Source organism: Mucilaginibacter sp. OK268 (genome assembly GCF_900103125.1).
Taxonomy (GTDB): Bacteria; Bacteroidota; Bacteroidia; order Sphingobacteriales; family Sphingobacteriaceae; genus Mucilaginibacter.
Genome location: NZ_FNJV01000014.1, coordinates 1 through 57,671, shown reverse-complemented (window position 1 = coordinate 57,671; position 57,671 = coordinate 1). Strand labels below are relative to the sequence as shown.

Annotated in this window: 51 protein-coding genes and 2 tRNA genes (1 of these 53 running past the window's edge); 24 read left to right on the top strand and 29 right to left on the bottom strand. The window is 42.0% G+C overall.

From position 1 onward, the window contains the following. On the bottom strand, positions 1-656 hold the 5' portion of the coding sequence (gene era, locus BLR84_RS28560; protein WP_090473673.1) for a GTPase Era. It extends 220 nt beyond the left edge of the window; 656 of the gene's 876 nt are visible here — the first part of the coding sequence; the start codon lies at positions 654-656; its stop codon lies beyond the left edge, outside the window. A 145-nt stretch (positions 657-801) separates the two neighbouring features. Between era and BLR84_RS28555 the strand changes: the two genes are divergently transcribed. After that, positions 802-874 (top strand) — tRNA-Met (locus BLR84_RS28555). A gap of 359 nt (positions 875-1,233) precedes the next feature. Here BLR84_RS28555 and BLR84_RS28545 read toward each other — a convergent pair. Continuing rightward, positions 1,234-2,001 carry a hypothetical protein gene (locus BLR84_RS28545; RefSeq protein ID WP_090473671.1) on the bottom strand — a complete coding sequence of 256 codons (768 nt, stop codon included), beginning with the start codon at positions 1,999-2,001 and terminating at the stop codon, positions 1,234-1,236. Positions 2,002-2,449: 448 nt separating this feature from the next. On the opposite strand from BLR84_RS28545, the gene BLR84_RS28540 reads away from it, so the two are divergent. From BLR84_RS28540 to BLR84_RS28530, 3 genes are all read left to right on the top strand, one after another. Next, a complete protein-coding gene (locus tag BLR84_RS28540; protein ID WP_090473670.1) occupies positions 2,450-3,031 on the top strand; it encodes a Crp/Fnr family transcriptional regulator in 582 nt (193 codons plus the stop codon). Positions 3,032-3,149: 118 nt separating this feature from the next. After that, complete coding sequence (locus BLR84_RS28535; RefSeq protein ID WP_090473669.1) at positions 3,150-4,028, top strand: NmrA/HSCARG family protein; 879 nt, start codon at positions 3,150-3,152, stop codon at positions 4,026-4,028. Positions 4,029-4,295: 267 nt separating this feature from the next. Beyond that, entirely contained in the window at positions 4,296-4,760 is a 465-nt protein-coding gene (locus BLR84_RS28530; protein ID WP_090473668.1) for a hypothetical protein, read from the top strand. Between the two features lie 414 nt (positions 4,761-5,174). Here the strand turns inward: BLR84_RS28530 and BLR84_RS28525 are convergent, their stop codons facing one another. The 4 genes from BLR84_RS28525 to BLR84_RS28510 form a co-directional block, all read right to left on the bottom strand. Beyond that, positions 5,175-5,762, bottom strand: a complete 588-nt coding sequence (locus BLR84_RS28525) for a Crp/Fnr family transcriptional regulator (RefSeq protein WP_090473667.1) — start codon at positions 5,760-5,762, stop codon at positions 5,175-5,177. Positions 5,763-5,796: 34 nt separating this feature from the next. Beyond that, positions 5,797-6,390 (bottom strand): DUF308 domain-containing protein, encoded by a 594-nt coding sequence (locus BLR84_RS28520; protein WP_090473666.1) that lies wholly within the window; start codon positions 6,388-6,390, stop codon positions 5,797-5,799. A 246-nt stretch (positions 6,391-6,636) separates the two neighbouring features. Next, the gene (locus BLR84_RS28515) at positions 6,637-6,978 is read right to left on the bottom strand and encodes a LiaF domain-containing protein (RefSeq protein WP_090473665.1); all 342 of its coding nucleotides are present in this window, start codon (positions 6,976-6,978) and stop codon (positions 6,637-6,639) included. A 221-nt stretch (positions 6,979-7,199) separates the two neighbouring features. After that, positions 7,200-8,093, bottom strand: coding sequence for a dienelactone hydrolase family protein (locus BLR84_RS28510; protein ID WP_090473664.1), 894 nt, complete (start codon positions 8,091-8,093; stop codon positions 7,200-7,202). Positions 8,094-8,287: 194 nt separating this feature from the next. Between BLR84_RS28510 and BLR84_RS28505 the strand changes: the two genes are divergently transcribed. After that, positions 8,288-8,360, top strand: a tRNA-Met gene (locus BLR84_RS28505). Here BLR84_RS28505 and BLR84_RS28500 read toward each other — a convergent pair. The 7 genes from BLR84_RS28500 to BLR84_RS28470 form a co-directional block, all read right to left on the bottom strand. Next, positions 8,320-9,876, bottom strand: a complete 1,557-nt coding sequence (locus BLR84_RS28500; protein WP_090473736.1) for a recombinase family protein — start codon at positions 9,874-9,876, stop codon at positions 8,320-8,322. The genes BLR84_RS28505 and BLR84_RS28500 overlap by 41 nt on opposite strands. Further along, positions 9,863-10,069, bottom strand: a complete 207-nt coding sequence (locus BLR84_RS28495; RefSeq protein WP_090473663.1) for a hypothetical protein — start codon at positions 10,067-10,069, stop codon at positions 9,863-9,865. The genes BLR84_RS28500 and BLR84_RS28495 overlap by 14 nt, the downstream gene beginning before the upstream one ends. A gap of 274 nt (positions 10,070-10,343) precedes the next feature. Then, a complete protein-coding gene (locus BLR84_RS28485) occupies positions 10,344-11,495 on the bottom strand; it encodes a plasmid transfer protein (protein ID WP_090473661.1) in 1,152 nt (383 codons plus the stop codon). A gap of 96 nt (positions 11,496-11,591) precedes the next feature. Beyond that, on the bottom strand, positions 11,592-11,843 hold the full coding sequence (locus BLR84_RS28480) for a hypothetical protein (protein ID WP_090473660.1): 252 nt from the start codon (positions 11,841-11,843) through the stop codon (positions 11,592-11,594). A gap of 69 nt (positions 11,844-11,912) precedes the next feature. Then, entirely contained in the window at positions 11,913-12,077 is a 165-nt protein-coding gene (locus tag BLR84_RS30185; protein ID WP_157543887.1) for a hypothetical protein, read from the bottom strand. Positions 12,078-12,521: 444 nt separating this feature from the next. Continuing rightward, positions 12,522-13,616 carry a hypothetical protein gene (locus BLR84_RS28475; protein ID WP_090473659.1) on the bottom strand — a complete coding sequence of 365 codons (1,095 nt, stop codon included), beginning with the start codon at positions 13,614-13,616 and terminating at the stop codon, positions 12,522-12,524. 3 nt (positions 13,617-13,619) lie between these two features. After that, a complete protein-coding gene (locus tag BLR84_RS28470) occupies positions 13,620-14,498 on the bottom strand; it encodes a sigma-70 family RNA polymerase sigma factor (protein ID WP_090473658.1) in 879 nt (292 codons plus the stop codon). A 160-nt stretch (positions 14,499-14,658) separates the two neighbouring features. Between BLR84_RS28470 and BLR84_RS28465 the strand changes: the two genes are divergently transcribed. After that, positions 14,659-14,871: a helix-turn-helix transcriptional regulator gene (locus BLR84_RS28465; RefSeq protein WP_090473657.1), complete on the top strand. Its 213-nt coding sequence runs from the start codon at positions 14,659-14,661 to the stop codon at positions 14,869-14,871. An 833-nt stretch (positions 14,872-15,704) separates the two neighbouring features. Here the strand turns inward: BLR84_RS28465 and BLR84_RS28460 are convergent. Beyond that, a complete protein-coding gene (locus BLR84_RS28460; protein ID WP_090473656.1) occupies positions 15,705-15,932 on the bottom strand; it encodes a hypothetical protein in 228 nt (75 codons plus the stop codon). A 44-nt stretch (positions 15,933-15,976) separates the two neighbouring features. Beyond that, positions 15,977-16,441: a competence protein CoiA gene (locus BLR84_RS28455; RefSeq protein WP_090473655.1), complete on the bottom strand. Its 465-nt coding sequence runs from the start codon at positions 16,439-16,441 to the stop codon at positions 15,977-15,979. Positions 16,442-17,300: 859 nt separating this feature from the next. On the opposite strand from BLR84_RS28455, the gene BLR84_RS30470 reads away from it, so the two are divergent. The 5 genes from BLR84_RS30470 to BLR84_RS28425 all read left to right on the top strand — a co-directional run bounded on the left by BLR84_RS30470 (position 17,301) and on the right by BLR84_RS28425 (position 26,749). After that, positions 17,301-17,486: a cysteine peptidase family C39 domain-containing protein gene (locus BLR84_RS30470; RefSeq protein ID WP_369829208.1), complete on the top strand. Its 186-nt coding sequence runs from the start codon at positions 17,301-17,303 to the stop codon at positions 17,484-17,486. Positions 17,487-17,910: 424 nt separating this feature from the next. After that, a complete protein-coding gene (locus tag BLR84_RS28440) occupies positions 17,911-18,924 on the top strand; it encodes a hypothetical protein (RefSeq protein WP_090473653.1) in 1,014 nt (337 codons plus the stop codon). Positions 18,925-18,977: 53 nt separating this feature from the next. Next, complete coding sequence (locus BLR84_RS28435; RefSeq protein WP_090473652.1) at positions 18,978-22,724, top strand: DUF5977 domain-containing protein; 3,747 nt, start codon at positions 18,978-18,980, stop codon at positions 22,722-22,724. 51 nt (positions 22,725-22,775) lie between these two features. Next, positions 22,776-26,324: a DUF6443 domain-containing protein gene (locus BLR84_RS28430; protein ID WP_090473651.1), complete on the top strand. Its 3,549-nt coding sequence runs from the start codon at positions 22,776-22,778 to the stop codon at positions 26,322-26,324. Positions 26,325-26,326: 2 nt separating this feature from the next. After that, positions 26,327-26,749 (top strand): hypothetical protein, encoded by a 423-nt coding sequence (locus tag BLR84_RS28425; protein WP_090473650.1) that lies wholly within the window; start codon positions 26,327-26,329, stop codon positions 26,747-26,749. Positions 26,750-27,663: 914 nt separating this feature from the next. Here the strand turns inward: BLR84_RS28425 and BLR84_RS28420 are convergent. Next, the gene (locus BLR84_RS28420; RefSeq protein WP_090473735.1) at positions 27,664-28,227 is read right to left on the bottom strand and encodes a dihydrofolate reductase family protein; all 564 of its coding nucleotides are present in this window, start codon (positions 28,225-28,227) and stop codon (positions 27,664-27,666) included. A gap of 108 nt (positions 28,228-28,335) precedes the next feature. Next, positions 28,336-29,487: a M23 family metallopeptidase gene (locus tag BLR84_RS28415; RefSeq protein ID WP_090473649.1), complete on the bottom strand. Its 1,152-nt coding sequence runs from the start codon at positions 29,485-29,487 to the stop codon at positions 28,336-28,338. Positions 29,488-29,682: 195 nt separating this feature from the next. Between BLR84_RS28415 and BLR84_RS28410 the strand changes: the two genes are divergently transcribed. The 5 genes from BLR84_RS28410 (at position 29,683) to BLR84_RS28390 (ending at position 36,431) form a co-directional block, all read left to right on the top strand. Continuing rightward, complete coding sequence (locus BLR84_RS28410) at positions 29,683-30,717, top strand: DUF4097 family beta strand repeat-containing protein (RefSeq protein ID WP_090473648.1); 1,035 nt, start codon at positions 29,683-29,685, stop codon at positions 30,715-30,717. A 236-nt stretch (positions 30,718-30,953) separates the two neighbouring features. After that, positions 30,954-31,598 (top strand): outer membrane beta-barrel protein, encoded by a 645-nt coding sequence (locus BLR84_RS28405; RefSeq protein WP_090473647.1) that lies wholly within the window; start codon positions 30,954-30,956, stop codon positions 31,596-31,598. Positions 31,599-31,857: 259 nt separating this feature from the next. Further along, the gene (locus BLR84_RS28400) at positions 31,858-33,960 is read left to right on the top strand and encodes a glycoside hydrolase family 97 protein (protein WP_090473646.1); all 2,103 of its coding nucleotides are present in this window, start codon (positions 31,858-31,860) and stop codon (positions 33,958-33,960) included. Positions 33,961-34,114: 154 nt separating this feature from the next. Next, positions 34,115-35,635 carry a serine hydrolase gene (locus BLR84_RS28395; protein ID WP_090473645.1) on the top strand — a complete coding sequence of 507 codons (1,521 nt, stop codon included), beginning with the start codon at positions 34,115-34,117 and terminating at the stop codon, positions 35,633-35,635. 139 nt (positions 35,636-35,774) lie between these two features. After that, the gene (locus BLR84_RS28390) at positions 35,775-36,431 is read left to right on the top strand and encodes a tetratricopeptide repeat protein (protein WP_090473644.1); all 657 of its coding nucleotides are present in this window, start codon (positions 35,775-35,777) and stop codon (positions 36,429-36,431) included. Between the two features lie 61 nt (positions 36,432-36,492). On the opposite strand, the gene BLR84_RS28385 is transcribed toward BLR84_RS28390, so the two are convergent. The 5 genes from BLR84_RS28385 to BLR84_RS28365 form a co-directional block, all read right to left on the bottom strand. Next, a complete protein-coding gene (locus BLR84_RS28385) occupies positions 36,493-37,383 on the bottom strand; it encodes a hypothetical protein (protein WP_090473643.1) in 891 nt (296 codons plus the stop codon). A 55-nt stretch (positions 37,384-37,438) separates the two neighbouring features. Next, on the bottom strand, positions 37,439-38,671 hold the full coding sequence (locus BLR84_RS28380) for a family 16 glycosylhydrolase (protein WP_090473642.1): 1,233 nt from the start codon (positions 38,669-38,671) through the stop codon (positions 37,439-37,441). Positions 38,672-38,737: 66 nt separating this feature from the next. Next, positions 38,738-39,571: a glycoside hydrolase family 16 protein gene (locus BLR84_RS28375; RefSeq protein WP_090473641.1), complete on the bottom strand. Its 834-nt coding sequence runs from the start codon at positions 39,569-39,571 to the stop codon at positions 38,738-38,740. Positions 39,572-39,604: 33 nt separating this feature from the next. Beyond that, complete coding sequence (locus BLR84_RS28370) at positions 39,605-41,485, bottom strand: glycoside hydrolase family 30 beta sandwich domain-containing protein (protein ID WP_090473640.1); 1,881 nt, start codon at positions 41,483-41,485, stop codon at positions 39,605-39,607. A gap of 448 nt (positions 41,486-41,933) precedes the next feature. Continuing rightward, the gene (locus BLR84_RS28365; RefSeq protein WP_090473639.1) at positions 41,934-43,844 is read right to left on the bottom strand and encodes a 7TM diverse intracellular signaling domain-containing protein; all 1,911 of its coding nucleotides are present in this window, start codon (positions 43,842-43,844) and stop codon (positions 41,934-41,936) included. 261 nt (positions 43,845-44,105) lie between these two features. Here BLR84_RS28365 and modA point away from each other — a divergent pair, with 261 nt between their 5' ends. Genes modA through BLR84_RS28350 form a run of 3 tightly spaced genes read left to right on the top strand, consistent with a single transcriptional unit; the run spans position 44,106 to position 46,156 of the window. Then, on the top strand, positions 44,106-44,858 hold the full coding sequence (modA, locus tag BLR84_RS28360) for a molybdate ABC transporter substrate-binding protein (RefSeq protein ID WP_090473638.1): 753 nt from the start codon (positions 44,106-44,108) through the stop codon (positions 44,856-44,858). 12 nt (positions 44,859-44,870) lie between these two features. Continuing rightward, complete coding sequence (gene modB, locus BLR84_RS28355) at positions 44,871-45,542, top strand: molybdate ABC transporter permease subunit (RefSeq protein WP_090473637.1); 672 nt, start codon at positions 44,871-44,873, stop codon at positions 45,540-45,542. Beyond that, positions 45,539-46,156, top strand: a complete 618-nt coding sequence (locus tag BLR84_RS28350) for an ATP-binding cassette domain-containing protein (RefSeq protein ID WP_090473636.1) — start codon at positions 45,539-45,541, stop codon at positions 46,154-46,156. The genes modB and BLR84_RS28350 overlap by 4 nt, the downstream gene beginning before the upstream one ends. A gap of 401 nt (positions 46,157-46,557) precedes the next feature. Here the strand turns inward: BLR84_RS28350 and BLR84_RS28345 are convergent, their stop codons facing one another. From BLR84_RS28345 to BLR84_RS28330, 4 genes are all read right to left on the bottom strand, one after another. Then, complete coding sequence (locus BLR84_RS28345; protein WP_143014016.1) at positions 46,558-46,842, bottom strand: hypothetical protein; 285 nt, start codon at positions 46,840-46,842, stop codon at positions 46,558-46,560. A gap of 160 nt (positions 46,843-47,002) precedes the next feature. Further along, positions 47,003-47,926: a retropepsin-like aspartic protease gene (locus BLR84_RS28340; RefSeq protein WP_090473634.1), complete on the bottom strand. Its 924-nt coding sequence runs from the start codon at positions 47,924-47,926 to the stop codon at positions 47,003-47,005. A 173-nt stretch (positions 47,927-48,099) separates the two neighbouring features. Further along, positions 48,100-48,381 (bottom strand): hypothetical protein, encoded by a 282-nt coding sequence (locus BLR84_RS28335; RefSeq protein ID WP_090473633.1) that lies wholly within the window; start codon positions 48,379-48,381, stop codon positions 48,100-48,102. 11 nt (positions 48,382-48,392) lie between these two features. Next, positions 48,393-48,965: a sigma-70 family RNA polymerase sigma factor gene (locus tag BLR84_RS28330; protein WP_090473632.1), complete on the bottom strand. Its 573-nt coding sequence runs from the start codon at positions 48,963-48,965 to the stop codon at positions 48,393-48,395. Between the two features lie 251 nt (positions 48,966-49,216). Here BLR84_RS28330 and BLR84_RS28325 point away from each other — a divergent pair, with 251 nt between their 5' ends. From BLR84_RS28325 to BLR84_RS28305, 5 genes are all read left to right on the top strand, one after another. After that, on the top strand, positions 49,217-50,020 hold the full coding sequence (locus BLR84_RS28325; protein ID WP_090473631.1) for a DUF1223 domain-containing protein: 804 nt from the start codon (positions 49,217-49,219) through the stop codon (positions 50,018-50,020). Between the two features lie 39 nt (positions 50,021-50,059). Next, positions 50,060-50,767: a cytochrome b/b6 domain-containing protein gene (locus BLR84_RS28320; RefSeq protein ID WP_176852180.1), complete on the top strand. Its 708-nt coding sequence runs from the start codon at positions 50,060-50,062 to the stop codon at positions 50,765-50,767. Beyond that, entirely contained in the window at positions 50,748-51,542 is a 795-nt protein-coding gene (locus BLR84_RS28315) for a molybdopterin-dependent oxidoreductase (protein WP_090473630.1), read from the top strand. Before BLR84_RS28320 ends, BLR84_RS28315 begins: the two co-directional genes overlap by 20 nt. A gap of 626 nt (positions 51,543-52,168) precedes the next feature. Further along, positions 52,169-53,512 carry an MFS transporter gene (locus BLR84_RS28310; protein WP_090473629.1) on the top strand — a complete coding sequence of 448 codons (1,344 nt, stop codon included), beginning with the start codon at positions 52,169-52,171 and terminating at the stop codon, positions 53,510-53,512. 58 nt (positions 53,513-53,570) lie between these two features. Next, positions 53,571-55,091, top strand: a complete 1,521-nt coding sequence (locus BLR84_RS28305; protein WP_090473628.1) for a S41 family peptidase — start codon at positions 53,571-53,573, stop codon at positions 55,089-55,091. Here BLR84_RS28305 and BLR84_RS30180 read toward each other — a convergent pair. From BLR84_RS30180 to BLR84_RS28295, 3 genes are all read right to left on the bottom strand, one after another. Continuing rightward, a complete protein-coding gene (locus BLR84_RS30180) occupies positions 55,074-55,214 on the bottom strand; it encodes a hypothetical protein (RefSeq protein WP_176852179.1) in 141 nt (46 codons plus the stop codon). The genes BLR84_RS28305 and BLR84_RS30180 overlap by 18 nt on opposite strands. Positions 55,215-55,522: 308 nt before the next feature. After that, the gene (locus BLR84_RS28300; RefSeq protein WP_090473627.1) at positions 55,523-56,407 is read right to left on the bottom strand and encodes a sugar phosphate isomerase/epimerase family protein; all 885 of its coding nucleotides are present in this window, start codon (positions 56,405-56,407) and stop codon (positions 55,523-55,525) included. 320 nt (positions 56,408-56,727) lie between these two features. Next, complete coding sequence (locus BLR84_RS28295) at positions 56,728-57,522, bottom strand: NIPSNAP family protein (RefSeq protein WP_090473626.1); 795 nt, start codon at positions 57,520-57,522, stop codon at positions 56,728-56,730. Between the last annotated feature and the right edge of the window lie 149 nt (positions 57,523-57,671).

Below are 57,671 nucleotides of genomic sequence, written 5' to 3'. Positions count from 1 at the left end.
TCGCCTTCAACAAAGGCGGTTACAATGACCTCGGCACTATAAGGGATCTCTTTTTTGTATTGTTTCAGGATCTGCGCGCGGATCATTTCTGACGCGAAAAAGCGGTCGTTACGATCGGTCAATGCATCTTTTTCATAATAGGCCGGATGCTCGGGAAGGTTCTCCACAACAAAATCCATAACGGCTTTAATATTGTGGCCCAACAATGCTGATATGGCGAAAACCGCTTTTGGGTTTAGTTTTTCCTGCCAAAACGCTACCTTCTTTTTTACCGTTTCCTCATCGCTCTGATCGATCTTGTTGATCAGTACCGCGATAGGCGCCAATGAGCCTTCCAGCTTTTTAAGCACGTCGGTTTCATCAAATTCCTCGTAAATGTCGGTAACCAGTAAAATAAGGTCGGCATCCACAATAGAACCATCAACCTGGTGCATCATGCTTTCGTGTAAAGCATAATGTGGTTTGATAACGCCGGGTGTGTCAGAAAATACAATCTGGTAATCGTCGGTATTTACAATTCCCAAAATACGGTGACGAGTGGTCTGTGCTTTGGGGGTAATGATGGACATTTTTTCGCCAACGAGGGCGTTCATAAGGGTTGATTTACCTGCATTGGGCTTACCAATTATACTTACAAAACCTGCCTGATGACTCATATAAAAATAATTAAAAATATATTTGGACTGCAAAGAAACGAATTATATCTTTGCAGTCCAATTAAAACGGAGTGCAAATTGCATTTTTGACAATTGGAAGGAACTTTCCGAGGTTATGACGGAATGCAACATATAAGAATAACAGTGCGGGATGGAGCAGTTGGTAGCTCGTCGGGCTCATAACCCGAAGGTCGTAGGTTCGAGTCCTGCTCCCGCTACGAAAGTAAAACGAAAGCCTCTCAGAGAAATCTTAGAGGCTTTTTTGTGTTTGAGATATTTTGTATTTGGTGGTGCGGTGATAACACTGACCACAGGCTGAAGCCTTTAGTGAAACGCTGAAAACTTTCTTTGTGGGTGCTTTGGGTGGCCGAGCTAATAGTGGATCGAGCATTGTCAAGCAAGTAAGAACGCTTAACCAGCAGAATAAATCAAATTTTCAATGGATTTAATCGCCACATTTTCGATAGTAATGATAGTAGCTTCTCCTGGTTTCCAATTATCCAATCTCAAATTGATCGATTTCTTCTGCTCTTCTTGTTCGCCGCAACAAATAAAAAACATGCCAGGCTGTAGAACATTATTTCGGGGATTCACCATGTGACATTACTTCTGCCGTATAAATTATTGGAAATTTATATTCTGTTTCTCCGTCTCTTAAAAAGTCTGAAGGAACATTTTCCTCGATTTTTTTCCAATGATTGTCTATAGTCATATCAGTTAAAATATAAGCTCGTACCCATTCATTGTTTTTGTTTTTTCTAAATACTATTCGTTCATAAAATCTCTTTGTCCTTGTTGTGATTGTTAATCCTAATCTTAAATCATCTGATAGAGTTATAATAGCCAAATCTGCCCCTTGACCTGCGTGAAGGGTTCCAATATCTTTATTCAAAAATATATCTGTTGAGACTTCTTTGGCACCAGAGGCAATAGCTTTATCAAGTTCATTGTAATTGAAAATAACAACATGAACATCATAAATTGGATACTTGCCTCTATTTGCAATACCCAAGCTAGGATTACTACTTCTTAAATTAATAACTGTTACGTAGCAATTATCATCAGCAGCAGTATACATCAATAATTTAGATTGTACTGAACTTAATTCTTCAGATTTCTCGATTAACCGATTTTGTAATCCAATCAATTTTTCTTGGGAAACTTTTATTTCTTCATTTTTTGCCAAAAGTTTAGATTGGGCATCCAACACCTTATCTTGAGCTTTTTTGACTTGATCGTCCTTTACTTTACCCGCTTGATAAGAAAATAAAATAACAGTCAAAGAGCACACTCCTGCAGCTATCGCGAATATAAATGATCCGAGTTCCCAATTCATTTTTTTCATCGTTTAGTTAATATTAATGTATGTCAACTTGCAGTGACTCTTCACAAGACTAGACAAAGCTTTTTAAGTTAATGAATATATTTAAATTTATATTCATGACTATTGCAATTGGTGAACATGTTTAAAGCCAATTCTTTTTGCTACTTTTCCTCGCAAGGAAGGTAGCTTTTAACCACTGGTTTGCAAGGCATTGACATACCCCGCTACCGCCAGCGTCCCGCTTGTGGTAATATGATTAGTGGGGCTTTTCTTGTAGTTAAATACCACAAGCGGGACGCTTGCGGTAGCATTGGATTCAGACTCCCCCCCGCTACCGCAAGCGTCCCGCTTGTGGTATATATGATTAGTAGAATTTATCTTGTAGTTAGATATCACAAGCGGGACGCTTGTGGTAGCAGGGGGGAAATTTATCTTTGCATTAGGTTCAATTTAATAATCATTAATATCAGTGCACAAAAACCTATTAGCATACATCAGGGAGCGCGCTACGTCGCCACTTACAAGTGATGAGGAAGCGTTAATTGTAGCGGCTTTCCAGCCCAAAAAGCTCAGGAAAAAGCAATACTTTTTGGAAGAAGGCAATGTGTGTAAATACGTTGGTTTTATTGTAAAAGGTGCTATGAGGCAATACAGCGTAGATGACAAAGGTGCGGAGCATATTGTACAATTATACATCGAAAATTATTGGGCAAGCGACCGTGAAAGTGCTGTCACGCTTACTCCATCAAGCTATAATATTGATGCCTGGGAAAACACCGAACTACTTGTTGCCAGAGTAACAGACATGCTGGATCTGATAGAGAAGGTACCTTCATTTGGACAAATGACAAGATTAATGGACCAAAGAAGTTTCATCGTTTCTCAGCGAAGATTGAATTCTACCATTAGCAATACAGCAGAAAAACGCTATGAGGAATTTGCCGATAATCACCCTCAATTTATTCAACGATTTCCTCAACATCTCATTGCTTCTTTTTTGGGCATAACTAAAGAAACTTTAAGCAGAATTAGAAAACAAGCAAGTAAATAACTTCTATTTTAATTTTTGATTTTACAAAAGCGTTGATATTTATCAACGCTTTTTTTTATCATTTCTCATCGTTCCGGGGTGTGCCTTTGCTGCAATTTTACATCATAAAAACAAAGAGATGAAAAAGCAAACAATAGTAGTAGTTGGAGCAACAGGTGCACAAGGTAAGGGTATTGTAAATGCCCTTGTAAATGAAGGCTCTTTTAATGTGAAAGCAATAACCCGTAATCCGGAAACATATACAGGCAAGGCAAATGAAGCAGTTTATGCAGATCTAAAAGATTTGCAATCCTTAAAAGAGGCTTTTACAAATGCTTATGGTGTATTTGTGGTAACCAACTTTTGGGAAGGTGCCGACGAAATCACCCAGGGTAAAAATGCTATAGCGGCGGCAAAAGCAACGGGAGTGCAACATTTTATTTGGTCAACACTTCCGGATGTTGAGCTTATTAGTGAAGCAGGATTTGAAGTTCCTCATTTTAGTGGCAAAGCCAAGGTAGATGATCTGGTAAAAAGTGCAGGGTTCAAATATGTAACATTTGTTCAGCCTCCATTTTATTATCAAAATCTTGTTGGGATGATGGGCCCACAGCCAAAACAAGATGGCACAACCGGTTGGACACTACCGATTGACCCAACAAAAAAAGCGATTCACATGTCGGACATTAATGACCTGGGAAAAGTAGTCGCCGGTGCATTTTTGCAACCCGAAAAAGTTGGAAACGGTAATTACCTTGCCCTGGCAACAGAGTTGTACAGTTTTAATGATATCCTAGAAGCCTATAAAGCCAATGGCAAAGAGTACAGCTTTTCACAGGTACCAGCTGAAATATTTTCAACTTTTTTTGAAGGGGCAAAAGAGTTAGCCGAGATGTTTGGGTATTTTGAAAAACACACTTATATGGGACCTGGTTCAACAGCACGAATTGAATTGGCAAAAGAAACTGCCACCCATAAATTTGTGCCGCTCCAGGAATGGTTGAGTAAAAACAATTAAGAAAAAGAAAACGAGTTGCTCAACAAAAGGGAATTATGCTGTAGTTGGCCTGCTATCAATCCAACGAATGTTAGCTACAAAGCGCAAAATGCTGTTTTCCTCAAGTCTTCTAAGAAATAGTTCGAGAAAAGCTCCTTGAGGGCTACAAAAGTAAAAAGCCTCAAGTCGAAAGATTTGAGGCTTTTTGTTTAGTATTATTATGTAGTTTTAAATATTGAAGACGGGAAATTAAGTTTTCTTGAATAGATAATCAGCCGCACTCTTAATATGACCTGGAATACATTCAGAAAAATAAACGATAACTTGCGCGTGATAATACAAGGCAAATCCTCAACCAAAACGTCAGATTTTCTACAAGCATTTTTAGTCGATATGTTTCCTATTGAGGCTGTTGAAAATCTTCACGAAGAGGAATTTGAATTTGGCGTGGGGCATGGCTGGGACGAACTCACTATCAGTATTAATCCTCAAAGAAATATCCCGGAAGAATATTCAAGGATAATTATAGAAAGAAGGATCAAGTTATTTACCAGTGAAGACGAATATCAAGTATGGGTTGAGTTAGAATTTGATAAAATGGCATACTCAGAATCCTTTTATAAAAAGTCTGATTTTTTTTCTGAAAAGGCAGAGTGGATTAATGTTATTAACAGTAACAATGTTTTTAAAAAATTAAAAGATTCTATCCCTATAAAAATTATTAGGGGAGACAATTTCGATTTTGTTGGTTGAAATTTAACAACCTTTTAATTCTTGAACTAAGTGGTTCGAGATTTGTCCTGCTCCCGCTACGAAGGTTAAAAACCTCAAATTTTTCGATTGGAGGCTTTTTTGCGTTTATGGGATATTTTGTATTCACCCCGCTGTCCATAGAGTTCGGCGCTGTCCGAATGTCTCCGACTTCGGACGGTTATGTGCCCGAGCGATAAGATACTACAGACCAGCCCGAATGCCGTAGGTTTGAGTCCTGCTCCCGCTACGAAAGTAAAAAGCCTCAAATCGAAAGATTTGAGGCTTTTGTTTAGGATATTTTGTGGGTTTACACTTTTGTGGCCATATTCTTGGTTTTTGCAATTTAATTTATTGATTACCAATAATATACATAAATGTAAACCATAAAAAGTGTAAACCATGTAAACCATGATTTTACCGTTGTATCCTTTTCCGGATGCGGCTTAATGATGGATTTTTGATCCCGAGGTACGAGGAAATATGATACGCCGGTATACGGTTAATAATATTGGGGTGTTCGTCCAAAAGTCTGATGTAGCGTTGCTCGTGCGTAAAAAACAATAATTCCTCTGCCCGCGACTGCGAATAGGTAAAGAACAATTCTGCTAACAGCCGGCCAAATACGGCCCAATTTGGATGGGTTTGGTATAAACTCATGAGATCGTGATACGTGATATAAACTATTTCACAATCCTCCATCGCCTGAATGAAATAATGACATGCATTGCGGGTAATGAAACTCCGGAAGGATACGATAAACTGATTCTCTGAAAAGAAAAAGATGTTCGTCTCCGCGCTTGTATCGGGATGGCTGTAATAGATCCGGAAAATTCCCTTAACTACCAGCCCCAGATCGTTACAAACCATGTATTGCATATTGAAAAAATCGCCTTTTTTAATTTTGCGGGATTTCCAAAAGATATTGCCGTCGGCAATGTCTTTTTCGGTTAAAGCGGCAAACGTTGTCAAATGCGCTTTCAGTATTTCATGATATTCGCTCATAGCATCAGACTTTTTAGCAAGTATAAAAAAATAATCAGACTGCCTTTTGAAGTCCTTTTATAGTTTTTGACAGCCTGATAGCAGCGAGCAGGAAATAAAAAGCACCAAAAGCCGAATAGCCGGCCAGATTGCTGATGCCCATTGTTGGCGACTTTGCCATAGCAATGAATACACTTCCGGCCAGCATAGATTGACCACCACTAATGATCATTGGCCATTGTCCGCCCAATTCTTTCCGGCGACGCAGGCCAAGGATAAGCTGTATAAGACCGGTGACGATAGCCCAGATGCCAAAAACCATCAGCGCTGCAGGAACGCCCTTTTGTAAAGCTAGTGCTACACCAATGGTGGTGAGGATGCCAATAGCTATGTTTACATATTGCGGCATTTTTGATGTGTGTGGCGGATTGGCCTTAATGTCCAGATAGGTGGCAATAACATCCCAGGCTGGATAGATAATAAAAAGTATGCCGGTAATGCTGCTATTAGTTTTAACGAAAACCGAGATCAGGATAACCCAGATAACAGAAAATGCAGTACGTGCAAAATACAGGCTGCGCAGCGATCTGGCAGTTTGAACAGTGGTTGTTGAGTCGGTGGTTTTTATTGATTCAATTGATGAGTTCATGACGTTATTTATTCTTTTAAAGCAAATGTAGCCGCTAATGGCCGGGCATTTTTTCACTTAAGTGAAAACCTAAGCAGCTACTTACTTAGCTAAATAGATTCTCCCCCCGCTACGAAAGTAAAAAGCCTCCAGTCGAAAGATTTGAGGTTTATCCTATTTTGGAAATTTATGGTGCAGTGATAACACCGATCATAGGTTGTCGCAAGCGTTCCGCTTATGGAGTATATATGAAAAAACTTAATTAGCTCAATCAATAATCTTAATGCTTGCAAAAATACCCACTCCCCGTAGTATGAGGGTTTTATGGTTATCAATATTTACATAGGGGTTTCGTCGTATGTCGTCTACTATCATAAAAATGTTGGTTACTTCGGAGATGACGTGCCAGTCTGCCGGTACTTTGATCCTGATTTCGCCGAAAAGCTGGGTGCTATCCAATATTACCGCGCCATTTATATCAGCATTACTAAAATCAACCGTTGTTTTGCCAAATACATTCGTGAGCTGGCCAAACTGGAAATCCTTTGACAGGATATGTTTTTTTACTTCACCAAATATGGCGGTAGTGTTGATATAATTGTCGGTCATGACGTTTTAATTTTTTAATTCATTCAAAAGTAAGAACGCCAGTGCCTTACCATGAAAAGGAAATTGGTGGTGTGGTCAAAGATGTCGGCAAATGACGGGTTTCCTGCGGTAAAGGATTTATCCCTTGGTGCGACAAGCAGGACGTTTGCGGTACCACATTAAAAAGGCTCTCAATAATCTGAAAGCCTTTTTTAATATGGTGTTTACCCACCTAATATCTGCTATGCATTTTTCAAATACTCACTGAAAAAATCAATGGTTCTTTTCCAGGCAAGTTCTGCGGCCGCTTTATCGTAACGGGGGGTGGTATTGTTATGAAAACCATGATTTGCATTTTCATAAATATAAGCCTGGTATTTTTTACCATTCGCCTTTAATGCAGCTTCGTAAGGCGGCCATCCCTCGTTGATCCGTGTATCCAACGCGGCATAATGCAAAAGCAGGGGTGCCTTGATCTGAGGAACATCTGCAATGGCCGGCTGACTTCCGTAAAACGGAACAGCTGCTGCCAGCTCCGGAATTCGCACGGCCATCATATTAGCAATTCCTCCACCATAGCAAAAGCCCACAACGCCTACTTTGCCATTGCAATCTTTGTGGTTCTTCAGATAGTGGAACGCATCTATAAAATCCTGTTCCATTTCGCCTTTGTCGCGCTTGCTCTGCATGGTCCGGCCTTCGTCATCATTGCCGGGATAACCACCCAGCGGCGTCAGCGCATCAGGCGCAAGTGTAATAAACCCGGCCAGTGCAGCTGTTCTTGCTACATCCTCAATATATGGATTCAACCCGCGATTTTCATGAACCACTATTATGCCCCCGAGCTTGGCTTTCGTATCGGCCGGTTTTGACAACAGGGCTTTAATTGTTCCGCCTCCTTTGGGTGATGAATAGTTGATGTATTCCGATTTTAAACGCGGGTCATCGGCCTTAACCTGAACGTTTGCTTGATAATTGGGCATTAGGAAACTCATCAACGCGGGTACGGTTAAGCCGCCCACTGCATAAAGTGAAAGCTTTTCAACAAACGCGCGGCGATTTAAACGATTGTGCGCATAGTCATCATAAAGATCAAACACTTCCTGCTTGATATCTTCTTTCTTTATTTGGCTCATATGTTTTGGATTTGAAGGCTATAGTCAAATTTAGTTATTCAAGGTAATTGTTTTTTTATTAAGGCAGTAACAGAGTCGTTACTTATCTATTCCCTCAACCTTCCCTGAACGACTTTTGTTTACCCAATTATATACTTGTTGATTATTAGCTGTAATGTAAAAACTTATCATACATTTGCAGCCCATCAAAACAGTGCGGGATGGAGCAGTTGGTAGCTCGTCGGGCTCATAACCCGAAGGTCGTAGGTTCGAGTCCTGCTCCCGCTACCGAATCGGACAACTTAGAAATATCTAAGTTTGTCCGATTTTTTTTTGTGCCTAACTTGCTGTTAATTAAATACATAAGCTGTGCTGCTTCGTTCACCCGGCCGGTTCGATAAGCATGTCCGTCAAAACACAGTTTTTCCGGGTATATCGAACCAATTATCGCCCTTCGTTTAGTAATATCCGACCGTTTGTAGATGATATCCAGGGCTTTAAACAGCTCAAGGGCTTTGTTAATACCTCCTTCCAAATCAAATGTTGATCGCCCGAAGCCTGTCAGTTTGGCTTCCAGGCTGAGCAGTTTCGTTTCGCATTCCAGTTTAATTGTCTTATAATCTGCGCTGTCAATCGCGTCGTCCAGTAACAGTTTTCGCGCTTTCGTTATGGTGTCGTTCTGCGCCTGAATCAGGCTGAGCAGTTCTTTTCGCTCATCTGACCTGGAACCGAGTTGTTGGCTATATACATCCCTTACAACCAACCTAAAAAGTTCTGCCATTCCCGGCTTGGGTATAAAGTTGTGTAACTCATTGATAAACCTATCATTTGCGACTTCAGCTTTATATCGGCTGCCACAGACAGCAATGCAATGATAATAGTAGTAATATTGATGCCTGCCCTTACTCGCGCTCCCGGTGAGCTGCTTACCACATTTAGGGCAAAGCAAGAATCCCCTCAATGGCAGGCTGTCTTCCGTCGTCATTTTAACAAGCCGTACGCGCTTCTTCCCGTTCAGGATGTCCTGCACCCTGTAAAACAAGCCCTCGCTTATGATAGGCTCATGTTGCCCCTGAACCAATTGCATTGGCTCGTCCCTGTACTCAGGAACAACGATCTTACCGCAGTAGATAGGATTCTTCAACAACGTATAAAAATTGCTTTTACTACAATATAATCCTTTCGTGTTTAGCTGCTGTCTGATCTGGTCTATGTGAATGTCGGTTGTCGCAATCTGTTCGAATGCCCATCTGATTAACTCCGCCTTCTGTTCAACAGGTACAATGGTTTTTCTGCCAGTCTCTGTGGTGCGGTTGATATACCCATAAGGGTCGGTCGTTAAATACCTTCCTTCCTTTCTCGCCCTGCGCATGCCGTAAAACGTATTTAATGCCCTCCGGTCGTTTTCAACTTCCGGTGCAGCAAGGTAAAAAGCAAGCATCATCTTGTTTTCAGGAATAGCAAGATCGAGCGGTTGCTCCACCGCCTGAGGATCAATGCCTAATTTCCTTAGAATGTTAATCATTTGGTAAGCATCGCCCGCATTACGGCTAAATCTATCCCATTTCGTGAAAAGCAACAGGTCTATTCCCTTGCTTCTTTCCTTCTTTAGTTTACCAAGCATATCTGTCCACGCTGGCCTGTTGAATGTCTTTGCTGAAAAATCTTCATAAATCACCTTGCGAACGGTTATATTCTGAATCCCGCAATATTTACGCAAGACCTCTTCCTGGCTGCGGATAGAATAACCTTTATCGGCTTGTTCATCTGTACTTACACGAACATATAGATCAGCTGTTTTCATAACGGTGCGAATTGGTATTAGTTTTATCGGGCAAATCATTAACCTCTTGATTTACAATCAATTTAGCTAAAAAATACATTAAATCCAAAATTTTTTCAACTTCTTTTTCAGTAACATTTACACCATTTTTTTCTAATATTTTAATGGCCTGACTGGTTGTTACTGTTCTTTTGTTTGAAGAATCGCTCTTCATCGTAATGTGATTTATTGATCCCTGTCATCGGTGGTCACTTAACGCCTGCAACAATTTCAGGCTTGTGCGCCGACAGATGATACAGTCGGGAACAATAAACGGCGCATTACAGAAACCTTACGGACCCGGCCGTATCATTATTCATGTAAGCACCTTGAAATTAGATAATCCAGATTTCAATGGTGGCCGGAATAACCGGCTAATGGTGCGGGTATTTCAACCCGCTAAAAAAAGGAAGCCGCCAGAGTTCAATTAAGCGGCTTCCTTAATTCGCTTAAAACACTCCGGTAACAGTCTTAGTAACCACTTTGGAGGCTACAGATGCCTGTCTGCCAAACGTAGATGCTGCCGAACTTATACCGGAAGTAGATACAACCCACGTTGATATACTAGGCACGGTGAACATGGCAATTGCGCCAATTAAAAAAGTGACGATCACGGTTCCGAAAGATAATATGCCATTAGATGCAAAAATGGCAAGCTCCGCCATTTTATTAGCGGTACCACTACCATGCAAAATACCCTGATACCGGCTGATCTCCACAGTCATAGCATATTGCTGTATGTACGCTGATAACCACATGATCAGGTAAGCTATCGCGCCATATAGATTTACGGAAATAAAGCGGGCAACCCAAGTCGTAAAACTATCTCTGAATGCCGGAAGAATACTGACCGCTATTGCAAAGGGGCCGAGTAGCACAAGTAAGCTGGAATAGAAAACCTGTATAAAAAACACGAAATAGGTGGCGATCCTTAATATCCATACCGCTATTAATTCCAAAAGCTGTGTAAGGAGTAATTGAAGGCTGATCTGAAGCCTTTGCTTCAATTCCAATATTGGACCTACAACAGTAGATATCCCTTGTTTAACCGTACTGGTCACCTGATCCCAGGCCTGACCATACCAGGTATCCGATTCCTTTTCCGCGACACTGGTCTGCGCTTGAAAATCATAAAGACTATCGACCATTTCTTTCATCAACTCGGCCCGTTTGACGCGGAGGTTGTCGGCTTCTACCTGCGCGGTTTGCCATTTGTCCTTCGCCTGATTTTCGACCAGCTCGCATGGGAACGCGACCATTCTTACAAAGACGTTCCACCATAGAATGATCATCGACAGACCGAAAGGGCGGAGTAAAGGCATAATTTCCATTTGCTTATCGCCGACCATCATTTCATAAGATCTGATCGCGAAAAAAATGATCATGAAAATGGCAGAAAGGGCTTTGGCATCATTTACAAAATCGACACCCTGGCCCCAGATCTGATCCCTAAGCCCGGTGAGCATTTGCATCATTCCGTCTTCGTACACTTCAGCACCCTGAAACATATCAAAGGCTTTGTTACTGCCGGTGCTATCCTGTGCAAAAGCCGTTAACCCGCAAATGATTATGATTAATAGCGTTAGCGTGAATTTTTTCATTAAATATTATTTTTAATTCAAAGCTTACCTGCCGAAAGGCAGGCAAGCGTCAGGGCGGTAACCGCCCTTTTAACCGGAATATGTTCCGATCAGGAGTCACAATGCTCCTTTTGATAAACGGGTTCGCCAGTAATAGCGCCATACCGGCTCATGTTCGCCTCTTTTTCGCTCCCGCTTGATTCGCCTGTACCAAAACAGTAAATAAACCGTCCACAGTATACCCGCTAACAGGAGATATTGAAAACGATAATTCGGGAGGCGGATAGCGGCTTCGATTGCTCCTGCGGAGATGATATTGGTCACCCAAAACCAGGTAAAAATGGCGATTTTTAGGAATCGCTTTTGCATTGTAGTGGAATTTAAAATACGTCGATCCTGTAATTACCTATTACAGGATATCATGATCGGAAGACATTCTCAGTATTTGACATGCCGCCTTCTTGTGGCATAGATGACAAACAATGCCCATAAGCCAAGTGCGATAAAAGCATGCGTAACAATGTCTTTGCCTGTGAATATTGCCGACCACATGAACATGGTCGAAGCAAATACCGTAAATAAAAAGAAAAGGAGCGTTTTCATAAACTTTAAATGAATTCCGTAAAATCAGTTAATTGCTGCAAGGCTAACGTGATGATTTCAGGAATCGTTAAATAAATCGCCAGAATGAATCTTCATATCTTCAATACCTTTTATGTGCCACTGCCAGTGACCTGTCCTTGACGGCCTCACTCAGCTGCACCCTGCATGCTTCGTGATGGCGGCACAATACAACAATACGGGCTTTTCGTAAAAGCACCTACTCGTTTGGGTTATAAATTATTACTATAGGTTATAGGAAATGTCACTTGAGCCTGTCAGCGACATTTTCATAATCCCTATATTTTATAAAATCAACTTGGCCGATTAAACACGACAAGCGAGCCGTTGTATGTGTGGGTAAGTTATCGTAAACTTTCACCCTTACTTAGTGAGGTAAAAAAGCCTCACCCTACGGCCGTACAAGCAGCCTCCAATATTTAAACACTATTCAACAATAAGATTTATACCAACTTTTGCGGCTTTAAAAGCAATCTTATCTTTTAATTGACCGTAACTCCAGTTTCTTAGTATGAACGGCTCGGCTTTAGCAGTTGCCTCTTTCTCTTGCTGATCAGTCAGTATAAGCGTGGCAGCACGGTGTTTTAAACAAAAGTCTATCAGCCGCCTGCTGTATACGTGCAGCTTATGATCTATATAATCTCTTTCTAAATGCAGATAATGTTCCAAAGGTTTGCGTTTGCGCTTCCTGCCATGACCGGAGCGATTAGCATTAACTGATGCCTGCACGCGGCTGCGGGCAGTTTGTATGGCAAGTCTCCGGTAAAGGAATTCCTCCTTGGTGCCGATGGAAAAACTAATCCGTCCAACTTTGACCAATAATGGAATTTCAAGCGAAAGTGACGCTTCAGCAATTACTTCTTCATTCAATAAATAAGTTTGCTGTTCCTGTACGAAAGTAGCCAGGAGATAAATTTTCTTTTGTTCAATTTTAAGAAAGCTTGTCGCCATCTTAAGTCTTGAGGTTGTAACTTGTTTAAACAGATCGCGCTTCTCATCAAAGCCATTTCCGAGATAGGTTTTAAACGGGATTCCGAACAAGGTAAAAGTGAAATTACCGGTTTCTATATTTTCGCTTAGTTGCCGGATGCATTCTGCGCTGAAAGGCAGTGTGATGGTTCGTTTAAAATTTTTAATCGAACGTTCACCCTCATAGTAAAGCGATCTTTCTTTGATAAAGGAAGCAACCAGCTGACTATTGAGGTTATTAAAAATATTGCTTGGTATCTGGCCTTTGAACTTGTTAGTGAGTATTTTGTAAGTTGAATTAGTTCGGGATGAAACCAGCATTCCATCTGAATCCTTGTTGTGATCCGTAAATTTAAGTCTTGTACCTTCGGCGAGATAAACCATCTCGGCGATCTGTTCCTGCAAAAAATGACGCGTGTAGATTAAGTTGGCGCATTTGAAACAGATGTTCTGCCATTTCATCAATTTGCCGATAGATTCGTAAACAAAATCCTTATCCGCGCTATTGACTAATAGCTGAACCTTTCTTGTGATATGCAGTGACTTTGCCATAGATCAGGCGCTTATGGATGTGTATAGTTTGGCGGGCTGATTTCGCCATTTGGCGGCGGTTGCTCTTTCTTTTTTTTGACAGCTCACCGCTTGCCAGGCTTTTACGTATTCCCTTCGAACGTAGGACACAGGCATTTTTAATTCCGTGGCTATTCGGTCAAAACTGTATTTAGAGATTGTTCGCAAATGATAAATTTGCTTTTGTTCATGGTTCAGGCCCTCAAACTCGTCCGGCCTGTTAATAGAAGTTAGCAGGGGCAGTTGATTTGGCTTATTGTTAGTACCCATCTTTTCCGGCGCTGAAACCAGTATCGTTTTTAATTTCGCCTTACATTTATCAAGTATCAGTGTTACTGTTGTAACTGACAGATTATAGCGAAGAGCGATTTGTTTATGGGTTAAGCCGCTTTTAAAATATAACTCAACAACCTCTTTTTCTTTACCATAAAAGATGTGCGAAATAGCAGTGCAGGTAGATTGTAAACGATTATCTTGAAAATCATCGTCAACTTCTTCATCGTTACGGAAAACCGCACTGGGCAATAAAATACTGTCGTAAGCCTCCAACGAATCCAGTTCGATCATCTGGCGATGAAAACGGCTCGTTTTACTACGGAAATAGGAATGGCAGCCCCATTTGATGTTTTGTTTAAGAAAGGCTACCGCATGACCTTTATCAGTAATAGTGTCTTTAAAATTCCATAAATTTAAATATGCATCTTGAACGATATTTTCAACTGCAAATTCATTTTTTGAAATTCTCAACCCATATAAAATTAATTTTTTGTGAATTGAATTAATAAATACCGTAAAGCTCGTTGAAGTGAGTTGAAAATTCATCTCTGCCATTTCTTCGATCTTCTTAAATGAATAAATGCTCATAAACACTCAATTAATAAAAGTAAAATTAATTAAAAGTGTATTTAAAAGCAACTATAAAATAAAAATAAGCAATTAAGATGTATAAATAAGCTATTTTATATAAAAATCGAGTTCGTAATTGCTGCTTATCTTGCAGTAAATAGTGATAAAAGCAATTAAAATGGCCGAGAAACGCAATTTCAATAGAATAAAAGCGGTATTAGCAGAAAGGGGGAAAACTAACATTTGGTTAGCTGAACAACTAGATCGCAACAAAACGACTGTATCTAAATGGTGTACTAACGACATTCAGCCTACTGTTGAATCGCTGTTTGAAATTGCGAAAGTATTAGAAGTTGATGTACGAACCCTGCTCGTTTCAAGCTTGGATTAGATATGTTATAACTGTTAGTAACATATCCCAGCCAAACCTGACAATTTTTTTTATTTTTTTAATTGAGGTCGCAGCATTGTATAATCACCATCTAACTAAGCATGTCCAAGCGAATTTTAGATTATATAACAGTATTACTGACGATCTTCGTAACGGTGTTGCTATGTAACTGTTGATCAATATCGCGTTAGAACAGCATAACTAACTATCTGACTACTTTTATTTCCATATACCTATACATCTTAGTAACAAACTATCATTATAACTTTATCACTCTGTAGTTTTATAAATCAATATCATACTATCAATCTCTTTATAACCTCTTATCAAATTCACAATGCTAAGGCATTAGAGGCATAGCAATATTGTTCATATGTTATAATGCTCCATCGTTATATAGAAACATGGTTATAATGCTCCATCGCTATACTGAAACATAGTTATAATGCTCCATCGTTACATTTTACCTTATTCATTTCATTAACGATCTGAACGGTTTTCATTGCTGTGTTCAATCACTTCCATTGAATTTACTCGATCAACCATAGAAAAGACGAGTTGCGAGTCTTTGACAATTCCCCCGGAGGGCAAGATACTTTTTGTCTTACAAAAAGACATCTTGCCGTTGAAGAATCAACGGAATTTTTGCTTATGTTTTTATACCATTTGATGCTCGAAGAAGGTGAAAAGGGTGGTGCTCGAAAATCTGCGAGGTGTGTTGGTTATACCAAAACATCATTTCCACTAATATACTACCAACGCACTGCTACTCCGCAAAGTTATCGACCGTTTGAAAAACAAACTTTGATAATTTAATCGCCTGCTTCCTTAGTCTATTTGTCAAGGAAGTCATTCTTCTTTACAATCTGAACGTACAGCAGCGGTGTTCTTTTCTGTTTTCTTTTTTTGATCCAGTACAGAAATTCATCACCGAAATCGAAAAACACCGGAGCGATACTATTCAGCCATGAGCGGTGTTTGTATTTCCAGCTAAATAGCCAGTACAGTTTCTGAGTTTTATCGTATTCATTGGAAACTTCCATTAGCTCATCATCCTGCATGCTGTATATCCTCACCGCCGGTCCGTGAGCGCGTAATTCTTCCTTTAAGTAAAAAAGCGCATGCTTCGCCAGTCTGTCAGGGAAAACGCCAAAGTTATAGCCAGCCAATAACGGGAGGCCGGATTGGGTATTGATTTTTCAAACGTAAATTGCTCTTTGAACCGTTGCGCATTTACTACCCAGATGATTTTTTTGTAAAATGAATTCCTGCTCTCGAGTTCTTCATTTGACAAAGGTGAATGTTGAAACTCAATGGTCAGTCCTTGGGGAGTATTAATATCGGCCCTGTGAAATTCACCCGATTCCTCATCGCGGAAAATCACCTCGCGCCATGCAGCTGGAAACTTATTTTGCCAATCGATGTGCCACTGGGTCATAGGTTCCCACCAGGGATCGCAGTCGATGCGGCGCTGATGCGCCCAGTGATGAATTTTCACACTGCCGCATTTGGCGATGAGTTTAGTGCCACAGCCAGGGCAACGCCTTTCAGGCCGGAAGCCGGCTCCCATATTTCTCCTTCAATTAGTGCATAACGTATCATATATTTAATCCTCCAGATTCGTAATAAAGAAGACCAGCAATCTTTAAATGCTTTAATTAAACAAAATTTCTCCTGTGAACTTAAAGACTTTCTACTATTTGATGTTATAAAAAAAGCAGTGACTGACCGGAGCTACAACACAGCTCTAATAGATAGCTTTTATAAAGATTGTAGTGACCTAGATTTCAAGACAGAAATCAAAAAAAACGTTGAAGTGATTTTACCTGGTAAAGAAACAATACTGTTTGCAAAGAATAGCAGTAAAATAACATGTGACGATTTAATAAAACAAAATAAGGGGAAAGTTATCTATATTGATTTTTGGGCAAGTTGGTGTGTGCCGTGTTTGCAACAAATGCCTTCGTCTTTTAAATTGCACCTCGATCTCGAAAATTTTCCTATTAGTTTTATTTACTTCTACATGGATAAATCGAATTCCTCTTGGGAAACAAAGGCTAATGCTTTAAAGCTAAATGAAAATAGCTTTTTGGTAACTAATAATTTCCAATCTACATAGTAAAAAGCTTTAATATTAAGACGATTCCAAGATACATTATCATTGATAAAACTGGAAAAGTTGTTTCTGTTAATGGCGGTTTACCGAGTCAACCATCAACCAAGTCCTACTTATTGAAATTATTAAAGTAATGGGAGCAGGATTGACTGCCAGTAACTTAATTATTGACTTGGTGCTATTAAAGAGACTGCTTTATAAAACAACAATAATAATAAATTAAATATAAAAGGAGTTGAATGAGGATTATCCATATTACAACCCATTAAGTTACATTAACCTTGCGGCTGAAATAATAAAACTATGCTGATATATGGCATTCCCTTTTTACCAACAACCTGACCTAATGGATTGTGGTCCTACCTGTTTACGAATGGTAGCCAAACATTATGGACGAAATTTTAAAATACAAACCCTTAGAAAACTTTGCGAAATAAGGAAGGTGTTTCCCTCTTGGGTATCAGCGATGTTGCGGAGAACATTGGATTTCGCTCAGTAGGTGTTAAATTAAATGCCGTTCAATTAAAAGAAGCCGAACTGCCTTTCTGTAGTGTATTTAATTTTTTCTCGACTGAACTTTTCAAACCCGCTACACGTTCCATTTAATATTACTGCAGATAATTACGAAAAATAAAATTGAGGAGCTATTGTATATAATTAATAAATTCTTTAGTTTTATTTGAGTTCTTAATTGTTTAAAAAACACTTAAAAAACAAAGCCTTTTAACCTAAACAATCACGTTATCATGAAACCTTTCCTTCCAGATATATTATAAGATTTAATCCCGACAACCTTGGTTGCATATTCAACTATGCTTCATGGAATAACTATGTCATAATCAGTCATTGATATAAGCAATCAATATTTAAAAACGCCCCCTGTTTTATTGCCAATTCCCTTTAAATATATAAAAATATAAATTATGAAAAAAGTAAGCTTAACCATTATCGCAATACTGTGTTTTGTACAATTATCCCATGCCCAATGGACAACTGCGGGTAATAATATCTATAACAGTAATACAGGAAACGTTGGTGTTGGAATCAACAGCGGCACGGCGAAGTTCGCCGTTTATCAATCTACCGCTTTGGGTAGCGTAGCCAAAAATAACCTGTTGCTGAGTTCTGTAGGAGGGGCAACTGCTAATAGTGTTCAAAATAATATATGGCTTGTCCGAAACGCGGCAGGCAGTGATTTTACAACCAGCAGGTTACATGATGGGATATCGATAGACGGCTCTTATATTACTCCTCAGACCGACACCCGGACCTGGTGGGAACGTGACCCGACATCGGATATACAATCCTGGGGAACAGCAGCAAGTACCTATTTAACCATTAAACAGGGTAACCTGGGTTTGGGAACAACGACACCGGCAGCTAAGCTGGATATCACGGTCAGTGCATCCAACTTTACCAATAATATCAAATTCGGTGACGCAACACCCGGTTATCTGGCCGCAGGAACAACGGGGATTTTTATGAGCAATAACGTTGGCAGCCCGGTATTTACGGTATTGCATACCGGTAATGTGGGTATCGGTCAAACTAATCCTCAAAACAAGCTGGATGTAAATGGCACAGTTCATTCTAAAGCTGTTACAATAGATTTGAATGGTTGGTCAGATTATGTATTCAAGAATGATTATCAATTACGGCCATTATCAGAAGTGAAAACATATATCGCCCAGTATCAGCATTTGCCCGAGATTCCATCGGAGCAGGAAATGATCAGAAACGGACTTAATGTGTCCGAGATAAATAAATTATTGATGAAAAAAGTGGAGGAGTTGACGCTGTATTTGATTGAACAACAGAAAGAGATTGATCAGTTAAAAGAACAAAAAAATAGTAACGCAGTCCTTAAAGATCAGTTAAACCAGTTAAAACAGCAAATGAATGTTTTAATAGAAAAAATGCTGAACAAAAAAAATTAAGTCGATTGATTTTCTAATTGAGTTCGAAACTTAAACCTATCCTAATTTTCATAATGAAAAACCTGATCATAGCAATAACGCTCCTTATATTATCAGTGCTAAAAATCAATGCACAAACTGTTGCTCCGGATCCGTCTGCCATACCAGCCGTACAGCCGGTAATGCCAGGATCGCCACAGACGGCGACCCTCGGAAAATTCGGAACATACGAAGTAACGATGTTTAATGGATTAACCAATATCTCCATTCCTATCTATACCATTAAAACCAATAAACTGGAGTTGCCTATTCAGCTAAAATATCACCCGTCAGGTATAAAGGTAACTGATGTTGCCACCTGGGTGGGATTGGAATGGGCGCTGGAAACGGGAGGGGTACTTCGAAGAACAGTTGCGGGGGCGCCGGATGAACTTCCGGTCGGCGGTTATCTTAGCAATACTATCGTTCCTTTTACAGAATTTGATACACTCACTGTTAATGATTATTTAAAGCTGGTCGCCTTTGACACTCAACAGATGCAGGATTGGGGTGGTTGGATAGGTTCCAACAACGATGGCCAGCCAGATATGTTTTCTTATTCACTGAATAGTTCAAATGGCAGTTTCTTTTTTAATAAGGATAAAACCACTACCACCACCATGCCATCCGATGCAGTCAAAATCGTTCCTAATATAGCATCCAATAAATTTGATATTATTGATGCCAAAGGTGTTTTATACCGGTTCGGTACATCATCATCAAATATAACCTGTTTTGAAAATACTACGATGACTTTGCGCGGCGGACTTCCGGTGAGGCCCACTACCGCCTGGATGTTAATGGAAATGATATCTGCAGATAAAACCGACACCATCAAGTTTCAATACACCGCGCATCAATACACCACCTTTTTTGATTATTCGGACCAAATAACTACCAGCGAGGGGTATAAGGAAAATGGCTCGACGCCTCCCAGCTTGTGGACTACTAAAACCCCGGCCCAGGCCGGAAATGAATATGCCGGTCAGGAACAAACTTTAAAAGAAATAGATTTTAAGAACGGGAAGGTCCTTTTCGATACTTCCATGGTGGCAAGGCAGGATTTCGCCTATTTAAGGTCGCTCAATAAAATCCGTGTCTTACGATATGATCCCTCATCCCGTTTATACCAGCCCCTGAAAAATGTTCAATTTTATTATAATTATTTTGATCCAGGGGGGGGAGGTACTGGTGTGTCAAAGAGGATGCGGTTAGATTCTGTGCAATTTCAGGATGCGTTAACCAATAAAGTTGAAGCCTATCGTTTCGCCTATAATACTTTTTCCCAATTACCAGGATATAGTTCTCGCAGCAGGGATTATTGGGGATATTACAATGGTCGTCCCAATACGGACCTGATCCCCAAAATGGCGGTAGTTCGGCAGCGTTTTACTGCTCTTCCTGGCGCGGGTGGCCTCGAGTCAGCGATAGCGTTTCCAGACACAGTAGGCTCAGCCAACCGTTACCCGGACCCTAATTATTCCAGGGCAAATATGTTAACCCGTATTTATTATCCAACAGGCGGATTTACCGAGTTTATATACGAAAATAACCAATATCAGGGAACGGATGGCTTATCAAAATTAGCAGGCGGCTTAAGGATCAGACAAATCACCAGTTTTGACCGGGACAATCATGTAGCCTTTACAAAAAGATACAAATACGGGTATAATGAAAATGGCTATGGAGCGCCTAATTTTACCATGCCAGCTTGCGTTACTTGTTTGCCCGTCCAGGGAAATTATATAACTAACTACAGCGAAAGTACTAATGCCGGCTATGCCTATTTAAATAGTGTATATGTATATAGTTCTAATGCTACAATTCCTCCTACTTCATTAAACGGATCCCCCGTTTCCTACCCCTATGTAACTGAATATATAGATTCATTGGGGAAAAGTGGAAAAAACGTATACCAATTTGAATATGTTGCAGACGCATTTGGCGTAAGTCCGGGGAAATTTTATCAATTTGTTAATGGACAATTGATGATCACCACCGTGCCGGTTCAAAATATCATTCCATTGTCTCCTCAATATTATATGCAAGATTATTCATGGAAGCGGGGAAAATTGGTTGAAAAAGATGTGTATGATAAGGACAACAATCTGAAATATAAATTAATAAATAATTACACCCTGATACGGGATACGACACTTTATCAGGTTGGTTTTCAAGCTTTTTATAAAATAAAGCCTTTGATTTACGAGCCAGGCACGTGGGGGAACCCGCAACAGTGTCCCCATTTCAGCTACAATATAGAAACCGGTTTGGAAAAGCTTACCAGCAGTCATGAATATGTTTATAACGATCCGGATACCAGTAAAAATGTACATACGTATAAAACGTTCTCCTACGATCCGAAAAACTTTGAAGTGTCAAAAAGCGTGTTTTATAATAGTGCAGGCGAAAAGTTGATCTCCAATTATACATACCCCTTAAATTATACCATAAATGGGGCTCCTAATACGGTTCTGGCCGCCGGCATTCAAAACCTGCAAAACAATCATATCATAACACCGGTAATAGAAACTTATGCACAAAAAACCAAGGCGGATGGGAGCAATTTGAGACCTGTGTATGCCGTACTTACTTCTTATAAATCAAACATCCCGTTGCCCGATACCGTATACCTCTGGAAATCTCTGGGCGTACCTTTTACACCAGCCACAATTACCGCCTCTGCCATAAGCAAAGATTTAAATTATGAGAAAAAAATAGTTTATGACAGTTATGCTGCAGGTAATATTACACAACAACATTTAGCAAACGGGAGCAATACGTCCTATGTCTGGGGATATAATAATGCCTATCCTATCGCTGAAATCAAAAACGCTGCCGTTAAAAATGTGTATTTTGAAAACTTTGAATCCGGCAACGGCAATAGTACAGCCGGAGATGGTAAAACAGGGTATTATAGTCATACCGGCGCTTTTAGTAAAACGCTAACTGGCCTGGATAATGGCAGTTATACGCTTTCCTGGTGGGAGAAATCCGGTTCGGCCTGGGTTTACAATACTACTACTGTTGCTGTTACAGGTCAAATATATACTATTTCCAAAAATACACAGATCGATGACCTATGCTTTTTTCCTGTTAATGCTCAAATGAGCACTGATACTTTTGACCCTCTGATAGGACCCAAAAGCTCATTGGATGCTAAAAGTCAGCTTACGTCTTTCGTATACGACGGTTATCAGAGATTAACGAGTATTAAAGATAAAGACGGAAATATCGTTAAAAATTATGCTTATAACTACACCAATCAATCTACTTTTGGCCAACAGCCCGGGTACGGTTATAATATTGAGACATCGGCAACATTCCAACGTGCATGCGGACCAGGCTATACAGGATCATTTTATGTTTATACGGTCCCTTATGGCAGGTATATTTCTATGCCTGGACTGGATGTGCAGACCCAGGTAGCGATGGATCTCGGCACCAACGGCCAAAATGCTGCCAATGCTAATGGCACTTGTACCGTTACACCAGCACCGGTGACTTTTCCACTGACCAATTCGACGGGCATAGCCGGTTTTACCGCGGTATTCAGCGATCAGGCAGGCAATAATACAACGTATAATTTCCCAACATCAGGTACGATAACCGTTCAGATACCCCAGGGAACTTATTCGATAAATATCGCACCAGCCCCAGGCAATTTCGCAGTGCACACGTTTCGATTGGGTTCCAGACCTCCGAGTACCGGAGTTGGCGGCGGTTTCAGCTCTGTTGTAATAAGCCCGAGTAGTACTGACAATAGTTTGAGTATTCAATAACATCGGCATTTAACGTACCTATCACAATTAAGGACAGTAATAATCAAATCTATGATTCGCTTCACTTATAAAATATTTTCAGCCTTCAGTCTTATGCTTTTGGCGGTCAGTACAGCGGCGCAAGCGCCCATCCAGGTCACTGCTCCCATGACAGGAACACCGGCAGCGGGTTCCTATTTCAGTTACAGCAACATTACTTTGAGCCCGAATTTTAGTTTTACGGCAGCTGCTGGCAGTAGTTTGAGTTTGTATATCGCTAACCCGGATTGTCAACTACTGGCAAACAGTTTTAGCCAGAATCAAAACTATATCGTAACCAGTGTACCGAGGGTCGGCGGCATGAAAACGGTGGGTTCAACACCGAACTCCGGAGATTTTGCAAACAGGACCAGCTGCGATCTGATGCAGTCCGTACAATATTTTGACGGCCTGGGCAGGCCTTTGCAGGCAGTACAGGTGAAAGGCTCCACGGCGAATAAAGACGTGGTGCAACCATTTGTTTATGACCAGTTCGGGCGGGAAGTACAGAAATACCTGCCTTATCCAGCACAAGGCACTGCTGACGGGAGTTATAAAAGTACGGCGACCAGCGACCAGAGTACATTTTATAATAGCCCGGCATCAGGTTCTGGAGTATCACAGATTACTGCTCCGTACGCTATCACTAACTTCGAGCCCTCTCCGCTGGACCGTATAGTGGAACAAGGAGCGCCAGGAGCGGTTTGGCAACCAGTAGCCAATAGTACCAGCGGCCATACGAATAAGCTGAATTATACAACCAATAATGTCACCGCGCTGACTGATGTGGCCAATAGTTATCTTGCCGCTTTGTATACCGTCACGATCAACAGCGACCAGAGCCGTGCCCTGAACCGGGCAAGCGGCGCCAATGGAAACTATGCTGCCGGCCAATTGTATGTAACGATCCGTAAAGATGAAAACTGGGTGAGCGGCAAAATTGGCACCTCGGAAGAATATAAAGATAAAGAAGGTCATGTGGTATTGAAACGGACGTTTAACCAGGTGGGCACAACAGTGCAGGTATTGTCCACCTATTATGTGTATGATGACCTGGGTAATCTGGCCTTTGTGTTACCACCAATCAGTGCTGCTGATGGAGGTATTCCGGCGCAAGCTACACTGGATAATGTGTGCTACCTGTATCAATATGATGAAAGGAACCGGCTGGTGCAAAAGAGACTGCCCGGCAAAGGCTGGGAATATATGATATATAACCTACTGGACCAGTTGATTTTCACGCAGGATGCCAACCAACGAAGTCAAACACCGCAGGTATGGAGTTTTATCAAATACGATGCTATGGGCCGGGTGGTGATGACCGGCACTGAAGGCGGGCATACCGAAACAAGACCTGCTTTACAGAGTTACGTAACTACCACACTGAAAAATACGAGCTCGGGTTTTACCGAATGGGAAACTCCCAATGCCTCAGGTACCCATGGCTATACCAATACCGCTTTTCCAACCGGCGCCGGCGTAGTAACGTTGATGGTCAATTATTATGATGATTATAACAATATGCCGAACCTGCCAACTGGCTACCAGGTAAGCAGCGGCGTGAGCACGATGACCAAAGGATTATTAACAGCAAGCAAGACCGCGGTGTTGAACACTCCTTCAAATTACCTTTGGAAAGTGCATTATTATGATGATTTGGGCAGGGAAATCCGGACTTATCAGCAGCATTACCTGGGGGGCACGGCGAACGCGTCTAACTTTGACGTAGTACTGACTTCTTATAATTTCAATAACCAGGATACCAGCACCAACCGTCGCCATTTTACCACGGCACTGATCGGTACACCCAAGCTAACGATAAACAATATTTACAGATACGATCATATGGGTCGTAAAATACAAACCTTCGAGCAGATCAACGGAGGCACAAATGTGCTGCTAAGCCAAACCGATTATAATGAGATCGGCCAGGTGCAGACGAAACACCTGCACGGTGCCTCGGGCGCAGCGCCATTCCTGCAAAATATCGCTTATACCTATAACGAACGGGGCTGGTTAAAAAGCAGCAACGCTCCTTTGTTTGCCATGCAGTTAACCTATAATAATGGCAATAACGCGCCCTTTAACGGCAATATCAGCAACCAGACCTGGCAGGTTCAGGGAGGGACAAGCAAAATGTATAATTATAGCTATGATGCGCTGAACCGGTTAAACGCGGGTATATACACCCCCTCCACGGAGAACTATAGTGAGCAGGGTATAGATTATGACCTTGTAGGCAACATTCAGCATTTAACCCGAGGGGCGCCTTCACTGCCCATGCCGCCAACCTATACGTATACCTATACGGGAAACCAGTTACAATCGGTCAGCGGGCTGACGACCGGCACTTACCAATATGATCCAAATGGCAACGTGAAATTTGATGCGCGGACCCAGAAAAACATCACCTATAATCTGCTGAACTTACCACAAAGTATAACCGCAACGGGTTTTAACCTGAGCTATACCTATGATGCAACGGGCCAAAAACTGCGAAAGAATAACGGAGCGACCACAACAGATTACATTGGAGGTATCCAGTATGAAAACGGCAACATCATCTTTATTCAAACGGAAGAAGGCCGGGCGATCAATAGTGGCGGTAGTTATTTGTATGAATACAGTCTAACGGATCATTTGGGTAATTCGCGCTTAAGCTTTGATCAGAACTCAGCTACGGCGATCAAGCAACAGGACGACTATTATCCATTCGGGATGGAGATATCGAGGGGCACTACGGTAAGTCCGAAGAATGAGTATCTTTATAATAAGAAAGAGTTGCAGGAAGAACTGGGGCAATACGATTATGGCGCGCGGTTCTATGATCCTGTAATTGGAAGATGGACGAGTGTTGATCCATTGTCTGAGCTTGATAGGCGTCTTTCTCCATATATTTACGGATTTGATGACCCTATGAGGTTTACTGATCCCGATGGAATGTGGCCGGATTGGTTAGACCATGCAATTGCATCGGCAAAACAATGGCTTGGCGCTCCGGCAGAAGAGAACTATGCAACCGCTGTATCTCAAGTTGCAGGGGCTGCTTATGGTACGGGACAACTCCCTGTACCTGCAACCAATGGTCAGGCCTTGCTGATGAATTTAGGGCAAGCGGGATATCAAATGGCGGCATCTATGCCTGGTACTTTAAAGGTGCGGACAAATGTTCCTGCACCTGAGGTTCCTGAGATTGCAACGGTACCAAAAACTTCGGCACATACGGAACCTGAAACACCTCAAGGCGGAGCCTATAAAGACCTTTCGGTAGGGACAGATGAGCAGCGGCATCATTTGGTAGCTGATGCCGTCAGTCCTGTCAGTAAGAAAGCGGGACCATCGATAGTTATGAAGACCGTCGATCATCGCCAGACCGGAAGCTGGGGTAACTCAAAAGAATCGCAAGCCTTCCAGGCCCGGCAATTTGAGTTACTTGCAAAAGGTGATTTCGAGGGGGCTATGAACTTAGGTATTAACGATGTTAGAGCTAAATTTGGGACACAATATGACCCCGCTATACAGCAAGCGCAAGCATACACAGATAAGTTAAATAAGACAAAAACAACAGCAATTAAACAATAAATATGGATTACACAATAACACCATATGAGTCCCTCGGAAATATCTCTTTGGGGCTACATAGAAATGAAATCAGAGAACTCCTAAAAGAACCTTATACTGAATTTTATAGAAGTGAATCTTCAAAAGCACCAATTGATTTCTATGTAGATTTAGGACTTCTTATCAATTATGAAGAAAATTTTCTGTGTGAGGCCATAGAGATAGTGAAGCCGGCAAATCCGATTTTGTTTACTATTGAGCTGTTAAACTTGCCTTATGCATCAGTTGAAGAACAAATTGCAGACTGGGATGATGGGTTGAAGATTATGTCTACAGGCTTTACGTCTTATAAATTTGGCGTAGGAGTGTATGCCCCAAACAGAGATGACTCTCCGAATGAAATTAGCGAATCGGTAATTGTATTTAAGAAAGGCTATTACGATTAGTGCTCAGATCGCAGCGGCACCCGTGGGTAGATTTTTAATGAGAATAAAGAGAACTGTTATTTAGAAGAATGGAGGCGGAGTTAAAAACTTACCGTTTTTTGCTATAAATATAAAAGGCCTAACTATTCAATCTATAGGAGCAAGTAGGCCAATATGCCCGTCATGCGTCACTAATATTAATAGTCTTGGAATAATACCACAGATCCATCTCAAGCAGGTTCCTTTCAGGCATTAATGCTAATGGGTAAAGATATGACAGGGGGATCCGGCGGGAGAATATTTGGGCATCCATCCGGAGCAGAGCTGCCCACGACCAACGGAGGGCAAGTTAATCCCATAACTGATTTAGCCCATGAAATGTTCCATGGGCGTGATGCTAACAGAGGGTTACTAATTGATAAATGGCATTAAAACAAGCGAGTGGCAGGCTGTCTTTAGAAGAATATTTTACGAGGCGAGCTAGGTGCCCCTCTTAGGACTCATTATATTGACCCATTGGGCAATTATATAGGAGGTGCGGGGCCGAGTATGCTTACTCCAACAAATAAACCTATTTTTCCTTATCCATTGAATTAATGTTTCCTTAAATATGAAAATTGCAATTTACGTAATACTGTTTTCTTTTATTGGTTCGATGTACCCCGAAAAATTCACTTCTGAAAACCTGCTACATCGAACCGCTAAAGTTGATTAGTGATTTCAACTTATCTTACAGATTAACAATAGGTTACGAGTAAAAAAAAGATAGACAAGCGACCGTAAAACGTGCTTGCCCATTGTGCCTCCCCAGGCCTCGAATCTCTCTTAAATGGTAGAGAATATTTGTAAATCCTGTACCAAGCGGTTCGATAATAGTCCTGCTCCCGCTACCTAAGCCGCTTTACTTTTCGTAAAGCGGCTTTTTTTATTAAAGACTATTTCTTTATTTCATAATGCAACTCCACTATTCCATTTTTGTAAGCTGTCGCGTCTTTCAGGTGCAATGTTTGTTCTTGCCCAATATGATCAAAAAACAGTTTTCCTTCACCTAAAATAATGGGTATAATGGAGACCCTTATTTCATCTGCCAGCTTTAAACGGATCAGGTCTTTGGCCAGTATAGCGCCTCCGGCCATCCAAACATTCCTGTAGTTTGGTTTTAACCGTTCATTCACAAGATTATTCAGATCCCCCGAATAAAATTCGACGTTCTGTCCATCAACCGGCAAATTTCTATGCGTTAATACGATGACCGGGACGTCCCCATAAACCCATCCGTAAGATTTTGAAAGTTTTAGCGCGTGCTCGTACGTATGGGAACCCATCACATAACAATCTATAGATTTCAGGAATTCCACCATATCCTGTTCTGTCAGCGTAACTCCTTTCTCATAGGAATCAACGGTCTCGAACCATGAAATGCTATTGTCATTTTTCGCGATAAATCCGTCAAGGCTTGAAACCATGTGGATGGTTAATTTGAATGCGTTATTCTCCATTGTGGTAAGCATTGTTAGGGTGTTGCCGGTGCTGTTAAAGCAATATAAATAAAAGCGAAGTACGCCAGAAATTAAACCGGCGTTTTGCTCATTTGCTGATCGGGAGGGTTAATTGTCAAATCTTATTACTGAATTTGGCGCAGGATGCTCTTGGTGTACTAATGTCGGTGCTGAGTTTGGTACAGGTGCCCAGGGCATTTTTCCAAAGGTGTTTAAATCAGGATAGGCGCCTAAAAGCGTAAAATGGTCAAACTCAAATGGGATCCCCTCGGCCCCCAATGGAGAGTTTTCCAGGGCTATATGAAGATGTAAATGAGGCCCGGTTGTTTGTCCCGTAAAACCTAAAGAAGCGATCACTTCCCCTTTTTTAACCTTTTGACCAGGCTTAACTTTTATACTTCCGGGTTTCAGATGCTCGTAAAACACAAATTGATTGTTCCCTATCTTGATGGATACATAATTACCCGTTGCGTTCTCGGGTGGTGGGGATTGGTATTTAGAAATAGTTGCACTCTCCAGGAAATCATTTTTAATCGAGGCTATAACACCATCGCTTACCGCCAGAACATCACTGCCGTAACCATACCAGTTGCGGATGGTATCTTCATTATTGTCAGTATACCTGCCTTTGTTATCCAGCTTTATAAAATCAACAGCAAACCGACCGGGAAGCCGGGCAGTTCCATTTACGGTATAAAATACGCGGCGATGCCCGGTTAACCATGATGGTTCATAAATAGCAGCCCATGGGCCACTGCGTACCGGAGGACCGATGATCAATGGAGCTTTCGGCACTATTTCTATCCAGGCTCCTTTTGCCGAAACGGGTGTTGCTTTTTTTTCAGTGATCAGATCAAATCCAAGCTGATGAACTAAATGCATCCCGGTATTTCTGACCGGTAAATTAAGCTCCAGGTAAATCACATCAAGTGAGCCCGGCGGTAATATCAGGTTATCAGCTTTGGAGGATGACCCTACCCTTTTTAGACGGCCTTTTAAATTAGTTTCATCAACATTGAAAATAACGGAAGAGTCGGTGGCGTTTAATACACTAAGGGTTTTTAATCTCAGCGAATCCTTTGCGAAATTGGTTATGTGGAGCTCATAGTAAATGATTGGCTTGCCATTAATAACCGTTAGTGCCGAAACAAAAGGTACGTGCATATCAACAGTGGTTTGATATTGTTGAGCATTGCTTTTTCCCAGCGATAACATAACCGCAATGGCAGTCCAAAGGATATATTTATTTTTTGCAGGCATTTAAGTACAGTAATTGTTGATATTAAAATTAGCATAATTAAAACGATGCTCTCAAACATTTTCAACCGGTATACCTGGATATTCAACTACAGAGGTACAGAAATTATAAATTGATGCTAAATAAATATTGATCAGGGTGCAACGTATTTGATAAGAAGGTGGTCTTATGTAAGAAGTAAACCAATATCAAATCATATGAAAACATACTTTTTACTATTTGCCCTTGCCTGTAGTACAACTGTTACTATGGCACAGGATGATAGCAGAACACCATATCTTACCAAATCATTAAGCAGCGATGCTATTAACCGGGTTATGGTAAATACCTCGGCCGGTGGCATTTTAGTTAGCGGCAGAAGCGGCGAAGCTGCGCGGGTGGAAGTTTACATTAAGGGTAATAATGGGCGTGAACTTTCAAAAGGCGAGATCAAAAAGCGTCTTGACGAAGATTATGACCTGAGTGTTTCGGTTTCAGGGCACGAGGTTCGTGCCATTGCAAAAAACAAACATAATTTTTCTGATTGGAAAAGACAGATGAGCATATCATTCAAAATATATGTTCCTGAACAAACATCTACAGATCTTAAAACCAGTGGTGGTGGTATCAGCTTGGATAATTTAAAAGGGAATGAAAGTTTTACTACCAGTGGGGGAGGTTTGAATATTGACAGACTGAGCGGCATAGTTCGGGGTGAAACCAGCGGTGGTGGCATACACGTTTCCAATTCCGGTAACGATATCAACCTGGAAACTAGTGGTGGCGGAATTGTTGCCAAAAACTGCACGGGTAAAATCAAATTGGAAACATCCGGCGGCGGCTTGCAGTTGGATAACCTGAACGGTAATATCAACGCGAATACCAGCGGCGGCGGTGTGCAGGGTAACAATATAACCGGCGAGCTGATCACCAGTACCTCTGGTGGCGGTATCGACTTAAGACAAATGGATTGCAGCTTAAGTGCATCGACCAGTGCGGGCAGCCTGCATGCGCAAATGAAAAGGGTTGGTAAATATTTAAAACTGGATGTAAGTTCCGGAAATATAGATCTGGAGCTGCCAGTAAAACAGGGACTTAACCTTGATTTGAGAGCTGACCGGATTAACACTGGAAAAATAAATGGGTTTAACGGCGAGTGGGAAAAAGATCATGTACGGGGAACAGTGAATGGCGGTGGTGCATCTGTTAGTGCCGATGCTTCAAGCGGAAATGTGAATGTGAAGTTTAATTAATACATTTTTAAAATAATACCGTAATAAAGGCGGTTCCCGACATCCGGGAGCCGCCTTTATTATTTAAAAGTTTATTGTACAACTGTTTTTAATGTAAGGTAAAACCACCTGTTGAATTTTAAACCGCACAGTATTAGCTTTTTAAATATTATAATACTTAGCTGATTAAACCAACTAATATTATCGTTGTCATACTCCCGATTTATAAACAAAAATTAACCTTCAACCACAATTTTATGTACAAAAAACTACTACTGGTAGTATTATCAGTTATTACTCTTCAAGCGGCTAAGGCACAAACAGAAAAAGGCAATCAACAATTAGGAGCAACATTTGGTTTCTCAACCTCAACCTCCAATAGCCAAAGCTATTTGAGTTATAATAATACCTATACCGGAAATGTAAAAGGCAAAACAACATCCTATTCTATATTTCCAAGTTATAGCTATTTTATTGCTGACAAGTTAGATCTTGCTGTTGGTTTAGGGTACGGTTATAATCATATGACCAATAATCCTAATGATAATAATTCCAACAGCGACAGTAGAAACTACTTTGGTACCATTTCTTTACGAAAGTATTTTTTATTCGATAATAAAATAGGCATCCGTACCGGGCCATACTTTACTTATCAAAAAACCAAAAATTCCTATGCGTATTCAAGTAATAGTGCAAGCTATAGCTCTGATAATTATGGCGGAGGCTTAGGTATGGACTTTGTTTATTACCCGGCAAAAAATATAGGTCTTGCAGCAGGTTTAGCCAATTTGAATTATACACACTCAAAAAACAAAGGAGATACGCTTGGCTCATCTGATAATTTTAATCTAAGTTTTGTTAATAACCTTCAACTATCCGTTTATTACGTATTCGGGAAATAATTAAATCCTAAAACCAAACCACAATTAGGCCTTAGATCGATGAGATTTAGGGCTTTTTTGTTTTCTGGATGGCGAAAAGAGTATAAAATTATTTATAAAAAACAAATTAAAAACTCGATTTTATATCTACAATTTATTGATAATGAGTATATTGAAAAATAAAATATTTATATTTTAAATAAATAAATATGACGCTGATTATAGGATGATAAACTTTGTTGCTAACCAATTAATCAAAGCAGGTTTTTAATTCTAAAATATGCGTAGATCTATACTCGTTGCAGCGTTCATGCTTCATGCTGTGCTTTTTGTACAGGCACAGGAAATAACATCACCCGATAAAAACCTTACACTCAAATTTGAGCTACAGGGGAACGGTGTGCCAACATATCAGCTCCATTACAAACAAAGGGAGGTGATCAGGCCCAGTAAACTCGGTTTAGAGACTAAAGATGTGCCATCGTTCCTGGATGGCTTTACCATCTCCAAAACAGAACAAAGCACATTTGACGAGTCATGGAACCCGGTTTGGGGCGAAGAAAGAACCATCCGTAATCACTATAATGAATTACTGGTAACGTTAACACAAAAAGCCGTTCAGGACAGGTATATCCGCATCCGCTTCCGTCTGTTTAATGACGGCCTGGGCTTCCGGTATGAATTCCCGTCGCAAAAAAATCTGAATTACTTTATTATCAAAGAAGAACATACGCAGTTTGCCTTAACCGGCGATCATAAAGCGTTTTGGCTGCCCGGCGATTTTGATACACAGGAGTATGAAACGGTAACATCAAACCTTTCAGAAATCCGGGGCAAAATGAAAGCCGCCGTTACGCCCAATGTATCGCAAACCACCTTTTCGCCAACAGGAGTACAAACCCCATTGATGCTGAAAAGTAAAGATGGTCTGTACATCAACATCCACGAGGCTGCCCTGATTGATTATTCCTGCATGTCGTTAAACCTGGATGATAAGAATTTTGTGCTCGAATCATTTTTAACGCCCGATGCTATTGGCGATAAAGGTTATATGCAAGCCCCAACACAATCGCCATGGCGCACCGTGATTGTGAGCGATAAAGCCGCAGGCATACTGGAATCAAGACTGATCTTGAACTTAAACGAGCCAACCAAATACAAAGATGTATCCTGGATAAAACCCATTAAATACGTAGGCGTATGGTGGGAAATGATCACCGGTAAAAGTACCTGGGCTTACACCGATCTGGAAAATGTGCAACTGGGTATAACCGATTATTCCAAAACCAAACCTAACGGCAAGCATGGCGCTAATACGCAACATGTAAAAGAGTATATCGATTTCGCGGCTAAAAACGGGTTCGACGCTGTATTGGTTGAAGGCTGGAACCAGGGCTGGGAAGATTGGTTTGGCAAAACCAAGGATTTTGTATTTGATTTTGTAACCCCCTACCCCGATTTTGATGTAAAAGAACTGCACCGTTATGCCGCCGAAAAAGGGGTGAAAATTATTATGCATCATGAAACCTCAGGCTCTGTACGCAACTATGAGCGCCATTTGGATACAGCGTATAAGTTTATGGTAGAGAATGGCTACAACGCTGTAAAAAGCGGTTACGTTGGTCAGATCATCCCCCGTGGCGAACACCATTACGGGCAATGGCTGGTCAATCATTACCTGTATGATATTACCAAAGCCGCCGAATATAAAATTATGGTGAACGCGCATGAGGCGATAAGACCTACCGGCTTGTGCCGCACCTACCCCAATTTAATAGGCAATGAGGCTGCCAGAGGAACAGAGTACGAAGCTTTCGGAGGCAACAATCCAGATCATACCACCATTTTGCCTTTCACCAGGCTCATGGGTGGTCCGATGGATTATACCCCAGGGATCTTTGAAACACAGTGCAGCGTTTACAATCCCGAGAATAAATCATTTGTACATACCACGCTGGTGCATCAATTGGCTTTGTATGTAACCATGTACAGTCCGCTGCAAATGGCGGCCGATCTTCCTGAAACCTATAATAAATACATGGATGCTTTTCAGTTCATCAAAGATGTTGCTGTTGACTGGGATGAGAGCCATATTCTGGAGGCAGAGCCAGGCGATTACATTACCATTGCCCGTAAAGCCAAAAATAAAGAAGAATGGTACATTGGCAGTATTACCGATGAAAACCCGCGCGTAGCCAATATTACATTTGAGTATCTGCCCAAAGGCAAAACGTATGAAGCAACTGTTTATGCCGATGGTAAGGATGCCAGTTATGATAAAAATCCGAAAAGCTATGCTATCCGGAAGATCAAAGTAACGTCTAAAACTATACTGAAACAGCCTGTTGCCTCCGGTGGTGGCATGGCCATCAGTATCAAATAAAGGATAAGTGCAGAGAGATAGGTGATTGAAATATATTAGTTTAAGGGGAACCCGCTATTTATAGCGGGTTTTTTTATGCGAGATTCATCATAACGCGATCACCTGATTTTTGCTGCACGGCTTTTTTCCTATCTTGCAGTTTTTGAAAACAGAAATGAAGAGACTTTCCTTATTAACGTTATTGAGCTTTTTAACAGCTACTTTAACATTCGCGCAGCAACCAGACTTTATTGAAAACAAGCTCGACACTTATATTAAGCAAGGCTTAAAAGACTGGAACCTTCCGGGCTTGGCCATTGCCATTGTAAAAGATGGAAAAACAGTCATCATGAAAGGCTATGGCGTCAGGGACATTAAAACAAATGAACCGGTTGACGAAAACACTTTGTTTATGATAGCCAGTAACAGCAAGCTATTTACCGGTACGGCATTGGCGCAGTTAGATGTGGACAAGAAACTGTCGCTTGATGATAAGATCACCAAATATTTTCCAGGTTACTCGGTATATGATGCTTCTACCACACCCTTGCTTACCATTAAAGATTTGCTGGGCCATCATTTAGGCACAAAAACCTTCCAGGGCGATTTCACCTTTTGGAACACTACCCTATCCCGTCAGGAAATTATGAACCGGATGAAACTTCTGAAACCATCGATGGAGTTCAGACAGAGCTTTGGCTATTGCAACAGCTGTTTTTTAACCGCGGGTCAGGTGATACAAGAGGTTACCGGCAAGCCTTGGGAAACCTATATTCAGGATAGCATCCTAACTCCTCTGGGCATGAACAATACCTATCCCCTAACGGTGGGTATAGCGGCACGTAAAGGTGTTTCCAAGCCATATACTAATGCTTTTACCGGCCAGATGGTTGAATTACCGTATGACCAGGTTGATAACCTGGCCCCAGCCGGCAGCATAGTAAGTAACGTAAAAGATGTGGCCAAATGGTTAACCATGCAATTAGATAGCGGCCGGTATGAAGGCAAACAGATCATCGCCTGGAAAGCGCTCCAAAAAACCCGCGACGAAAATACGATTCTGGGCAGCAGGGCATCGGCAGTTTACCCAACCCACTTCCGGGGATACGGCCTTGGTGTTTTTGAGGCAGATTATAATGGCAAACAGATATTCTGGCATACCGGCGGCGCGAATGGTTTTGTAACCAATACCTGCTTTGTCCCCGAAGAAAAACTGGCTATCACCATTTTAACCAATAACGATAACCAAAGCTTTTTTGAAGCCCTGCGTTACCAGATCCTGGATGCCTACTTGGGCGTTCCTTATGTGGATCGCAGCCAGGCTATGCTGAAAGGCTTTAATCCCGATCAGAAAGAAACCGTAAAGAAAACAGACGATATGCTGGCTCGTGTAAAAGGAAAAGCCCCTGAGCTGTCGCTTGCTGCTTATGCCGGTAAATATCAAAACCCCCTTTATGGACAGATAGAGGTATCCATAAATAAAAAAGACTTGCTGATTAAATTCAGCAATCACCAATACCTTACCGCTTCGCTAAAATATATGGACAATGGCGAGTGGATCTTGACATACAACAATGCCGCTTATGGTATTTTTCCACTGAGGTTTAAGATAGATAACAATAAAGTAATATCTACCGAAATTAAAGTGAACGACGGATTGGAATATGATCCTTATTTGTTTGCGAAGGAAAATTAGTAGAATACCCCTCGTATACATAAAAGCCTTTGAATTTTTGATTCAAAGGCTTTTATGTATAGTTAATTTGTAAATTTATTAGTTGCTATTTTGCAAACTATTTTAACCTCACATTGCCTGCATAACCCTTTAAAAACTAATGAACAAATTCGTCTGGTTAATTTATCTGCCCCTCCTGTTACTTTTAAGCTGTGGTTTAAATGAGGATTGCCCCCAGGATATTAATCTTTTACCCATGTATGGGAGGGTTAAGAAATGTAACGCTCAAATTGAAAGTGATAGCGTCTTTTTAAAGCAATGTGATCGTAACCATAAAAGTAGAAAAGAGAATGCAATACATTTTGTTGATAGAGGCTGGGAATACTATTATAAAAACATACCGGATACTGCCATGATGCGGTTTAACCAGGCATGGTTATTAGATAGTTTAAATGCAGATATTTATTGGGGGTTTGCAAACCTGGTTGGAGGGAAAGGCAAGTTAAAAGAATCTTTACCTTTATTTAATCGTTCTATAGAAATTAACGGAACCAATGCCAAAGTATGGGAAAGCGCGTCGAATAGTTATGGACAATTGTTCGTTCAAACCAATGACATAAATTATCTGAATATAACTATCAAGTATCTAAAAACAGCAATTAAGCTTGAAGCTAATAATCCTAAAACGTATGCTTCATTAACTGCTGCATATACCTATTTTGTTCAAAAGGACAGCGCCAGGAAATATCTAAAAATAACTGATGGGTTAGACAAAAATGCCATTAATCCCACTGTAAGAAAACTTATTGGGGAGTAATAAGGTAATTGTTAAAATAAGGCTCTCCGTAAAGAGAAATATGGAATGAAGCAGGACAATTCTATAAGGAGAATCCCACCCCACCCTGCACCCTAAAACCGCTGTTTACAACCTCATTGAGCTGGGTTTTATCAACCTGTCCGTTGTTGAGGTAAAGTTCATCGGTACCATTACCGGTTTGCCAGTTAAAGTACGCGCCCCCTGCATGTATGCTGAGGTTGCGATAAAGTGTGTACACAAACTGTCCGCCTGAATCAATCCCATAACCATTGGCATGGTGGCGATAGCTAACCGGGTGCTGAAAAGTTTGAATCAAATTCCAGTTGGCCTTGCTGTTATAATTTACCTGGTTATAGGTAACATCGGCAGCAAATTTTAAGTTTTTGATGATGCGTACAGATGAGGTTACTTTTAAAAAGGCCCCTTTCCAGTTAGGTTGATAGGTGCTGTTCAAATCAGGAAAATTTCCTGTACGGTCCAGCAAATGCAGTGATTGTTTGCTCATGGTGTACCCCACATAAGGTATCAGGCTAAAGCGCTCGTTGTTGATCAGGATAAAACCAGCTCCGGCATTCCATAAGGAGGTATTACCTTCATCGGCATTAAATGTTTCGTGATAAGTTGGGTTGGTACGGTTATCGGCGCCATAATCGGTATCGTTTACAGATCCTGATGATATAGATTGCCGGTTATAGCTGGCATACAGGGAAAATTGTTTCCACACATTCCATTGTACATTGGCGGCTATACTTTGCCCGCCCAGGTGCTGCCATTTAAGCTCCGAATAAATATTAGGGTTTTGCCCGTTAAGATTCCCGGCTATTGACCAGTGAAAATTTTGCTGCTGATAACCTGTGGCCAGGGATACCTGCAATTTTTTTTCGATAGATTGAGCATACAAACATGATATGCCTGTAACAAACGCAAAGCAAAAACCTATAAATTTTTTCATCAGGTAAATAAAAAGCCTGCCTTTGAGGTAAGGCAGGCTAAATATAAAGATTAGGTTATTGATTTACACCAAAAGCCTCCCAGCCAGAGGCAGTTGCCCGGGTACAGGTCATAGGCTGTGTGCCATTCTCACTCGAGATGAACTTGCCATTGTTACCTCTGAATGTAACTTTACCGTCCGTTGTCGCAACCCAGTCAAATTTTTCCCAGTCGCTAACAGTGGTGCGGTTACAGGTGATGGCTTGTAGGCCATTTTCTGAAGACACATATTTACCCATAGCTTGCAGCGCGACTTTGCCACCGCCGGCATCAACTACGGTAAATGTTTCCCAGGCAGAAGCGGTTGGACGGTTGCAGTTCATAGCCTGTGTTCCGTTTTCGCTGCTTACATACTGATTGTTGAAACCTTTAAGGGTAATGTTTTGGCCAATTGGCGGGTTTGACGGAGGTGTGGTGCCCGAAAGATCATACACACGTACATAATCAACCTGCATGTTACAAGGCAAGGCGCCATCGTTAATGGTATTGCCGGGCAAGTCGCCGCCGATAGCCAAATTCAGGATAATAAAGAACGGATTGTGGAAAGCACCTGTATTGTTGATGTTGTTGGCAATATTGCCGGTTACATACAGGGTATTATCCACATACCAGCGGATAGAATTGGTATCCCACTCTACAGCGTAGGTATGGAAACCGGTGACACTGGTAGTGGTGCTGCCGCCATATTGCGTATGCTGATTGCCACCAGCAACGGCCCAGTGCATGGTTCCTAATATGGTGCTGGAAGTATTCACCTGCTCCATAATATCAATTTCGCCGCAGCTTGGCCATGGTGTGCCATTGTTAATACTGGCGCCCAGCATCCAGAAAGCAGGCCAGGTTCCCTGTACCGCCGGAAGCTTGATGCTGGCTTCGATCCGGCCATAGGTTGGCTGAAACTTACCCGCAGTGGTCAGCTTGGCCGAAGTGTACGGCTGACCACCCACGGTTTGTTTGCGTGCGGTAATGGTCAAGAGGCCGCCCCCTACAGTAGCATTAGCCGATTGATAGTACTCTTTTTCATTGTTCACACCGGGATTGCCATTGTCTATGTTCCAATTGGCGGTGTTTACACTGGTACCGTTAAACTCGTCAGACCATACCAGCGTACCTGCCCGGGGCGTACTAACCTGGGTTGGATCTGCTTGTGAAGCCGATGGCTTGTTCAAGTCTTTTTTACATGATACGGTAACTACCAGGAGCGCCATTACTATAAGGGCTCCTTTTACAGAAATTAAAAATGATTTCATAACGTCGGTTTATGTTAATAATTAAGTGGTTGTACAAAATAATAACAGATGATAAGTTAGTGCCGGCTATGGTAAGCTGTATACCCGCACATAATCAACCTGCATGGTGCATGGCAATGCGCCGTCATTAATGGTATTACCGGGCAGATCGCCACCAATAGCCAGATTCAGGATAATGAAAAATGGATTGTGGAAAGCCCCGGTATTGTTAATATTGTTAGTAATGTTACCGGTTACATAATTGTTGCCATCAACAAACCATTTGATGCCGGCACTCGTCCACTCTATAGCATAGGTATGAAAGCCGGTTACGCTGGTTGTAGTGCTGCCGCCATATTGCGTATGCTGATTGCCACCGGCTACTGCCCAGTGCATGGTTCCTAATATGGTGCTGGAGGTGTTAACCTGTTCCATAATGTCCATTTCACCGCAGCTTGGCCATGGGGTTCCGCTGTTTATATTGGCCCCTAACGTCCAGAAAGCTGGCCAGGTACCTTGTACCGCAGGCAATTTGATCCGGGCCTCGATGCGGCCATATGTTGGCTGATATTTACCCGCGGTTGTTAACTTACCCGAAGTATAGGGTTGCCCGCCAACAGTTTGTTTACGCGCGGTAATATTCAGGAAACCTCCGGATACGGTAATGTTAGACGATTGATAAAACTCCTTTTCATTATTTACGCCAGGGTTGCCGTTGATAATGTTCCAGTTATTGGTGTTTACGCTGGTGCCATTAAAGTCATCAGACCATAACAGTGTGCCCGCCCTTGGCGTGCTTACCTCGGTTGGGTCTGTCTGCGAAGCGGACGGTTTGTTGAGGTCCTTTTTACAGGATGCTGTTAGTGCCAGGACTGCCATGGCTGCCACGGCTCCTTTGGAGATGTTAAAAAATGATTTCATAAGATAGGTATGTTAATAGTTAGTTTATAAGTTTTACTGGTTTACGCCAAAAGCTTCCCATCCGCTGGCTGTAGCACGGGTGCAGGTCATGGCTTGTGTGCCGTTTTCGCTGGATATGAATTTGCTGTTGTTGCCGCGCAGGGTAACTTTACCGTCGGTAGTGGTTATCCAGTCAAATTTTTCGGTATCGGAAATAGAAGTACGGTTACAGGTAATGGCCTGGGTTCCATTTTCTGAGGATACATATTTACCCATAGCTTGCAGCGCGATTTTACCTGCACCTGCATCAACTACCGTAAATGTTTCCCAGCCCGAGGCTGTTGCGCGATTGCAGTTCATGGCTTGTGTGCCATTTTCGCTGCTTACATATTGATTGTTAAAGCCTTTAAGTGTGACGGTAGAACCTATCGGTGCTCCTGTTCCTCCGCCTGATGATTGCGTGCCCGACCATTTGAATGTGGCTACTGCGCCGGCTGCCAGGCTATAAGTAAAAGATTCTGCACCCCATTTTACTTTGAAACTAACGGCTGATGATCCGTTGTTCAATGCTACCAGAACTTTGCTGCCATCGGAGTTTTTGAAAGCTACGTTTTGGATGCTGCCCGATAAATTTGATGAAATGCGAACAGCTCCCGGGCGCACAAACCGTGCGGCGTGACCAATAATATAGTAACCAACATTGCGGGTGATGGATGTACCGCTTACGGTAATACCACCCAAACAAGTGCTACAGCCACCCGGTGTATGTGGGTTGTTGTTCGGGTCCGATGCCAGGTTCCACTCCAGTACATTGCGGCTCCAGTTACGGGTTGCGCCAATGATCAGGGTATTCACGTGCCAGGAAAGGTCGCCGCCAAAATTGCTGGGGGCTCCAACCCATTGCTCAGTGAAATAAATATTCTTGTTGGGATAAGCATTATGAACATCGGTTAAGGCTCCAATACTGCCTGAGTACAGGTGGAATGCGGAACCATCCACATAAGGATTGGCGCCGGCATCGGCCAGTACGGCCTCAGGATAATCAACCCTGTCGGTATTGTGATCGTACGCGATGATCTTGGTATTCAAGCTCGCGGCGCGTAATTGTGGTCCCAGGTTGTTTTTGATGAAGTTGGCCTGTTCGTTAGCCTGCATCACCATACTTGGGTTGTTGTATGGGTTCAGTGGCTCATTTTGTGGCGTTATGGCATCAATAGTAATGCCTTGCGCCTGCATAGCCTGTATGTATTTTACAAAATAGCGGGCATAGGCATCGTAATAAGCTGTATTCAAGCTGCCGCCGGTGTAACCGTTATTACCGGTTGTGTTCACCTTCATCCAGGTTGGGGCTGTCCATGGGCAGGCCAGAATCTTGATGGATGGGTTGATAGCCAGTATTTTTTTCAGAATAGGGATCAGGTCCTGGTTTTCCTGGCTGATGCTAAAGTTGTTCATGTTTACATCGCCGGAAGTTTGGTTATAGGTAAAATCGCTGGAACTCAAGTCGGATGCCCCAATACTGATACGTAAATAACTGATACCGATCTGTCCGTTGGCTGTACCGAAAAGCTCGTTCAATACCGCGGCCTGGTTACCACCAAGGCCATTAAGCAAACCAGCGCTTCCGCCGGTTAAGGTAAAGCCAAAACCATCGATGCCCTGGTAGCTGGTGTTTTCGTCAACGGTTATGGTTGTAGCGTTGGTGCCTGCATCGGCAGCAAAATTAAAACTGGCCTGGGCCTCTAGTTGTTTCGACCTGTCGGATGTCGTAACCCAGGCATTAACCACTTCATTCGCGGCGCGGGATACGGTTTGGGTATCCTGCCCGGGCGTCACTGCTGCCGAAGCGCGTGAATCCTTTTTACAGGAATAAAATACCCCTGCGGATAGCAGGATAAATACCGCCAGCCATTTTAAATTGTAATTGATCTTCATAAGTTGTTATTAGTTAATTGGTTTTTTGTGCATCGATCTCCACGTACGGTCCATCTGCAGCAGGCGCAAAACATCATTGGTGATTTAACCACAGCTTAAAATATTTGGAATTTTAACCCGTGTATCAAATACACCAGTGCAAAAGTTTTTCAGGAAGGCAGCGTTATGTACGGTTTATAAATGTTGTAACAAATTTATGTTATTTTAAACGTAATAAACAAGAAAAATTTTCATAAATAACTGATTAATAATAAGTTATATTAAATTCGATACGCTTTAAACGCAGGCTCATAAACTTTATAAAAGGGCTGCTTAACGTTGTAGGGAGGGTTTTTATAAATAAAATAAATATTTGTGATACGCTTGTATCGCAATTAATTTGAAAGAAAAAAATGGAAAGGTATTATACTGGGATAGATGATAAAAGCTTAATAAACAGCATGATGGATCAATTAGCCGAATTGTCGATCACCAGCTTGCTCCAGCCTTTGTTTCCGACATCTTTGATCTCTTTCTTACGGGTTTCCATCACTTTTTTAATCCGCGAGCTATAGGCCCAGCAGGTACTTTGACGGATTGACAGGATCTCAGATAACTTATGTGATGATATTTTTCCTTTGGTAGAATACATTAAAAATATCATATAAAAGGCCTTATTAATAGGTATACGCGTATTTTGTAAAATGGTATAAGCTATTACCGATTCTTCATATCCACATTTGGAGCAGCGGCGGCTGTACGGCAAGTGCCCGCTGCCATAATGGGTGTTATTGCATTTGCGACAGGCATAACTATTGGCCCATTTTAAATCAGACAGAAACTTAAAGCAGGTTTCACGGTCGGGATATATCCGGCTGAATTCTTCAAAATCAACCTCGGCCGACATTACACGGTCGTGCGTAACTTTCTCAATGTCGTTGTGTAAAATGATATTATCCTTTTCAAGCAATATGTTCATCCTTGAAATTTCCTCGGCTTGCTGCTGCAGCAATTCATTAACAGACCGGAGCTCCTCGTTCTGTTCGGCAATCATACCAGATTTTTCAACCAGCTCCTTGGTACGCTCCTGTACCTGCTCTTCCAGACGCTTGTTGAGTACATCTTTTAGCTCTTCATTTTGCTTCATCTGCATAATGATGCTGTGCTGGGCGTCATCCTTTTCCTTTTTCAAGATCCTCACCTTATCGCCAATGGCAAAAGATATAAACAACATTTCCATAATGAAACAACCACTGAGGCTGTAATAATCAAACTCGGTAACCGGCAGCCACCACATATTAAGCGCTATGCAGCTTTTGATGATAAAGCCGATGAGCAAAAAGCTATAACCTATTACAAAAAAACGAGCCGGTTTATACCCGTTAAGCAAAGTATAGCAACCTGCATAAAAAGCAAGCGACAAGGGGATAAACTCAATGATCTTATAATTGAACCAGCAATTGTCGATCAAAAGACAGGCTACAAAAAACAAACTGCGCCCTAAAATTACCCAGCGGATAAGTTTGTTTAAACGGGGGGCGTTTACCTTTAAATTGAGCAGTTTTTGGGTAAACAGCACCGCGAAAATACTGGCGGCAAATAAGGCTATACCGTAGGCATACTGGTTCCAGAACGGGGCGTTTGGCCACATGTATTGGTAAGCGATACCATCGGCGCACATTTCATATAAACCGATGCTGATGTTGTAGGCGATGTAATACAGGTACTGTATCTGCCGCATGGCAATAAACATCATGAAATTGTACAGGCCGAACACCAGGATCATCCCATAAAAAACACCAAAAAAGAAATACTCATCCAGCGCGTAACTGATAAACCGGCTTACCGAACGGAGTACAATAATGATGTTTACCGAATGGTTTGATTTGATGCGCACGTAATAAACACCATCATTATCGGTATTGGGGTTAAGGTTAAGCGTGAGGTTTTTATGCTGATAGAACCGGGCCCCGAAAGGATGCCGGCTTCCGAGGGATGTTACCAGGTAATTACCTGGTGTAATGGGCGAATAAACCGTAATACTATCAATGGTTTGATCAAAAAACTCCAGGATCCAGCTGTTTTTGGTGCCAGGGTTTTTACCGATCTTCAAACGGTACCAGTAAGCAGAACCGGGGTGTTTGGTTACCGGGGTTGGTTCAGTGTTTACTTTAAAAGCACCGGCAAGCGACAGGTTTTTTACCTGGTTAAAAGTAAGTTTCCCGGTGGTATCTTCCAGGGATAAAAGCTGTTTATATCCAAATATATGCTGCTGTACCTTATCATTTATAGGTACTGTATTTTGCGCGCACGCGTTTATAATAAGGCACAAAAAGAGCACCTTGGTTAACAGAAATGACCGCAATAAAAGTTTCAACATGCTCACAAGCAGGTAAGGGATCTTCCGTACCAATAATTAATAATTACCGGTACGGAAGCTGGTTAGTTTTGGTTAGTGTCAGGCCGGATACAATTATAATAGTTTTCTTTTTATTATCCTATTAAAAGTACTTAATACAGTTATTTAACGGGGTGTAAATAAGTATTATACAGTTAATTTAGCCGTTTTTGCTTCAAAATAGTGCTAAATAGCCATTACGCATGGGCTAACAGCGTATATTAGTATCTTTTATTGAACATTATGAATAAAAAAGGGCTCATAATTTTAATGCTTGCGGCTGTTTTGCTGCATGGGGTGGTACTGGCGCAAAATATACGGGTGGCGGCCGCGGCCAATCTGCAATCGGTAATAACGGTTTTGCAGAAGGATTTTAAACAAAGAACTGGAATTACGATTGAACCCATTATTGGCTCATCCGGAAAACTGGTGACGCAGATCAGTAATGGAGCCCCTTTTGATGTTTTCTTATCGGCTGACATGAGTTTTCCGGAAACGCTGTTTAAAAACGGGTACGCCGAGAAAAAGCCTGTGGTTTATGCCGCCGGGAGCTTGATTATCTGCAGCTCGCAAAATATAGGCTTTAACAATTGGGAACGGTTATTACTAACTGCCCGGGTCAAAAAAATAGCCATTGCCAATCCGGCGATAGCTCCATATGGTAAGGCGGCCACCGAATTATTACAACAGAAGGGTATTTTAGATGATGTGCAATCAAAAGTTGTTTATGGCGAAAGCATATCACAGGTAAACACCTATATCACTGCCGGGGTGGTTGACCTGGGCTTTACCACGCAATCACTCATCAAGGAATCCGACAGTAAAACAAAATTGTATTACCAGGTGATCGACCCTAAACAATATGAACCCATATTACAGGGACTGGTGTTGTTAAAACATGGAGCCAACAACCCTGATGCCGAAAAATTTTACCAGTATATATTAAGCCCGGTTGCAAAACGGATATTTACAGCGTATGGTTACCGGCTTCCATAAAAATATTTTCTGATGGATCTTTCACCCATTTGGCTCACCTTAAAACTGGCAGGTATCACTACCCTGATACTGCTGTTTGTGGGATTGCCCTTTGCCTGGTGGCTTTCCCGGGGGCGGTCACTTTTTAAGATCATCATAGAAGCTATTATTACCATGCCTTTAGTATTACCTCCATCGGTACTGGGGTTTTATTTGTTATTGGCTTTTAGTCCGCGGCATGGCCTTGGCAAATGGTTGCAGGAGGTGTTTGATGTGCAGTTTGTATTCTCGTTCCAGGGATTGGTGCTGGCATCGGTTATTTACAGCATACCCTTTATGGTTGGCCCGGTAAAATCGGCATTGCAGCAATTGCCACCGGCTTTGGCCGAGGCTTCCTACACCCTGGGTAAAACCGAATGGCAAACATTCAGGTATGTTTTGCTGCCCAACATTAAACCATCATTGTTAACGGCGGCGGTACTTACTTTTGCCCATACCCTGGGCGAGTTTGGTGTGGTGCTGATGATTGGCGGTAGCATTCCCGGCGTAACCCGGGTGGCCTCCATTGCCGTTTATGATGCTGTGGAACAGCGGGATTACGCTATGGCCAATAATTATTCGCTCATTTTATTTGCTATTACTTTTATACTGGTGATAGCTGTTTTTGTGTTTAATAAGTACCAGGCAAAAAGTCCGTTAGCATGATCAATATAATGATTGAAAAAAGGCTAAAGGCCTACCACGGGCAACAGGTATTGCGGGTTAACCGGCAGTTTGCTACCGGCAGCATCACGAAAATATATGGCCCGTCGGGTTCGGGCAAAACTACGTTCCTGAAAATTATAGCCGGACTGATAACCCCTGAAAAAGGCATTATCAGGGTTGATGCTGTTTCCTGGTTTAATGCCGGTGCCAAGATCAACGTACCCGCTCAAAAAAGAAATACTGGTTTTGTTTTTCAACAATACGCGTTGTTCCCTAATATGACCGTAAGGCAGCATCTCGAATACGCCACAACCAACGAAGCCTGGATAAAAAAACTATTGCTTTTGGGGAAGCTGGATACATTGCAGGAGCACAAACCTGATTATCTGTCGGGTGGGCAGCAGCAGCGCCTGGCCATATTGCGGACCCTGGCTACCAAGCCACAGATTCTTTTAATGGATGAGCCCTTTTCGGCTCTTGACGCTAAAATGAAAACGGAACTGATAACTGAATTAAAAGTTCTTTTAAAAGAACAGGGCACAACCACGCTTATCGTGAGCCATAACCCACATGAGTTGGACGGCTGGGCCGATGGGGAGCTGGTGTTTGAGTAAAAACGCGAGAATAGGAGACGCATGTAATGCGTCTCTACGGATTATTTTTGTAGAGACACATCACATGCGTCTCTTTTGCACTCGTTGTGAACGAGCGCAAGAAGAAAAAAGCAAAAAAGTGGGTTTACATATAAACCCACTTTTTTGCACTTAAATTTATTTAAGTAATTGATTATCAATTGTATAAATTTATGTTAACCGTAAAAAGTGTAAACCATGTAAACCCACTTTTTGCAAGAAGATGATCTTCCTATTCCATAAACCCCTTCCTCCCCTTGCCTCGGGAAGGAATCGCACTGGGCTTGCGCTTTTGTCCAGCATGACGGCCCGGCCTTGATTTATTAATCCCTATAAACAAAAAGAGGGGCATAAGCCCCCCCCTTCTCAAAACAATAAACAACTCACATTTTACCCGCAGTGTCTTTTGACATTTTCTTTTTGCCCATTTTGTCATTAGACATTTTGTCTTTGGACATTTTATCCATTTTGTCGGATTTCTTTTTACCCATTTTGTCATTAGACATCTTGTCCATTTTTTTGCCTTTGGCCATCTTGTCCATTTTACCGGTATCGCTTACCGCAGCGGTTGATACTTTTAATGGCGTTACTGTTTTGGCTTGTACGCTTAAGGTTAAACATACTGCTACTAAACCCGCGGCTAAAGCGCCTGAAATAATTGATTTCATACTTTGATTTTTAAATTTTAATGTGTGGTTCGTTATTAACATTTAACCCTTAGTCGGGTGGGGTATCCGAACCTTACAAAGTATTTTAATTTATTTAACGCCATTTAAAGGTGATCCAAAATTGGCTGTAATTTGCAAGCCAGAACAACTGTGTTTATATTTATTTTACCAAAAAATCATAATAAGGTGTATATAGATAATCATTGGGCTTCAGGAATAATTTGTTGTGCTGAATATCTAATATGATATCAAACCGCTTCAGGAAATTATTTCCGAAAATACCGGCTAATTGAGGGTTGGCCAAAACGCCAGATTGTGCTTGGGATAATAGGGACGGTATCCTGTAAAAATGCTTTTTCCCTAGGGCCACTTCTGGAACCACAACTATAGAAGACTCTGTTTTTATTCCATCGGAGCCTAACGCAGTGGTTTTTGCTACCTGTTTTAAGTTTTGAGCTAAGTGATTTGATTTTGAAAAGTGATCTGAAATTATCAGACCGCTATCGCCGCCCGTATCCATTTCAAAGGGTGCCGTGATTTTTTTATCATCAATAAATAATGCAGCTGTAATAGTAGGCACCCCCATGATAAACTTCAGCTCAAATTTATCATATTGTTTAGTGTCAAATACATAATGCTCAGGGTCATAAAAATACAAGCGTTTCTTATGATAATTTATTTCTATGACGTATTTTTTCATCAGGTTATTTCCAAAAACACCGTCAAAAGGAGCATCACCATACGGAATGGCCAGGTAAGTAACGCTGTCCGTTCTCATATTGCCAAAAAAGAGATTATTCTTAGTACTTGTCTTTACTTTATTTTCACCATTTGCTCCCACATTATTGGTTTCTGAGTCAAAAACCAGTTTTAGTTTTTTACCCAAAATGCTTTCATTGATAACCATAGCTCCCGCCCCTGTATCAAATAAAAAGGTTAAAGTATCTGACTGGTTGATACGGCATTTAATGTATATACGGTTGTCACTTTTTAACTCGAACGGCAGGATTGCAAGAGGTTTTTGTTGAGCGTGAAGCAGTGAAAATGGAATAATAAGTAAAAATGAAAGAATAATGGTTTTCATATTAATAGGAGCGTTTATGAATAGACGCCAGGAAATCCCATTTGTGACATTTTAGCGTTTGTTATACGGTAACAGGCTTCCCAATCCGGTTAGTTTTGAGGTAATGACCTTATCTCGGGTCAATGGTTATGGCTATGCACCAGTGCGACCATAGCCTCAAAATCTAAAATATTTTAATTATTATTCAATCCCTCTTCAATACGCTCTTGCAGTTCTTTTTTAAAGTTTTCATCAAGCAAAAGCGTAGATGCCTGCTGCTCGGTATCATGAAAAAGCTGTAGTACCATCTGGTGGATGATCTGGCTTTGTTTATTGTACAATTGGCACATCGAGCAGCCGGCCAGGTGGACTCGGAGTTCGATGCTTTCGCGAAAACTGAGCTTCCTGATCTGTCGTTTCTCGATGAGCAGGGTGGCTTGTTTGCAGTTATATATGACTTTTTTTAAGTGATTCATGGTTAATGTTTTTAGATCCAATTTTTTTGAAGGCAGGCCCTCAGGCTAAGCTTGGCCCGGTGAATAATAACCCAAAAGTTGGCCTGGGTAACCCGCAGCTCGCTGCAGATAAATTCGGTAGTGGCATCGTCCATGTGTTTCATGGTAAAAACCGACATCCACATGGCCGGGAGTTTTTGCATACATAGTTGCAGGATATGGCTAAACTCTTTCGCCCGCAGCGGTTCAAGATCTTCAATGCCAAGCGGCAGTGGTTGATGGGCTTCGGTCCAATGACCTGTATCTTCCTCAAAAAAATCTTTTTGCTCTTCCTCGGCCTTTTTCTCGGTGATGTTCGCCAGCCCGGATGATTTTTTACGATAAACATCAATGATCTTATTTTTCAGGATGGCCGTAAGCCAGGTCCGCTCGGAGCTTTTGCCTTCAAAGCGGTCAACTTTTTCTAAAGCGGCCAAAAAGGTTTCCTGTACCAGGTCCTTGGCCTGTTCTTCATCATTAAGGCGCGACAGGGTGTACGAATACAGGTAATCGGCATGAGCCTTCACCCAGTTGTGCGGGTCCAGTGATTGTTTTTCAGTTACCATCGATTAAATTTACTCATAACATTTAGCCATTAGTCGTAAGCGCGTTTAAATCCTTACAAAGCAGCACTTGTTTTTTTGAATTGCCGTGATATAATCCTATTTATTAATTAAATTTACATATACCTCATTAAGTATAAATGACTTGCGCTGATACGACCAAATTGGCATCCCCAAAGAAAAAATAAAATTTATTGTAAGGTTACGGTACGCAACCCGACTAAGCAGGAAAACGTATATCAAACAATAGCAATATGAGATCAATTAAAATATTTACCCTTGCTGCCGGTTTTATAAGCGCGGTAATGGTATTAGCGGCCTTTATCATTCCTAAAGGCAATGTCCCGGTAAAAAATAAGGCGATAGCTGATGGTAAAGGTTTTGCTGTGGTAGAGCTTTTTACCTCAGAGGGATGCTCCAGTTGCCCGCCTGCCGATGAACTGGTAGCCCGGATACAAAAAGAGGATAAGGACAAGCAGGTTTATATACTGGCTTTTCATGTGGACTACTGGAACCGCCTGGGTTGGAAGGATGTTTTTAGTAGCGCCGACTACTCCAAACGCCAAAATGAATATGCGAATTGGTTAAACCTGCAATCGGTTTATACACCGCAAATTGTAGTCAACGGTAAAAAGGAATTTGTAGGCTCGGAAGAAGGTACTTTGCGCAATGCCATCACCGCGGGCCTGCGGACTAATCCTGCGGCAACTTTAACCCTTAATACACAAAAAGGACAGGATCATATTACGGTACAATACCGTGTAAATGGCGCCGAAAAAAACACCAACCTGCTTTTAGCACTGGTACAAAAAGCAGCGCAAACCAAAGTGCAGCGTGGCGAAAACGGCGGGCGTACCTTATCGCATGTTCAAATTGTACGCAAAATACAGAACCTGGCTATAAATGCCGGTGGTAATGGCAATGCGACTATTGCCATACCCGAAGGAATAAACACTCAGGATTGGGAAGTAATAGGCCTGGTACAAAACAATACCAACGGCGAAATTTTAGCGGCAACAAAGGCCAATCTAACAACAACGGCCACGGTGAGTAAGTAAAGAAAAATCACTAATTCAATAATTCAGTAATTATACCTGATGAAAGTTATTAAAGAGAAACATCCTTTAGCCATGCGTTGGACGCATTGGGTAAACTTTCCGATACTCACTATTATGATCTGGAGCGGGATGCTGATCTATTGGGCAAATGATGAGTATAAAATAACGCTGTTCGGGTATACCTTTTTCAGCTTTTTTCCCGATTGGTTTTATAACGCTTTGCGTATCCCGCACCGTCTTTCGGAGGGGATGGCTTTTCACTTTTTGTTTATGTGGTTTTTTACGCTGAATGGTATTTTGTATGTACTGTATACCATCATATCGGGCGAGTGGCGCGAATTGGTGCCTCAAAAAAAATCATTTAAAGAAGCGTGGCTGGTGTTGCTGCATGATCTGCACATCCGCAAGATGGCGCCGCCACAAAACAAGTATAACGCGGCGCAGCGCATTGCTTATACCGCCATCATTGTGATGGGGATAGGGTCGGTGATAACGGGCCTGGCTATTTATAAACCGGTGCAGTTTTATTACCTCACCTGGCTTTGTGGCGGTTATCATTTTGCCCGGATCCTTCATTTTGCGCTAACGATAGGCTATGTGCTTTTTTTTGTGGTCCATGTGGTGCAGGTAATCCTGGCCGGGTGGAACAATTTCCGGTCGGTGATCTCCGGATTTGAAGTAGTGAACGAAGATCCTAAACCCATTATTGAAATTACACCCCCAAGTGATGAAAAACCCATTCAGTAAAAAGCATAAAAGCCCTAAAAAGCCGCTTACCGTTGAACAGAAGATCTCGAGGCGTAATTTCCTCTCGTTCGGTACTTTTATTGTAGCCGGAAGCGTGGCTTATGGCGGTTGGAAATGGTTATACAATTCGCCCGAAGAAGCGCGAACTGTAACCGCGGGTGCCCGTGCACCTTTAAGAAGGGCTTTAAACAAAACCGAACTGGCCTTTCGTCGTGTTTTTAGTAATAACAACCTGGTTAAAACCTATCCCAAAGAAATGGCCGCCAAAAATGTGCGCCATAACAGCGACATCGGTTCAGAGGGTAAAATAGATATCGACACCTGGAAACTACAGGTGAAAAAACATACCGGCGAAGTATTGCAGATCACGCTGGATGACATTAAAGCCCTCCCCAAAACAGATATCATTTATGATTTTAAATGCGTGGAAGGCTGGGATCAGATATCGCACTGGGGTGGTGTAAAGTTCGTCGATTTTATCAATCATTTTAAGCTCGGTGCCGAAACGCAATTGCAATATGTGGGTTTGGCGACACCTGATGCGGAGTATTATGTAGGCATAGATATGCCCAGCGCCATGCACCCGCAAACGCTGCTGGCTTACGAGGTTAATGAAAAGCCTCTGCCTCCCAATCATGGAGCCCCTCTGCGGTTGATCATTCCGGTTAAATATGGCATTAAAAACCTAAAACGGATTGGCAGCATGAGTTTTAGCGATAGTCGTCCGCCGGATTATTGGGCCGAACAGGGGTATGATTATTATTCAGGGTTGTAGAACAGAATGACGCGTCATTGCGAGGCACGAAGCAATCTCTATGCTGTACAGAGCCGGCTTTGCTTGGCGTATACCCGCTCTTGGCCGCGGGAGGGCCAGTCACTTTTTCTTGATAAAAAGTAACCAAAAATCAAGTCACCAGAAATGCTTCTTTGCCGCACATGGCCTTTGCCCTGCAAACCGGACAGAACCACGGACTGCTAAACCTTACCTCTACTTCGTTCGCTCATTATCCCCGCTTCGGGTAAGGTTCGCTATGCCCCTGCAACCGCACAGGCCAGCATTGTTCTACCCGCTTTCGCCCGAAGCTGTTCTGCTGACGGGAAACTCATTCTGTTAATCCTTAAATTCTGTAAATCCTGATTCAGACAACCCGCGTTAGGGATAGCAGCGGATACCGGCCCGGCGCCTAATGCCTGCAGGCGTATGAGCGGATAGCCCGGGCCGAAGGTAACGCCCGGATGATGCTTGATGCCTCCAAACCCATATTCATCAATCCTTTAACGATTTATCTTTTCAGTAAAACTCAATAATTCAGTAAATCAAAAAGTATTCAATTTATCCATCATTTGTAATCTGCATATTTGCACATCCGCACATCCATATAATATTTGCATATTGCATATATGCCGGCTGTTAAACTGCCACTTTCAAAACAACTTGCTTACGCCTGTGGAATGATAGGCTGGAGCATCATGACCAATATTATCATTGTGATGCTGCCCTACTTTTATTTACCACCATCCAATGCCGGGTTGATACCTTTGGTGCCTCAGCTACTTGTGTTTGGTGTGTTTAATATCATGTCGCTCATTGCTGCTTCTGGCAGATTTGTTGATGCCCTATTTGATCCTTTTATTGCATCGCTAAGTGATAAAAGCGAAAATGCCAAAGGGCGCCGCATCCCTTTTATGAAATGGGCCATTATACCCGCTGTTGTTTTTTGTTCGCTTACTTTTTATCCGCTGGTTAAAGGCGAAAGTGTTACCAACGCGATGTGGCTTACTTTTACGCTCATTTGTTTTTTTATGGGTGCAACGGCCTATATTATTCCCTACAACGCCCTGCTGCCCGAATTGGCCCATACCGGTGCCGAAAAGGTAAAACTATCATCATTACAGCAGGTGGGTTTTGTGGTTGGCATTATCATATCTGCCCTGGTTAATAACTTTGCCGACCTGGTGCAGCACATCCTGCATACCCCAAACCGGGATGTTGCGGTACAACACACCATTTTGGGGCTGTGCATTTTTGCCGGCCTGGTGATGCTGGTACCGGTTCTGGCTATTGATGAAAAGAAATATTCGAGAAGCGTGCCTACGCACCTGCCCTTACTTGCGGCCATTCGCTTAACTTTTACCAGCCGTAACTTTAAATACTATCTCATTTCCGATTTTTCGTACTACATGGCCCTCAGTATCATATCAAGTGGATTGTTGTTTTTTGTAACGGTTCTGTTGGGTCTTCCCGAATCAATGGGTGGTATATTGATGGGATCTATGGTGCTGTTTTCATTGGTGTTTTACCCGCTCATCAATTACCTGTCCAAAAGGATAGGTAAAAAGCCAATTATGCTTTTTTCGTTTGGCTTATTAAGTCTCATTTTTGTGGCCATATTTTTCCTGGGGAAGCTCCCGCTATCACCAACGGCGCAGGTTTATATACTGGTGTTAAGCACATCGTTCCCGCTGGCATCGCTGGGTATATTACCCAATGCCATCCTGGCCGAAATTGCCGAGAACGACGCCAAAGAAACCGGCGAGAACAGTGAAGGGATGTTTTTCGCGGTGAAATATCTTTTTGTAAAACTGGGGCAAACCCTGGGTATAGCACTTTTTGCGTTTTTAACCGTTTATGGTAAAGATCCCGGGCACGACTATGGCCTGCGGCTCAACGGCATTTGCGGTTGTGTGCTTTGCATACTCGCCATGGTTTTTTTCAGTAGGTTCCGGGAGCACAGGGTAAAATGAAAAGGCAGATTCTGGTCTTTTTATTATCTTTAGATCGCCTGTGAAGTTAGTATCTGCAATGAAAATAAATTTAAAATCAGTATTTATAATCTTTCCTTGTTTATGTACCCTATTTATAGTTGGCGGTTGTCATCAGACCGATACTAAAAAACAAAACATTGCCGGAACGGAAAGTTCAGATATCATTAGCCACAAACTACCGGTAAAAGCTATGCATGATGACCTGACCATACTGTGGGCTGTTATTAAAGAAATGCACCCAGCCTACGGTGTTTTTACCCCACCAGATAGTCTGCGCCGTACTTTTGACCATGTAGTAGCCTCTATCAATCAACCTTTGTCCGAAACTGATTTTATAGCACACGTTTACCCTTTTATAAGCAATCTGCGCTGCGGGCATACCCAGGTAAAGTATCCTGTAGGATATAAACCATCTGGACCTTCGTCTCCCCGTTTGCCCTTTGAGGTACTGGTGAAAAATCATCATGCCTGGATCACTAATCATTATTCTAACGAATTAAATACCGGCGACGAGATCATCAGTATGAACAATACCCCGGTTGCAGCCATTGTTGATCACGGATACGACCTGTATGGCGGTGATGGATATAATGAAACATTTAAAGAAGTTTTTTTAAGCGAGTATGGCGGATTTGAGGATGCCTGTAACAAATATTATCACTGGTTGCCACCCTATCATATTACCCTGCGTAACAAACAGGGTAAATTAAAAAGCCTTGTGGTTAATGCCCTCGCCCCTGGCGCTACATTAAATACGCCCGCAGCAAAAACCAATAATTTAGCCGATTGGACAGAAGCGAAAGATACAGATCATTTACCCCTGCGCTTTTTAAAGGGCAAACCGACCGCATGGTTTGTCACCAAGCCCTATCAGTATGCCGATACCAATATTTACAAAGAAGCCTTTAAACAGATACATCAGCGGGGGATCAAAAACCTGATCCTGGATATGCGGCATAATACCGGTGGCGATATTCGTGTGGCTATCCGCTTACTGTCATTCCTGGCCGATAGTTCATTCAGCATTGTTAAGGATGTAAAGGCCCGTATCCCAAATCCCGCTATCAGCCGTTTTGAACGCTATTTTGACACCGCCCGTACATCAAGCTTTAACGAAGGTTTTGAGCCAGGTCCGGAGGATGGCACTTATTATCATATCAAATTCAGGCCTACTGCCTGGGGACAGCTGTACGGCAGGTTGCCCTTATATAAATCTGATCATTACAAGGGGAAATTAGTTGTTCTAATTGACGGGGCCACATTTTCGTCGGCTGCTTTGTTTACCGCCGCATTGAAGGCTCAGCGTAAAGATGTGGTGTTTGTTGGCCGCGAAACTGCCGGTAACGAGCAGGCTTGCAGCGGGGGCACCATTCAGCATTTAACTTTGCCCAATACCCATGTTATTGTTGATTTCCCCTGGATGCGTTTTGTATCGGCTGCTAAACGTTACGATTTTGGCCGCGGCATTATGCCCGAGTACCCGGTGGAGTACAGCCCGGAGGACATTGTGAATAAAACAGACCCCGACCTGCAAAAAGCCTTAAGCCTGATACGCTAAAGCCTGTTGTTTAAGCAAGGGTTTAATCTGTTTGCCCTGCTGTGCTTCTGCTGCGCAAGCAAACAGGAAAGATGCTGCTAATGCTATCAGCAGACCCTTTATCATATTGATATCGATCTTCATTTCCATATTGTTTAAAATCCACGCAGGAAGCGATCGGGTATGAAACAACAAAACCATCGCTTTTAAGTATAAAACGATGGTTTTGTATAGAATGTGCTATTGTAACAGAAATTTTAAACTAACGTGAGTTTGGGATAATAGATAGGGATCCAATATCAACAAAAGTTGTCATTTCGAACGAGGTACGAGGAGAAATCTTTTACGATATATCATTTTAGACAGCATGGAGTAAAAGATTTCTCCTCACTCCATCGCTTTGTCCATCGCTGTTTGTCGAAATGACAGTTGGTTTTTACCCTGAACATACTTTAAACTAAATTCTTTTTAATGTAGGTAATGCTTTGGGTGATACTGTCAAAAGGATCGCCGGGGCAAACGTCCTGCTCTACAAAAAAGTATTTTAGGCCTGCTTTATTTGCCTGGGTGAATATCTTTTTAAAGTCGATAATACCATTGCCCACCTCGGTGAATTTGCGCTCAGGCGTTTTATCCAGATCCTTTACATGCCATAGCGGGAAACGGCCCGGGTGCTTATTAATTAAAGCGATAGGGTCCTGGTTGGCTTTGGTTAACCAGTACAGGTCTATTTCAAATTTTACCAGGTTTTTATCAGTCGCCCCTAACAGGATCTCGTAAGGGTATTTGCCGTTTTCCTGTACAAATTCAAAATCGTGGTTGTGGTAACAAAGTTGTATGCCCGATTTTTTGCAGGTCTCGCCTGCTTTGTTAAAATCTTCGGCTATTTTTTTATAATGATCCAAATTGCCGCGCTCTGGTGTCGACAGATAAGCACACACCATGTATTTCACACCCACTTCGGCCGCGTCGGTAACCGCTTTTTCCCAATCATTCAGGATTGTGCCTTTTTGCGATGCGCCGTTCACCTGCTCTTCGCCCAGGCGGTAATGCGCGCTTGGCATGATGAGGCCGTTTTGTTTTAAAAGCGCTTTGAATGCTTTAGCGTCCATGCCGTAAAACAATTCGTTGCCGGTGTAGGTGGCGCCCTCTACCGAGGTATAGCCAACCTGGGCAACTTTAGCCAAAGCAGCTGCCGGGTCTTTTGACATGGCATCACGTACGGTATACAATTGCAGGCCGATATACTTTTTATCGTAAGCAAATAAGTTCGGAGCCGCTAAAAGTCCGGCAGAAATTAATGCCGAAGTTTTGAGAAAGGAACGTCTGGTTGTCATCGATTTACTTTTAATTGGTTAATGTAAATATAGTGTATTATGAACACTAAAAGCAAGCACTTATTATTGCCTCCTGTGAAATGTTCTTAAAAAAGCTCATCCGAAAGGTTAGGCTAAAGCCATTTTTGTGTGTTGAAATAGTCCTAGTCCGTTGGCTGAAGCCAAACGGCAATGAATAAAAATACACATGCCTAAATAGGGTCTAAATTCATTGCCGTCCCATTTATGGGGCGGAAAATAATAAAAAGAAAGGCGGCTTCAGCCAAACGAATTGTGATGATCTTTAAAGAGATTTCTCTGCAATTAATCGAACAGATCAATTAAACCTGCGAAGCCCCTGTTGGCTGTAACAATGTTGATGTAATGTGCGATACCAGCTTGGCATCGGAGTAATCGGGGATGCTGCTTACCTTTTTCCATTCCGGGTCGGAGCCGAAAGCTTTCCAGTGTGCGGCCTTGGCATCCAGATCATCAAACGTGATCATATAGATGAGGTTAGGGCGGTGATCGCCGATGATAGTTTCGCCAAAAAACACGGGATTAAAACCCAGCTTTTTAAAAATATCTATCTCGCCGGCATCGTTAAACATTTCCAGTTTCTTTTTGCCCGCGTTTTCGGTTGCGTGCTCATACCGGCGCAGTTCGAAAATACGCTGACCTTTTTTAGGTACCTCCATTTGTGGCATATGTGCAAAGGCTTTTAACAAGGAGCTCTCGATACGCTCATAAGCTGGCTCGGTGGCAGGAGCGGTTAAATAAGGAGCTCCTTTTTCCAGGTAAACCGGGTCGAGGTTAAGTTTTTCCTGCACGGCTAAAAAATCGGCCAGGCTGCTGAAAGGGATGAGCGCGTAAATTTTGGTTTGCCCTTCGGGTTTTAGTTCGGTAAATACGCCGATGTTTTTACTGCCCAGTTTATTCAAAGCCGGGATAGCCGCATTCTGAAAATAATCTTCTACCAGTTTTTGCTGCGCCTGGTTTTTTAAAATATAGGTACGCAACTCGTAAAACTCGGTACCCTTTTTTTCTTTTACTGTTGATGCCATGCTGCTATGGGTTGATATACCGGCTGCCGCTGCCGTTAAAGCCGAGGCTTTCAGGAATGAACGTCTTTTCATGCTTAGATGGTTAATAAAATAAAGGTAGCAAGATAAAGGTAAAACGTATTATTGAATATGTCATTGCGATTTCTATGATACAAACAAATGCTTTTGGTAAGGTACTTGGTTTTTAATAACAGCGAAGATTCGATGGATGATTTTATTTC

Coding starts and splice junctions, on each gene's coding strand:
- BLR84_RS28545 (WP_090473671.1), bottom strand. CDS start 2,001: ATGAAAAAAATGAATTGGGAACTCGGATCATTTATATTCGCGATAGCT.
- BLR84_RS28535 (WP_090473669.1), top strand. CDS start 3,150: ATGAAAAAGCAAACAATAGTAGTAGTTGGAGCAACAGGTGCACAAGGT.
- BLR84_RS28530 (WP_090473668.1), top strand. CDS start 4,296: ATGACCTGGAATACATTCAGAAAAATAAACGATAACTTGCGCGTGATA.
- BLR84_RS28525 (WP_090473667.1), bottom strand. CDS start 5,762: ATGAGCGAATATCATGAAATACTGAAAGCGCATTTGACAACGTTTGCC.
- BLR84_RS28520 (WP_090473666.1), bottom strand. CDS start 6,390: ATGAACTCATCAATTGAATCAATAAAAACCACCGACTCAACAACCACT.
- BLR84_RS28515 (WP_090473665.1), bottom strand. CDS start 6,978: ATGACCGACAATTATATCAACACTACCGCCATATTTGGTGAAGTAAAA.
- BLR84_RS28510 (WP_090473664.1), bottom strand. CDS start 8,093: ATGAGCCAAATAAAGAAAGAAGATATCAAGCAGGAAGTGTTTGATCTT.
- BLR84_RS28500 (WP_090473736.1), bottom strand. CDS start 9,876: ATGAAAACAGCTGATCTATATGTTCGTGTAAGTACAGATGAACAAGCC.
- BLR84_RS28495 (WP_090473663.1), bottom strand. CDS start 10,069: ATGAAGAGCGATTCTTCAAACAAAAGAACAGTAACAACCAGTCAGGCC.
- BLR84_RS28485 (WP_090473661.1), bottom strand. CDS start 11,495: ATGAAAAAATTCACGCTAACGCTATTAATCATAATCATTTGCGGGTTA.
- BLR84_RS28480 (WP_090473660.1), bottom strand. CDS start 11,843: ATGCAAAAGCGATTCCTAAAAATCGCCATTTTTACCTGGTTTTGGGTG.
- BLR84_RS30185 (WP_157543887.1), bottom strand. CDS start 12,077: ATGAAAACGCTCCTTTTCTTTTTATTTACGGTATTTGCTTCGACCATG.
- BLR84_RS28475 (WP_090473659.1), bottom strand. CDS start 13,616: ATGGCAAAGTCACTGCATATCACAAGAAAGGTTCAGCTATTAGTCAAT.
- BLR84_RS28470 (WP_090473658.1), bottom strand. CDS start 14,498: ATGAGCATTTATTCATTTAAGAAGATCGAAGAAATGGCAGAGATGAAT.
- BLR84_RS28465 (WP_090473657.1), top strand. CDS start 14,659: ATGGCCGAGAAACGCAATTTCAATAGAATAAAAGCGGTATTAGCAGAA.
- BLR84_RS28460 (WP_090473656.1), bottom strand. CDS start 15,932: ATGCAGGATGATGAGCTAATGGAAGTTTCCAATGAATACGATAAAACT.
- BLR84_RS28455 (WP_090473655.1), bottom strand. CDS start 16,441: ATGGGAGCCGGCTTCCGGCCTGAAAGGCGTTGCCCTGGCTGTGGCACT.
- BLR84_RS30470 (WP_369829208.1), top strand. CDS start 17,301: ATGGCATTCCCTTTTTACCAACAACCTGACCTAATGGATTGTGGTCCT.
- BLR84_RS28440 (WP_090473653.1), top strand. CDS start 17,911: ATGAAAAAAGTAAGCTTAACCATTATCGCAATACTGTGTTTTGTACAA.
- BLR84_RS28435 (WP_090473652.1), top strand. CDS start 18,978: ATGAAAAACCTGATCATAGCAATAACGCTCCTTATATTATCAGTGCTA.
- BLR84_RS28430 (WP_090473651.1), top strand. CDS start 22,776: ATGATTCGCTTCACTTATAAAATATTTTCAGCCTTCAGTCTTATGCTT.
- BLR84_RS28425 (WP_090473650.1), top strand. CDS start 26,327: ATGGATTACACAATAACACCATATGAGTCCCTCGGAAATATCTCTTTG.
- BLR84_RS28420 (WP_090473735.1), bottom strand. CDS start 28,227: ATGGAGAATAACGCATTCAAATTAACCATCCACATGGTTTCAAGCCTT.
- BLR84_RS28415 (WP_090473649.1), bottom strand. CDS start 29,487: ATGCCTGCAAAAAATAAATATATCCTTTGGACTGCCATTGCGGTTATG.
- BLR84_RS28410 (WP_090473648.1), top strand. CDS start 29,683: ATGAAAACATACTTTTTACTATTTGCCCTTGCCTGTAGTACAACTGTT.
- BLR84_RS28405 (WP_090473647.1), top strand. CDS start 30,954: ATGTACAAAAAACTACTACTGGTAGTATTATCAGTTATTACTCTTCAA.
- BLR84_RS28400 (WP_090473646.1), top strand. CDS start 31,858: ATGCGTAGATCTATACTCGTTGCAGCGTTCATGCTTCATGCTGTGCTT.
- BLR84_RS28395 (WP_090473645.1), top strand. CDS start 34,115: ATGAAGAGACTTTCCTTATTAACGTTATTGAGCTTTTTAACAGCTACT.
- BLR84_RS28390 (WP_090473644.1), top strand. CDS start 35,775: ATGAACAAATTCGTCTGGTTAATTTATCTGCCCCTCCTGTTACTTTTA.
- BLR84_RS28385 (WP_090473643.1), bottom strand. CDS start 37,383: ATGAAAAAATTTATAGGTTTTTGCTTTGCGTTTGTTACAGGCATATCA.
- BLR84_RS28380 (WP_090473642.1), bottom strand. CDS start 38,671: ATGAAATCATTTTTAATTTCTGTAAAAGGAGCCCTTATAGTAATGGCG.
- BLR84_RS28375 (WP_090473641.1), bottom strand. CDS start 39,571: ATGAAATCATTTTTTAACATCTCCAAAGGAGCCGTGGCAGCCATGGCA.
- BLR84_RS28370 (WP_090473640.1), bottom strand. CDS start 41,485: ATGAAGATCAATTACAATTTAAAATGGCTGGCGGTATTTATCCTGCTA.
- BLR84_RS28365 (WP_090473639.1), bottom strand. CDS start 43,844: ATGTTGAAACTTTTATTGCGGTCATTTCTGTTAACCAAGGTGCTCTTT.
- modA (WP_090473638.1), top strand. CDS start 44,106: ATGAATAAAAAAGGGCTCATAATTTTAATGCTTGCGGCTGTTTTGCTG.
- modB (WP_090473637.1), top strand. CDS start 44,871: ATGGATCTTTCACCCATTTGGCTCACCTTAAAACTGGCAGGTATCACT.
- BLR84_RS28350 (WP_090473636.1), top strand. CDS start 45,539: ATGATCAATATAATGATTGAAAAAAGGCTAAAGGCCTACCACGGGCAA.
- BLR84_RS28345 (WP_143014016.1), bottom strand. CDS start 46,842: ATGAAATCAATTATTTCAGGCGCTTTAGCCGCGGGTTTAGTAGCAGTA.
- BLR84_RS28340 (WP_090473634.1), bottom strand. CDS start 47,926: ATGAAAACCATTATTCTTTCATTTTTACTTATTATTCCATTTTCACTG.
- BLR84_RS28335 (WP_090473633.1), bottom strand. CDS start 48,381: ATGAATCACTTAAAAAAAGTCATATATAACTGCAAACAAGCCACCCTG.
- BLR84_RS28330 (WP_090473632.1), bottom strand. CDS start 48,965: ATGGTAACTGAAAAACAATCACTGGACCCGCACAACTGGGTGAAGGCT.
- BLR84_RS28325 (WP_090473631.1), top strand. CDS start 49,217: ATGAGATCAATTAAAATATTTACCCTTGCTGCCGGTTTTATAAGCGCG.
- BLR84_RS28320 (WP_176852180.1), top strand. CDS start 50,060: ATGAAAGTTATTAAAGAGAAACATCCTTTAGCCATGCGTTGGACGCAT.
- BLR84_RS28315 (WP_090473630.1), top strand. CDS start 50,748: ATGAAAAACCCATTCAGTAAAAAGCATAAAAGCCCTAAAAAGCCGCTT.
- BLR84_RS28310 (WP_090473629.1), top strand. CDS start 52,169: ATGCCGGCTGTTAAACTGCCACTTTCAAAACAACTTGCTTACGCCTGT.
- BLR84_RS28305 (WP_090473628.1), top strand. CDS start 53,571: ATGAAAATAAATTTAAAATCAGTATTTATAATCTTTCCTTGTTTATGT.
- BLR84_RS30180 (WP_176852179.1), bottom strand. CDS start 55,214: ATGAAGATCGATATCAATATGATAAAGGGTCTGCTGATAGCATTAGCA.
- BLR84_RS28300 (WP_090473627.1), bottom strand. CDS start 56,407: ATGACAACCAGACGTTCCTTTCTCAAAACTTCGGCATTAATTTCTGCC.
- BLR84_RS28295 (WP_090473626.1), bottom strand. CDS start 57,522: ATGAAAAGACGTTCATTCCTGAAAGCCTCGGCTTTAACGGCAGCGGCA.